Below are 57,671 nucleotides of genomic sequence, written 5' to 3' on the forward strand. Positions count from 1 at the left end.
CCGTATAATCCGGGCGGCATCGTGGCTCACCACATTGCAGCGGGCGTAGTCGGCGTAATTGCCGGTTTGTTCCACTTGACAGTGCGGCCGCCGGAACGTCTTTACAAAGCCCTGCGGATGGGGAATATCGAAACTGTACTTTCTAGCAGTATCGCTGCCGTGTTCTTTGCAGCCTTTGTGGTTGCGGGTACGATGTGGTACGGTTCTGCTGCGACTCCGATCGAACTTTTTGGCCCGACTCGCTATCAGTGGGACAGTGGCTATTTCCAACAAGAAATCGATCGCAGAGCTCAAGCTACCTTAGCCGGTGGCCAAGGCTTCCAAGAAGCTTACGAACAAATTCCTGAAAAATTGGCTTTCTACGACTACGTGGGCAACTCTCCTGCTAAAGGCGGTTTGTTCCGGGCCGGCGCGATGGTCAATGGCGACGGTATTGCGAAAAGCTGGCTGGGCCATCCAGTATTTACTGACAACGACGGTCGGGTATTGTCGGTTCGCCGCCTCCCCAACTTCTTTGAAACTTTCCCAGTAATTTTGACGGACAAAGATGGGGTCGTTCGCGCTGACATCCCCTTCCGCCGTGCTGAATCAAAATACAGCTTTGAACAAAGCGGAGTTACCGTCAGCTTCTACGGCGGCGAACTTAACGGTCAAACCTTTAATAATCCTCTAGATGTTAAGAAGTTTGCTCGCGCTGCTCAAAAAGGTGAAGTGTTTGAATTCGATCGTGAAACCTTGAATTCTGACGGAGTGTTCCGCACTTCGACTCGCGGTTGGTTCACTTTCGGACACGTTTGCTTTGCTTTGCTATTCTTCTTCGGCCATATTTGGCACGGTTCTCGGACTATTTTCCGCGACGTGTTTGCTGGAGTTGAGGCTGACCTGGAAGAACAAGTCGAGTGGGGCCTGTTCCAAAAGGTGGGCGACGTGACGACAAGAAGAGAAGAATCTCTCTAGATTTCGCCAGCCTCTGGGTAGGGGGGAAACTTCCCCGCTGCACAAAAACCCGGTTTCTTCAAGAAACCGGGTTTTTTTAGTTAATAATAAAACCAACAATTAAGATAAAATAATACGGCAAGGGAAGATAGGGAAAATTTAACATGGAAAGCGTTGCTTACATTTTGATTCTGGCTTTAGCCATAGGCGTACTATTTTTTGCGATCGCCTTTCGGGAACCTCCCCGGATTGGCAAATAATTAGCTATACGCCTGCGGCAAGTCCAAAATATCCTGAACCGGACTGCGGTTAGCCCGCATCATAAGTGATCCTCTCCGAGGGCTGCGCTAACGAATTTGGTGCGGGACTATTTCACGGCTGATTGCTAAGTCATTTTTCTAGTCCAGCCATTCATCAGACCCCAGGCGGTTAGATGAATGGTAATTTGCTGGCAATGCCTGTTAAACTCAGCAATCATGCGCTGTTCCTCCTGCCAACACACAAATAGTCGCGTTCTAGAATCGCGTTCAGCCGAATCAGGTCAAAGCATCCGTCGGCGGCGTGAGTGTTTGAGCTGCCAGCACCGCTTCACAACTTACGAACGGATAGAATTTGTGCCGATTACGGTGATCAAGCGCGACGGCAAGCGCGAATCTTTTGACAGGTCAAAATTAGTTAGGGGATTGATTCGGGCCTGCGAAAAAACCGGTTTGTCTTCCGGGCATCTCGAAACTCTGGCAGAAGAAATTGAGGCGCAACTCCAAGGTCGATCGCTCCGAGAAATCGCCAGTTCAGAAATAGGGGAACTGGTGCTGTTGCACCTGCGGCCGCTCAGCGAAGTCGCTTATGTCCGTTTTGCCTCCGTATATCGGCAATTTCGAGGCATCCGAGATTTTGTAGATACCCTAAATCACCTTCAGAATCCCCTCAACGAAGCTGAAGATACAGAAACTGCGCCAAATTTTGACGCAGATTTGCCAGAGCCCGAAGCAGTCGATCGAGAAAGCCCCGCATCCTGCGCTAGTCCCAGCTAAGCTCGCTTAAATTAATTTATAGAAATATTCTGGGAGATTGAAAACCGTGTCGCGAGGAAGGCCGGGAGGAATAGCGACTAAAGGGACTCTCATTCGAGCGAGTGTTCTTTTTTCTCAGTAATAGTGCTGGGTGTGATATGATCGTCATCGGTCTAAAATAGAGTATAACTAGACAACGTAAAAACTTAACTGGATTAGTTGAGTGCGTAGTCACACCTAACGGTGTTGCAGTTTAGGAAAGCTCGCATTTGAACAAAACCTAACTAAAGATCGGTGACTAATTAAATACGGTAGGGCATACCGAAATTTACGCTTCTGGAGAAACCGACCTCTACTTAGACTGGAGTAATCCTGTCGCCAGCAAGTCGGCTCGTTGAACGAAGAATCTCAGTTTATTTATACCTGAGAGTGTCAAAATGGTCTACTTGACTCGGAATGTTAAGATTCAACGTTTTAACACAGAGTATGGAGTAACAGTAAAGGCAAGCGCTGGTGTGCAGTTGCACCCGGCAAAAGTTAGCAAAAACTGACTTTAGTAAAAGATTTGGAAAAAAGTTAATCGCTTTTTCACCAAAATCTCGAATATCTGCCGGCACAAACGAAAAACATGAAGGAGAGAAATCCTAGGAAACTATTCGCATGGTCAATCTCAAAACCACAGTCAAAGACATCGGCTTTACTCACGAAGATTTTGCAGCCCTACTTGATAAATATGACTATCACTTTAGCCCGGGCGATGTAGTAGCGGGTACAGTTTTTAGTATAGAACCCAGGGGCGCTCTGATTGATATCGGTGCTAAAACAGCAGCGTACATTCCCATTCAGGAAATGTCCATCAATCGAGTGGAAAGCCCTGAAGAGGTATTGCAATCAAACGAAACCAGAGAATTTTTCATTCTAACCGATGAAAATGAAGACGGACAATTAACCCTGTCCATCCGGCGCATCGAGTATATGCGGGCGTGGGAAAGAGTGCGACAACTGCAAGCAGAAGATGCCACAGTACGATCGCAAGTATTTGCCACCAACCGCGGCGGCGCACTCGTGAGAATAGAAGGCTTGCGAGGCTTTATTCCCGGTTCTCATATAAGTACCCGCAAACCGAAGGAAGAATTAGTCGCCGAAGAATTACCATTAAAATTCTTAGAGGTAGACGAAGACCGCAACCGCCTAGTGTTGAGTCATCGTCGCGCCTTAGTTGAGCGCAAGATGAACCGCCTCGAAGTCGGGGAAGTGGTCATCGGTACAGTACGCGGTATCAAGCCTTACGGTGCCTTTATCGACATCGGCGGCGTCAGCGGCTTGCTGCACATCTCAGAAATTTCACACGATCACATCGATACGCCTCATAGCGTCTTCAATGTCAACGACGAAGTGAAAGTGATGATCATTGACTTGGATGCCGAGAGGGGCCGGATTTCTCTCTCCACTAAGCAATTGGAACCGGAACCGGGCGCGATGGTCAAAAATCGCGAATTGGTGTACGAAAAAGCTGAAGAAATGGCAGCTAAGTTCCGCGAGAAAATGCTGGCTCAAAAGCAAGCTAAAGCAGGCATAGATATTCCTGTAGACTCGATCGATGTTGATGATGACCTCTCCGACGAACTCGAAGATGTTCCCTCAGCAATGGAAGAGGATCTGCCGGAAGTAGCACCGGAAGCAGCACCGGAAGCAGCACCGGAAGCAGCAGCCGAAGCAGCACCCGAAGCAGCACCGGAAGCAGCAGCCGAAGCAGCACCCGAAGCAGTATTAGATGTAGTAGAGGAAGAAATCCCTCCTGCGACGGAAGAATAACATCGCAGTTAGTGTGTGATTAAAAGAGGGAAAATTCCCTCTTTTTTTTTGAGTTAGTTATTAGTCATTATATCAATTCCGGTTGCACTCCTTATTATTGTTGACTGTTGACTGTTGACTGTTGACTGTTGACGGGCGGGTCGAAAAACTGAAGGGTTGAGTGTTAATTGTTGACTCGATTTTATTATTCCGATGCCACCGGAAACGATATTAGTCGCTGTTGGGTTGTTAACAATTACCAATTGCCAATTACCGAGATTTAAGATGTTTCTGTAGAGAGATGCAGCGATCGCACTTTGAATTAATACAAGTTGCAGATCGCTCTGCCTAAATAGGCATAGCCTTTATGCTGCTAATTTGTTAAGATTTACAAACATCAGGGACATCCGCACAAGTGCGAACTCATCAGCATTCTCAGGCAAGAACCAACGAGACAAACAAATTACACAAAATAATACTTAGAAATTTCTTGCCCTGACGCTCATAGGCAAGCGGATCATGAACATCGAACTATTAAAAGAAAAATTAGAACTGCTTAAAAAACGTCCTAATTCTAGCAAAGGAACGATCGACCAAATCGAAAACTGGTTAACCGGTTCCCACATTTTGCAGAGATTGCGGATTAACCCTTACTACCTAGCAGGCGATACAGTCAAGAATATTAAAAGAATTACTTCCGAATTTCTGCACGGAGTGAAAGCCGGCGCCTTTGACTTGCACTGGGATATTCACTGCCCCCACTGCAACATGATTACAGAAGAATTTAAGGATTTGACAGACACATCAGAAATGTCTTTTTGCCCGATGTGCGATCGCGAGTTTAAAATTGATTTGCTCGATCGCGTCGAAGTTACTTTTTCCCTCAACAAAGAAATCGAAGACCCGCAACTGCGGCCCGTCTGCGCTCCCCCTCCCGTACTCCAGAGCAAACTGCAACTGGTAACGCCTTTATACTGCACCGAATCGGAGATTGTTACCTTAGAAAACGGTCGATATCGCTACTGCTGTCCCCTCACTTTAGCTAAAGGGATTTTAAAGGTTGAAGGCGAAGAAACAGAAGAGATACAAGAAATTAAACTCCAGCAGTTGGCCGGCCCAGATTTCGATAAAAAAGAGCTGGCCGTGCGTCCCGGAAAAGTTAAGCTCGAATTAACTAATACCGATCACAATTTGTCGGGGCTGATTTTGCATTCAGATGAATTGCTCGATGAACTGACCTTAGAACAACTGCCCATGCGGCTGTCAGGAATGCAACTGCTTCATCACCCGGATTATAAGCGTTTGTTCGGCGATCAAGTAATCTCAGAAAGAGAGCGAGTCAAGATTCGGGCGATTACTATTATGTTTACTGATATTACCGGTTCTACCAGAATGTACGAAACACTGGGAGATACCAAAGCTTACAATATTGTGCGCGATCATTTTGAAATTTTCTTTGAGTCGATCGAGAAATTTGGCGGTAAAGTCATTAAAACCATCGGCGATGCTGTCATGGCTTCCTTTATCAGCAACGAACAAGCAATTATGGCGGCCACTGGTGCTGTAGCCTGTTTGAGAGAGTATAACTCAACTCGCCAACCAAAAGAGTGGATTCAAGTCAGGATTGGCATTCACCGAGGTACGGCTTTGCTGGTAAATCTTAATAATTCGATCGACTATTTTGGCTCGACAGTCAACAAAGCCGCCCGCATTCAAAATCTTTCTAAAAGTGACGAAGTTTCATTTTCCGAAGAAGTTTATCATGACCAAGCATTTTTAAGTGCATTAAAAGCTGCTGGAGTCTCCGAAATTCAAAAGCGAGTTGAAGATTTAAAAGGAATACAAGGCGCACAAGTCGCTTTTACTGCTAGAATTAATACGGAATCAGTAATCGCACTTTCTGCTACACTGGTTGCTGAAAAAAACTAAGTAGGCAAGCAAATAAATACTACTTGGTTATTACCAGCCTCTAGTAGCGATCGCCCCAACAGCATATAGCATTGTTCGATAGCGCTCAGCTCATGGCTCCCACACTCTAGCTCATCCTTAATGGAGCTTGATAATGCCGATAACTTAAGTACACTTTGATAAAAATAGTCCGAATTACTCAGCCTTACGCTTGCCCGGTATCTATTGTACTAAATAACTGAAGTCGAGGGCTTCACATTATGACTTCTCCTCAATTATCTCCAGAAAATACACTCGAATCGATCGCACCAGCCGCCCTCGACAGCGAACAATTAACCGAAATTGATGCCCCCTTTCCGATTGTCGGGATTGCCGCCTCAGCAGGAGGGTTGGAAGCATTCACGGGGTTACTCAGCCATCTACCCATCGATACGGGTATGGCGTTTGTGCTGATTCAGCATTTAGATCCCAATCACAAAAGTCTGCTGAGCGAGATTCTCGCGAGAACGACGCAAATGCCTGTGAATGAGGTAGAAGACGGCGTAGTTGTAGAGCCCAATCAAGTCTACGTTATTCCGCCCAACACCAAGATGGTGCTATCGAAAGGCGTGCTGCAACTATCACCCCGCGAGAAGATTTATGGCAAATATATGCCGGGAGATGCGTTTTTTACCTCCTTGGCGATCGATCGCGGGCACAAAGCAATCGCCGTAGTTTTATCCGGGGGAGACGGAGACGGTTCACTGGGGCTCAAGGCAATCAAAGCAGCCGGAGGCATGACTTTTGCTCAATGTCAAAGCACAGCAAAATTCGATAGTATGCCGAATACCGCTGTTGCCACAGGCAATGTCGATTTCGTTCTGCCACCGGAAAAAATTGCCGAGGAACTGGGAAACTACAGTCACAATCCCCTTCTCACTGGCCCGCTTCCCATGACAAAAGTTGAGGAATCGCCCGAACATGGAGATGCCCTGGCAACTATTTTTGGGCTGCTGAAATCCACCACAGGCGTTGATTTTAGCCACTACAAACCCACGACGATCGCTCGACGCATCCAGCGACGGATGGTGTTGTACAAGCTGGAAACCTTGAATGATTACGCCCAACATCTTCGACACCATTCGGCTGAAGTCACAGCCCTGTATGAAGAAATCCTGATCCACGTTACCAGTTTTTTCCGCGATCCCGAAGCCTTTGAAAAATTAAAAGAACTGGTTTTCCCCACGATTACCAAAAATAAATCGGCCGAAACTCCGATTCGGATTTGGGTGGCGGGATGTTCGACAGGTGAAGAAGTTTATTCGATCGCCATTTGCTTGTTAGAGTTTTTGGGCGATCGAGCCATCCAGCCACCGATCCAGATTTTTGCCACGGACATTGGCGAACAGGCAATTGGCAAAGCGAGGTCTGGCTTCTACTCAGAAAACCAGATGGTAGATGTTTCACCAGAACGACGTACTCGTTTCTTTATTGCCGAAGCAAGAGGTAGCTATAGAATCACCAAGGCAGTCCGCGAACTCTGTGTATTTGCCCGACAAGACTTAGGCAGCGATCCGCCTTTTTCCAATATCGATTTAGTTAGCTGTCGCAATGTGCTGATCTACTTGGGAGAGTCATTGCAAAAAAAAGTGATGCCGATTTTTCATTACAGTCTCAACCCAACGGGCTTTCTCCTGTTAGGCACTTCTGAGAGTACCGGAGAATTTTCCTACTTGTTTACTTCATTGGATAAAAAGTCTAAAATTTATGCCAAAAAGTTGACTGGGACTCGTCCCAATTTTTCGTTTACGCCGAGTTCCTATCCTGTCGCTAAAACACGTGAACGGCAGGAAGTCAAGGACAATTTGACGAATAGCTTGGATTTACAACAAGAAACTGACCAACTGATTTTAAATCGATATGCCCCAGCCAGTGTGGTTGTCAACGAGCAGATGAAAATCCTGCAAGTGCGGGGAGACATCGATCCTTACTTGAGAGTGGTAGCCGGAACGCCCGACTTAAACTTGCTGGCAATGGCAAGGGCAGGCTTGCTGGTTGAGCTTCGCACCGCGATTTATCAGGCACAAACGCAGAACGTAACCATTAGGAAAGAAAGGGTATTGCTTGAATCGGGCGGACGATCGAGTATCGTCAATTTTGAGGTGATTCCGTTCCAGCCACAGGCAGCCGAAGGACGCTACTTTTTGGTGGTATTTGAAGAGGCTTCACCCCCGGTGCTTAACTTCAGCACTCTCCCTTCGGAAAGCTTGGAGCAAGCTGATTTAGTGCGCGAAATTGAGCTGCTGAGGCAGCAACTTGCAGTCGCTAACCAAGAAAAAACTGTGGCTCAAGCCCAACTGCAAGCGGTGATCCAGGATCAGGAAAGTCTCAACCAAGACCTCAAAGTTGCCAACGAAGAAATCCTATCGAGCAACGAGGAGTTGCAAAGCACCAATGAGGAGTTAGAAACTGCCAAAGAAGAGATTCAAGCCACTAACGAGGAACTCACTACCACTAACGATGAACTTCGCAGCCGCAATATTGAACAAAGTCTGGTGAATAACGATCTGATAAATTTGCTTTCCAGTATCAATATCCCTATTTTAATGCTGACAAACGATTTACAGATTCGACGCTTTACGCCAACGGCACAGCAAATTTTTAGTGTGATTCCCACAGATGTTGGACGACCTTTTAGCGACATCCGCTCAACTCTGAACGTTCCTGAATTAGAACAGATGATTTTGGAGGTGATTGATACTCTCCAGACGAAAGAACAAGAAATTCAAACTTTATCGGGATATTGGTACAACCTCCGCATTCGTCCTTACCGGACAACGGAAAACCAGATTGACGGTGTGGTGATAGTTTTGCTCGATATTGATGCTCTTAAACGCAGTGCCAGAACCTTGGAGGAGGCCCGAAACTATGCTGAAACCATTGTGGAAACTGTGCAAACGCCTTTAGTCGTCCTAGATGCTGATTTCCGAGTGAATAAAGCAAATCGCTCGTTCTATGAAATGTTTCAGGTTTCACCGTCAGAAATAGCAAAATCTTCGCTGTTTGAGCTAGGCAACGGGCAGTGGAATATCCCCCAAGTGCGATGGATTCTGGAAGATATTCTGGTTAGTGATGTTCAGCTTGAAAACTTTGAGTTGGATCACCTGTTTGAGCAGATCGGGCAGAAAACCATGCTGCTGAATGCTTGTAAACTTGAACGAGAAGACCAAGCTTTAATGATTCTGTTGTCGATCGAGGATATCACGCAGCGCAAGCAGTTTGAGACAGTACGATCGCAGTTATTACTGCAGGAACAGTTTGCCCGCCACCAGGCAGAAACAGCCAACCGTAGTAAAGATGAATTTCTGGCGAATCTCTCCCACGAATTACGCAATCCTTTGACTCCGATCCTGGGCTGGTCACAAATTCTGCGTTCCGGGAAACTGAAGGAGGCAGCCGTTAATAAGGCTCTAGAGGTGATCGAGCGCAGCGCGAGAGCGCAATCTCAATTAATCGAAGATATCCTGGATATTTCCCGGATTACCAGTGGCAAGCTTCAACTGTGCATTGGTCCGATGGATCTGCGGTTAGTGGTGCAAGCTGCGCTGGAGGGGATTCAATTATCAGCCGAAGCAAAAAACATTCAAATTGTTTCGCAGTTGATATCTACGACTGTTTTAGGGGATATCAATCGCTTGCAGCAAGTTGTGTGGAATCTTCTGTCTAATTCCATTAAGTTTACTCCCGCGGGGGGACGAGTGGAAATCATGCTATCGACGATCGAGAATCATGCTCAACTTCGAGTCAGCGATACGGGAAAAGGCATTGAGGCACAATTTTTGCCGTATATTTTTGATCGTTTCCATCAAGGCGATGCCAGCAGCACTAAGGCGAATCAAGGGCTGGGATTGGGTTTATCGATCGTGCGTCACCTGGTTGAATTGCACGGGGGAACGGTGCAAGCCGAAAGTCCGGGTGAGGAACAAGGAACTACAATGACTGTGAGATTGCCGTTGCGATCGCTGCCTCAAGAGTTGACAGCGGCGATCGATTTAAAGTCAACTGCTTTGGTAGAGCCTTTAAACGCCTCTAGCGATCGCGTCCCCTCTCTAGAAGGCTTGCACATCTTAGCCGTAGACGATCAGATCGATACGCGCGACTTCTTACAATTTGTGCTTGAAGGCTACGGGGCGGAGGTTTTGGCAGTTGCATCTGCCAGAAGTGCGATCGCTGCTTTGACTGAAAATCCGGGCAGATATGACGTGCTAGTCTCCGATATCGGAATGCCAGAGGAAGATGGGTATTTCTTAATTCGAGAAGTGCGAGCTCTTACTGCGGAAGCCGGAGGAGAAATCCCCGCCGCGGCGCTGACTGCCTATGCGAGCGATAAAGAACGCGAAAGGGCGATCGAAGCTGGTTTTCAAAGGCATATGGTTAAGCCGATCCAGCCGGTTGTACTAGGATTAATGGTTGCCAATTTAGCCGGAAGATATTAATTGATTTGGAGTTTTGATTTATGATGTTTGAGATTAGATTAGGCAGTTAAACTCTTGTCCCCCGGAGATCCCCCTAAATCCCCCTTAAGAAGGGGGACTTTGAGTGCTTCATGTCCCCCCCTTCTTAAGGGGGGCTAGGGGGGATCTCCGGATCGAGATTAGGAGGATGATGACCCAATTAAACGACTCGAATTTCCACCTACCTTACAACCCAAAACTCATCCCTATCGCCAAGGAAATTCGGAAAAATCCAACTCCAGCCGAAAAGAAACTGTGGGAAGATTTTCTGAAAAATTTCCCTTTTAGAGTTTTGAGACAGCGACCGATCGACAATTTTATTGTAGATTTTTATTGTGCTGCTTTAAGATTGGTAATTGAGGTTGATGGCGAGAGTCATTTTACTGAACAGGGGAAACAATATGATGCGGAAAGAACAGGAATTTTCGAGGGGTATGGACTGCAAGTTGTTAGGTTTACGAATGTTGATGTGTTGCAGTGTTTTGAGGGAGTTTGTCAGGAGTTGTTGGGTGCGTGCGATCGTCATTATTAGGGCCAGATATCCCCTAACCCTCCTTAATAAGGGGGACAAGAGTACGATATATCTCGTAATAGTTAAGGCCAGATCCCCCCTAGCCCCCCTTAATAAGGGGGGGACAAGAGAGTTATGTTGCGCTAAAAAAAATTGCTAAAAATAGCACAATATGAGACCATACAAAAAAATATAAATATTACGGAGTTCAGATTCTTGGTAACTATTAAATGTCGGGGCCTTACCTTCTCGAATATCCAAGCCGTAATCTTTGACAAAGACGGCACTCTAGAGGATTCTCAAGAATTTTTGAGATTGTTGGGAATTAAGCGATCGCGCCTCGCAGACGCTCAAATTCCGGGCGTTGGAGAGCCTTTACAAATGGCTTTCGGCATCGAAGCTGGCAGCATCGACCCCACGGGCTTGCTAGCAGTCGGTAGTCGTAGGGAAAATGAGATTGTGGCGGCGGGATACATCGCCGAAACCGGCAGAGGATGGCTGGAATCTTTAACTATTGCGCGCCGCGCTTTTGACGAAGCTGACGAAATGTTTAAAAATAGTGCTGTTTCTCCTTTATTTGTCGGCAGTTTGGAAGTGCTGAAATATCTTTCGGAAGCGGGTTTAAAACTGGGAATTCTTTCGGCTGCTACAACCGAATCGGTGCAGAAATTTGTGAAACACCACGCATTAGCCGAGTGGATTCAGTTAGAAATGGGAGTGGATTCAACGGTTCATAAACCCGATCCGAAATTGTTTTTGCAGGCTTGTGAGAAACTTGGAGTAAATCCCGCAGCAACTTTGATGGTGGGAGATTCAGCGGGCGATATTCAGATGGGTAAAAATGCGGGCGCGGCTGGCTGTATCGGGATTTGTTGGGGAAAGGCCCAGGTGAGTCATTTGGAAAATGCTGATGTGGCGATCGTATCTTTGGATGAAATTACAATTTTAGCAGATTGAGCAAACATCAGAGCCTGGAAAATCTCGCTTCTACGGTAGTCTCGATCCCCCTAAATCCCCCTTAAGAAGGGGGACTTTGAGCGCTTCCTGTCCCCCCCTTCTTAAGGGGGGCTAGGGGGGATCGAGGCCTAATCGTCAAACAGCAGACCGGTATTACGTTTGACCTTAAGTTGACACCAATTGGCATTGCCGTTTCCCTACAGACAACGCAAACCCAGAATTACGACATCTCTTTCAACGCCGTCAAGTTCGGCAACTTGTGGCAGATATCCCCACCGCTGAAAGCCAAATTTCTCAAACAATCTTACACTCGGCTGATTGTGAGCAAAAATTATTCCTATGAGAGTTTTAAGCTTCAATTCTGGACTCCGCACAATTGCCGATTGCAATAAATTTTGTCCGATTCCGCAGCGTTGGCGATCGGGTGTGACGTAGATGCTAACTTCTGCTGTATGCTGATAGGCAGCGCGTCCGTAGAAAAGCTGAAAACTCAGCCAGCCAACAATATTTTGTTCTGATTCCATTACCCAAATCGGCCAGGAATTGGGGGAGTGTTCTCTGTACCACGGGAGGCGGCTTTCAACTGAGACTGGTTTTAAATCTGCTGTGGCCATTCTGCCCGGTATTGCTGCGTTATATATTTGGACAATTGCTGGCAAATCGCTTTCTTCTGCGTCGCGGATTTTCATCGTTGAGTTGACTGTTAACTGTTGACTGTTGACTGTTGGCTGTTGACTGTTGACTGTTGACTGTTGACTGTTGGCTGTTGACTAATGACTAATAACTAATGACTAATAACTGATGACTAATGACTAATAACTAATGACTCTTGTACAGTTCCATAATATCGCTGACAGCCATTCTTGAATTTGCTCCCAAAGTCAGCGGCGATGTGTGTCCTCGCTGCAAGTGTTCGGCCGCCGCACAGCCAATCATTGCTGCGTTGTCTGTACAATATTTTAATGGGGGAAACAATACTCGCAAGTTGTGTTTTGCTGCTGCTGCTTGTAAGTGTTTTCGGAGTCCGCTGTTTGCTGCAACTCCGCCGCCGACTACAATAGTGGTAAGCCCGAAATTTACCGCACAGTCGATCGCTCTTTTTGTTAAACCCTTAGCTACAGTTTCCTGAAAGCTGGCCGCAATATCATTAATTGTAGAGGCAGGCAAGATGCCTTCGGCACCCACATTGTTATTTTGTTTCTTGAGTTTCTGTACTAATTGCAAAACTGCGGTTTTCAACCCGCTAAAACTACTGTCGTAAGGATGATAGCCACCACCAGGCAGCGAAATTCTGCCTTCTGGTAGCGGGTATGCTTGGGGATTGCCAAGGGCGGCCAATTTGTCAATCAGCGGCCCGCCCGGATATCCTAGCTGCAACAGTCTCGCGACTTTATCAAAAGCTTCGCCGGCGGCGTCGTCGCGTGTGTGTCCTACAGTTTCATAAACGCCACAATCTTTGACGTAAATAAAGCTAGTGTGTCCCCCGGAAACTAACAAACACAAAAACGGTGGCTGCAAGTCGGGTTCGGTAAGGTAAGAAGCGTAGATGTGCCCTTCGAGGTGGTGGACGCCTAAAAAAGGTTTTTGATGGACGATTGCCAAGCTTTTCGCCGCTGTCAGCCCGACTAACAATGCACCTACTAAACCGGGGGCACAAGTCGCTGCAATGCCGTCAATTTCTGACCAACTCAGGTTTGCTTCACCGAGACACTGGGCAATTACCTGATTGAGCATTTCTAGGTGACTCCGGGAAGCCACTTCCGGCACTACCCCGCCATACTGCTCGTGGATTTTAATTTGCGATGCTACAACATTGCTGCAAACTTGACGATTCTTAACAATTGCTGCTGCTGTTTCGTCACAACTTGTTTCGATTGCGAAAATGGTTGCCATTAACTGGTAATTTTATTTGATAGGTTAGTTATTGCTAGCTTAACTAATTCGGCGCAAGTCCCCCGCTATACCTGTACTCAGGTTATTGTTAAGGGATTTTTGCCCGATCGACAGGTAAGGTCATCATCTGATGCAAGGAAGGAATATCCTCGCGGTATTGCTAGCTCAGCATTGACCTATGAAAACGCGAATCCCTCATTCTATTGGGTTTTGCCGCATCACTGATGGATACTTTTAGACTGTCAACAAATGCGGTAATCTGGATTCCAGATCGGCAAGTTGAAATGCTTGTACAAAAACTTATTGTTTTGTAACAAAAGGAAACAATTCCATGCGACGATTGTTTGCTGCAATTTTAGTGTTGAGTGTCTGGATCAGTTTTGCTCCAGTTGCTTCGGCTTACAATTTAGTGCCGTGCAAAGACTCTCCCGAATTCAAAGAACTGGCTAAAAATGCACGTTCTACCAATGGCGACCCCGCATCTGCGAAAGCAAGATTCGAGCGCTATTCTCAAGCTATGTGCGGCCCGGAAGGATACCCGCACTTAATCGTAGACGGCAACTTGAGCAAAGCAGGGGACTTTTTGATTCCTAGCATACTGTTCTTGTATATCGCAGGTTGGATTGGTTGGGTGGGCCGTTCTTATCTGCAAGTTACCAAAAAATCAGCAACCCCAGAGGAAAAAGAGATTATTATCGACGTTCCTTTGGCAATCCAATGTATGCTGGGCGGCGTTTTATGGCCTCTGGCAGCTCTCACATCAATCACCAGCGGTGAAATGTTTGCGAAGGACGACGAAATTACTGTTTCCCCCCGCTAAAATTGGGAAATGGAGAAGAGTTAATAGCTAATAGTTAAGTAATTAACTGGCAATTAGCAATTAGCCCTAGACCGATCGGCAATTACCAACTGTCTCGAATTTTCAGGAGCAGAATTCATGCAATACTTTGTCAAGTTTCTTTCGACAGCACCAGTATTGGCTATCCTTTGGATATCTATTCAAGCTGCGGCTTTAATTGAATTTAACCGCTTTTTCCCCGACCTGCTTTTCCATCCAATGCCTTAAGATTTGAGGGAAATTAGGTTGCAAAACCTAGGTAAAAGTTGAGAGTTTTGATTTTTGAATTATGAGTTACAGGTTAATTTAAAACTCAAATATCAAAACTCTCAAACCAGATTAGTTGGTGCAAGACCAGCGCAGAAATGGGAAAAGCCAAGAATATAAACTATTTAGTTATCAAATTAGTTGCCAATGACTAATGACTAATGACTAATGACTAATGACTCATGACTAATGACTAATGACTAATGACTAATATTGTGAATCGATGAAGTCTTATCTCGCCGCAGCAATTCAAATGACTAGCTTGCCTGACCTGCAAAAAAATTTGGTTCAGGCAGAGGAATTAATCGACCTGGCAGTGCGTCGGGGTGCGGAGTTAGTTTCCTTACCAGAAAATTTCTCGTTTATGGGAGAAGAGGAGGAAAAGATTGCTTCTTCAGAGGCGATCGGCCTCCAAAGCGAAAAATTCCTCAAAACAATGGCCCAACGGTTCCAGGTAACGATTCTGGGCGGCGGATTTCCCGTGCCGACTCCAGGGGGGAAGGTATACAATACTTGTTTGCTGGTAGACCCAAACGGCACTGAAGTGGCAAGGTACAGAAAAGTACATTTGTTCGATGTGGATGTTCCCGACGGCATTACTTACAGGGAATCGAACACTGTGAAAGCTGGTGAAGATTTGCCACCGGTTTATGTGTCGCCGGAGTTGGGGACGCTGGGACTTTCCGTGTGCTATGACGTGCGGTTCCCGGAAGTGTACAGGCATTTGTCGTACAAGGGGGCTGATATTTTGTTCGTGCCGGCGGCGTTTACTGCTTACACTGGCAAGGATCACTGGAAGGTTTTGTTGCAAGCTAGGGCGATCGAGAATACTTGTTATATGATTGCCCCGGCACAGACTGGACACCACTACGGCCGCCGTCAAACACACGGTCACGCGATGATTATAGACCCTTGGGGCGCGGTTTTGGCGGATGCTGGAGAGGAACCGGGTGTGGCGATCGCAGAAATTAATCCCGATCGACTAGAACAAGTCCGCCGCCAGATGCCATCTCTGCAACACCGGGTTTTTCTGTGAAGGAATTTTGAGACCAATTGGTCTCAAAATTTCAGTCCCCGTCAGCGACAAGACCTGAAAAGTTTTTATTCGATAAAGTAATTGTGTAGGTTCGTACACACAAGAACTTAGATCATGTGCGTGCGATCGACAACAATAAGCGGGTGGGGGCGGATTTACGCCGATCTATAAGTGATCATATTGTCGATCGGGCGTGACTCTGGCCCCGACAGCTTAATGATATTGTTTTTTCCTGCAGATGAACGGCCAATAACTCGCGATAAAATGTCTAAGGCAGGTTCAATGGGCGTGCACTTCTGCTAAAAGGTGAATTAGCGAAAGTAGAATTGCACGAAATGCGTCTTTTTGGAGAAATGAAACACACTCTTTCGGTTTTAGTTGAAGATGAAGCGGGTGTCCTCACTCGAATTGCTGGTTTGTTTGCCCGTCGGGGTTTTAATATTGAAAGTCTGGCCGTTGGCCCGGCGGAACAAGGGGGAGTGTCTCGGATTACGATGGTTGTACCCGGAGATGACCAAATTATCGAACAGTTGACAAAGCAACTGTACAAGTTGATTAACGTGCTTAAAGTTCAGGATATAACGGAAATTCCCTGTGTGGAACGGGAGTTGATGTTGCTGAAAGTTAATGCTGCTAGCGGGACGCGATCGGAGATAATTGAGTTAGCTCAAATTTTTAGAGCGCGAGTGGTGGATATTGGTGATGATACGCTGACATTGGAAGTTGTCGGAGATCCCGGTAAAATGGTGGCGATCGTCCAGGTTCTGAATAGATTTGGGATTAAGGAAATTGCTCGTACTGGGAAAATTGCCCTGACGCGGGAGTCGGGGGTAAATACTGAGTTTCTCAAGTCTTTGGAAGCGAAACTTTAAGTCAGGAGTCAGGAGTCATTAGTCATTAGTCATTAGTCATTAGTCAGAAAGAATGTTTTAACTTTTAACTTTTGACTTCTTATTGCCAATTATCAATTACCAATGACTGATGACCAATGACTAATGACTCCTGACTCATTACCATTTAGGTTGACTTTCTATCAAAAGTGTTGCTGCGATGCTGTCTATCGGCTTTGAAAAAAAGTATCCTTGTCCGTATTCGCATTGCAGCGCCCTGAGTAAATTAAGCTGTTCGCTGGTTTCGATGCCTTCAGCGATTACATCCATACCTAAATGACTGGCTAAAATTAAAATAGTCTGTACAATTGCTTCGTTTCCTTCATCTTCAGTCATGCGGCTGACAAAAGCTCGATCGATTTTTAAAGCATCAGTTGGAAAGGTGTGTAGGCGGCTCAAAGAAGAATAGCCAGTGCCGAAATCGTCAATATATAATTGAATTTCTAAATTTTTCAGTTCCGCGAGGATAGCCACTGCAGATTCGGCATTCTCCATGATGACGCCTTCAGTAATTTCTAACTTTAAAGTGCGAGGGTCAAGCTGAGTTTCTTGTAAAATTGCGCTAATGCGATCGATTAAATCGGGTTGTTTAAATTGTTGATTAGAAAGGTTGACGCTGACAGTCAGAGGCGGATTTTCTGGGAATTTTTGGTGCCACTGGTGGATCTGATGGCAAGCCGATCGCATCATCCACCAGCCAATAGGTATAATCAATCTAGTTTCTTCAGCTACTAAAATAAACTCGCCAGGAGATACGACACCCCGCTGCGGGTGATACCACCGCAGCAGCGCTTCAAAACCGCTGATTTTACCGCTAGTTAGAGAGACGATGGGCTGATAGTAAAGCTGAAATTCCTGGGAGTCTAAAGCGCGTCGCAGGTCGTTTTCCAGTTGCAAAAGGGCGACGGCGCGAGTGTGCATACTTAAGTCAAAAACTTCGTGGCGAGCTTTGCCCAATCCCTTAGCATGATACATGGCAGCATCTGCATCTCGGAGCAGTTCTTCAGGTCGATCGTACAACATGGGGAACGGGACATTGGGAACAGGAGAGTCGGAAGATAAGCAAGACAAAGAAGTTTCCCGATCGATATTTCCCAGATTTTCGGGACTCGACAGTTTGCTGGTTTCCCTTGAATACCGAGGAACACCAGAACAAACAATCCCAATGCTAGCACTGGTAAAAACTTGATATTCGTTAAGGTAAAATGGCTCTGCCAGTTCCGCCTGCACTCGTTCGGCAATCTGGATCGCATCCTCGGTGCTTTTGATATTTTCCAGCAAAATAGCGAATTCGTCGCCGCCGAGGCGGGCAACAGTATCTCCAGCCCGCAAACAAATTTCCAGGCGCTGCGCGATCGCAATCAGCAACCGATCGCCCACTAAATGCCCCAAACTGTCGTTAACAACCTTAAAGCGATCGAGATCGATAAACAACACCGCAAACAAAATTTCGGGGCGGCGTTTTGAAAGCTCGATCGCGTGTCCCAAGCGATCCATAAATAAAGATCGGTTGGGCAAACCGGTTAGCATATCGTGCAAAGCATCGTGTACTAACTTATCTTCTGCTATTTTGCGGAGGGTAATATCTTCGACAGTGCCTTCGTAGTAAAGTAAATTTCCGTCAGGGTCGCGAACTGCCCGGCCGTTCTCGGAAACCCAGATAGTAGTGCCGTCAGCGCGGTAAACTTGAGACTCGAACTCAGACACAAAACCCTGTTTTTCGATCGCGCGCAAAAACTCGACGCGGCGGTTGGGATCGAGGTAAAGTTGGCGGTCTATGTCTTGGATATTCGCGATCAATTCGGCGGCCGAGGAGTAGCCGTAAATTCTCGCCAAAGCAGGGTTAGCGCTGAGGTAGCGCCCGTCAGGCGTTATCTGGAAAATGCCTTCGATCGCATTTTCAAAGATACTGCGGTATTTCTCTTCCGCCTGTTGCAGCGCGAATTCTGCCTGCTTGCGATCCGTGATATCGGTCAACGTGCCGAGATACCCTAGAACTTCCCCGCTTTTCGTCATTTCTGGCACTGCTTGGCAAAAGACCCAGGTTGTGAAGTCACCGTTGCAAAAACGGTACTCTAACTTACAGGGCGACTTGTCTGTGACAGCGCGATACCACTGGCTCAAAACACGCTCGCGGTCTTCGGGATGCAAACTTTGCGCCCAACCTTCGCCTAGTGCGTTTGGTGCAGTCAGTCCCGCCATCTCCAAAAATCGCTCATTGACGTACAAGCAATCTCCAGCAGCGTCGGCGCGTAAAATCCCGACCGGCAGTATTTTTGCCAAGGTGTAATAGCGATATTCGCTTTCTAGCAGCGCGCTGGCAGCTACTTTAGTCTCGGTGATGTCAAACATGGCGCCTTGAAGAATGACAGACTTGCTTGCTTCATCGCGAACTGCAGTCGCTTGATCGCGGAACCAGACGACTCGACCGTTGCGGGCGATCGCGCGGTATTCTGAAACCAGCAACCCCTCGCAGAAGATATCTTCTCCATCGGTGAATTTCTGTGTGGCGTTTTCCACTAACACGCGGTCACGGTCTTCTGGGTGAACGAGTTTCAGCCACAGGTCGGGATCTGCTCTCCATTCAGCTACAGAATAACCTAGAAAAGTCTCGATTTGCGGGCTGATGTAAAGTTTGGCAGCCTTGCGGTTGAGGGGAGAAATGTAGGTGACAGCGGGCATTTGTTCTACCAGGGCGCAGTATTTCGCTTCTACAGTAGACAGTGCTGCTTCTAGGCGCTGCCGCTCTAATTCGGCGGCGGCCCGTCCGGCAAAGATGCTGAGAATTAATCGGAATTTGGCAAGATGCGCTTCCACCAGGGGTCGATCGTGAAAAATACAAATAATGCCTAAAGGTTCGCCGTAAGAGTTTTTCAGCAAGACTCCCAGGAAACTGCGCGCACCTGTAACTACCGGTCTGCGGTCTTCTGGAAAGGTTTCGCAGAGGTAGTCGGGACAGGAATACATTCCCTCCTCCAGCACCCGCGCTTCAGGAGTATTGGCGGTGCCGCACTCAAAGTTTGGCTGCTGCTGTCCGTCGATCCAAAAACTGATAACTTGCAATCTATCGGCAGCAGCATCGGTGCGTGCCTTCGACTTAATCGATTTGGCAACGACGGCGGTGCGAACTCCGAGTGCTGAGGCTAAGTGGCAAACTAAGGCATCAAAGAATTCTGCTCCCCCCGGCGACTCAGTACCTGCTAGGATTTCGCCCAGCAAATCTTCCTCTAATTGCGCGAAAGCATTAACTTTGGGAGGATTCTCGGCATTCGGGCGATCGGGATTTTCCCCCATCGAACCCGAAATGCTCAGACTTAGGGTTTTGCAGGTTCCAGGCCCCACAATAGGCGAAGAATTCACAGTTAGGCGCTGTTGCTTAGCCAAGAATACAGCGTGCCCAATACCTAAAACTTTACCCAAGAAACTGTCAGTTGCCGGCCACCGATTTGAGTTCGGGCAAATCAAAAAGTTTTTCCGCATTTTCAATCCCCCAGATAAATCGTCGGTTTTTAATTCTGCCAACTGCCGTTGCTCGTCGGCTAGCGGTAGACTAGATGGCCTTCGCTGCCACTTGAGATAAATCGCGGACACCACGGCTAAAGTCGCCAATAATCCCAGAAGATATGCAAGAATCTCAAAGTAAAAAAATAAATCTAGATCGAACATCGATTAGCACCGCTCGACAATTGTTGTAGTTATCTGAAGCCAATCTATTTAAAAATAACTAAGTATCGTCACGGATGGGTAACGAATACAAGGTCAGATCGCCGTGAAGGCGACAAGAGAGTTAACAGTTCACAAAAAACCGGGCAATACTTGACACTGCCGAACTCTTTGTGGTTTTTTTCGTACAGGCTGAACCCGTACAGGTGAAATTTTAAACACATATATAGCCTTTCTCAGAAAGATGAGGTACTCATGGGCATAGGGCATAGGGCATAGGGCATAGGGCATAGGGCATAGGGCATACCTCACTTTTTTGAGAACCGCTATATACGATTGTGGCACTCCTCTAAGGGGGTGAGTTTACGTTTACTTTTCTAATTATATTTAACGCTGCATTCACATCAGCATTAATTCGACTTTCATTCCAAGACCGAAACCACTCGCGTTTACCGATCTTACCCTGGTAAGACTCTTGCTTACCGACAGGCTCTAAATCCCCAAATCTGCACTTATTTGTATAATATGCTTGTGTCAATATTACCTTGATACCGACTAACTCAGTTTTGTAAGTAATAAATTTTATGGGCTGGCTATGAGGAATTACGCCAAAAGCATGATGATTTTTTGGTAATTTTATATTCTGTTTATTCCTCACATTTGTGCCAATAATTAACTGGATTATTTTCTCATCCTCCAACCGCTTGATAATCAAACTACTGGTCTGATGAAGGTAGTTTTCTAAAGGCTTGTTTCGATTAAATGTGATTTGCTGGATTTGGCGCGTGGTAGATTTTTCCTGGTCATTATTTGACAGTAAAAATGCTCTGCGTTGATTGAAACCTTGATTAATTGATTTGAGATGTTTTTTAGCATAAATAGTTCGAGTAAATGTTGGCTTATTAGATGCCAAAGCGACGAAGTGATCAATCCCTAAATCTATACCTGCTCTGAGGTGGTAATTTAAATCCACCAACGTTACAGGCTTTTGATTAGCAACCTCAAAAAAGTAGAGCGCTGTTGCAGGAACTACGCTTACCTTGATGACATTTTGGGATTTTGTATAAAAAATTATGTCACTTTGAGATAAATGAAGTAGTCCATGATTGGGGTTTATCCCCCTTTTTTTTATGGATTGGTTATCAGAACTGAACAAGTTACGCGTACAGATTTTATGTTGGTATTGGGGGATGCTGGGTAGGAATGAAAATCGAGGGATATCTGGGTCATAAGCTATTCTTGAATTTTGGCAATCCTCCCAATCGTGAATAACTTGTTTGAGACCTTTATTTCTAATTTTAGCAGTGAATGATTGAGAGCAGTCTCTAGGTTTTAAGATGGCAAACAACTGTCTGATAATTCTAGTTCCACCAACTTTATATCCCGAACTGAAAAAGTGTTTTATCATAAATGTTTACCATGATTGTAGATTTTCTTTTGACATAAATGATAAATCATCAAACTGTTTACAAAACTGATGCTGACGATCTATGTAATGCCTTTCAACAACAATCATAAATTTGGGGATAAACGAAAAGTTTTTTGTTGCTTTGCTAAGCAATATACAATAAAGTCTAGGGATTATCTGATCTAGTGTAACACCCATGATGAAAGCGATCGTTTTTCAAACCCCCGGCAGCCCATCCGTATTGAAACTGCAAGATATCCCCGCCCCTACTATACAAACAGAAACTGAAGTTTTGGTACGGTTGCGAGCGGCGGGTATCAATCCGATAGATACTAAGTTGCGATCGCGCGGCACTTTTTACCCCGACAAAACTCCTCACGTTTTGGGGTGCGATGGTGCTGGAGTCGTAGAGGCTATCGGTGCTGGTGTGCAAAGTTTCCAAGTGGGAGACGAGGTTTTTTTCTGCAATGGCGGTTTGGGCGGGTCGATCGGTACTTATGCTGAGTTTGCCGTTGTAGACGAACGCTTTCTCGCCCTCAAGCCTGCTGCTTTAAGTTTTGCTGAGGCGGCGGCGGCACCGTTAGTTTTAATTACAGCTTGGGAATCGCTGTACGATCGAGGGCGCTTGCAAGCGGGTCAAAAAGTGCTGATTCAAGCTGGTGCCGGCGGTGTGGGCCACGTCGCGGTACAGTTGGCGAAGTTGCAGGGTGCAGAGGTTTGCACGACTGTTAGTTCTGAGGAAAAAGCCAATTTTGTCAAGCACTTAGGTGCAGATGCAGTTATTTTATACAAAAATACCAATGTTGTCGATGAGGTTTTGACTTGGACTCAAGGACAAGGAGTTGATTTGGCTTTCGATACAGTCGGGGGAGAAACTTTTTACCAAACTATTCCGACTGTGAAAATTTATGGAGATTTGGTAACAATTTTGGAACCCGATCCAGCTTTGGGGAATTTGAAAACAGCGAGAATGCGGAATCTGAGAATTAGTCTGGAATTAATGTTAACACCGATGCTAGAAGGTTTGGTGGAGGAACAGGAACAGCAGGCTCATATTTTGCAGAAGTGTTCTCGTTTGTGCGATCGCGATTTACTAAAAATTCACGTCAGCAAAACTTTCCCTCTCGAAGAAGCGCAAGCCGCTCACGAACTGTTAGAAACAGGCTCAGTAACTGGTAAAATAGTGCTTGAAATTGGGGGCTAAAATTGCGGATGCTTAAATTTGCGGGTTGAAGAATCGCGGGCGATTGAGAATTGCGGGCGATTTCAAGAGACTGTTTGCGAATTAAAAAAGCGTGAAACCAAACATCCCATAATCATCGCAGGAAAGCTATAGCAATCCTTGCAGGAGTCGTAAAATTTTTACCCCACCCCAACCCTACCCGATGCCTTGGGGAGGGAGTAAGAAATTCACAAATGATGCGAGGATTGCTATATAAAAAAGAGCGAAAACCGCATAGGGAAAATGCCACTGTCGATCGACAAATTTGGGCGTCAACTGCTGAAGTTGACACGACGAATGGCACAGCGCCCTGTCCTAATTTGGGGTAATTAACGGCGATTCCCTTGTAACCAAATTTCCAGCGTCACCAGCAGCCACAGCTTCAGCCCATAGCGGGGAAAAACTTCCCCACGATAGTTTAGCCACTCGCGGATTAGTGTTCGATCGAGGTAAGGCGCGATCGCCGCATGACGATTCAGCAGCAACGATCGCGCTTGCCGCTGCCAATCCCTCAAAAACCACTGCTGCATCGACATCACCATCCCGCTTTTCGGACGGTTGACAATGACATCGGGCAGCAAATCCGCCACAGCAGCCTTGAGAACCGCTTTTTCCTGCGCGCCCGAAAGCTTATATTCTGGCGGAATTTGCAAACTCAGCGCCACCATCCGCGCATCGAATAGGGGCGATCGAGCTTCCAATCCCGCCGCAGCCGTGAGATTATTCACCTTGGTCAAAATGTAATCGGCTCCTTTAAACTCAATGTTGAGCCGCATCAGCCGATTCAAAAACGTCGTTTCTGTCTGTTGCAATTCCTCAGCAAAGACGGAAGGCGCATTCTTCACCTTTTCCCAAACCTCCGGCTTCAGCAAACGCGGCAAATCCACATAGCATTTTTGAAACGAAGTCAAATAAGCTGCGATCGGATCTGGTTTACCCTGAATTGAACCATACAAACTATTCAGCAGCATCGGCTTATTTTTCGGCCCGCCAAAGCACGGATCGCCGCCTTCGCCATTCAGTACCACGTCTGCGAATTGCTTTGCCGATCGCCCCAACAGCAAATTGGGAACCGTCAAGCCTTCCCCCACCGGATCATCCATCGCCGCCAGCGTTTCCGGCAGCAACTCCCAAATTTGCTGCGGCGAAACTTCCAAAACGTGGTGCTCAGTGCCACAATGTGCTGCGACGAGGTTGGCAAATTCAATCTCGCTGGGATATTGAGCGCCAAAGTGCATCGAAAAAGTGTGTACCGGACGATCGTGCAGCCTTGTGGCGATCGCCGTGACGCAACTTGAATCAATCCCGCCCGAAAGATATGCTGCGACTGGTTCGCCCGCTGGTAGCGCTTCCTGCACCAGTTGTTCCAAAAGCGATCGCACTTGTTGACTATGCCATTCCAAAGGGCGATCGGCGTTAGTAATTTGCTCCTGTGGCTGCCAGTATCTCTGCACCTCAACATCCGGTAAGTACAGGTAGCTACCGGGCCGCAACTCTCGCACCGCTTCCCACAGCGTTTGTGATCCGGGTACAAACGCACAGCACAAGTAGTCGCGCAAAGCAACTAAATCAAGTTCTCGATCGTGATATGGATTGAGCGATCGCAGTCGAGGCGCAATCCAGCGAGTCGTTCCTGCACGGGTGTAATAGAGGGTTTTGGCTCCAACGCGATCGCGCCCCAGACACAAGGTTTGCTCGTCTCGATCCCACACAGCAAGAGCAAATTGTCCTGACAGCAATTTCAGAGTTTCAATCCCCGACTGTTCCCACAGCCGCGCGACGATCGCCAAATCGGTCAATCCATCTGTGTCAATCTGTTGTTTGAGCATGGGGGTGCGATCGAAGCTGCAGTCACCTACCAGCACAAATCGCTGATTGGGGCTGAAGGTGGGTTCAGCTCCGATTATGGCAAAACCGGAAGTTTCCCAAGTTGCAGGGTGCGATCGGGCTTCTGGGCCCCAAGCAATCACCCAATTCGGGTAGATAGACTTCTGAGTCTGCATTTTAAATTAGAGAGCTCCCATAATTATTGTGGAACAGGCAAGATGCCTGTTCAAAACAGGCTTTTCTGGAGACGACTATTACATTAAAAAACGTTTGAAAGTAACTTATAAATCAAGCGAAAAATAGCTGTGCCAGCGATCGCACCCAAAGCACCCAACCATCCCACAAACAACACGCCAGTGATAGCAGAATTCGGATAAATCGCAACTGCCGCCGTCTGTAAAACCGGGAAAAACCACAGCAAAGCCACAGTACCTGCACCAATAATCAACATCTCAGTTTGTTCGATCGCCCTGCGGTACTGCCCGTAAATCAAACCCGCCACAATCATCCCCAACAATCCGATACTCAAGCCAGGAGAGGGCAGCAAACTCGTCAGGGCGATCGCCAGCACCCCCGCCTCAAAACCCGTAAACGCCGCCCCCGACAAAACCTCCCAAATCGAAAAAGTCGCTCTTTGCGAAGGTTGCAGCCCTCCTGGAGGTGTTGCAGGAACCCGTACAGGAGGAGGCAGAGTTGGTTGAAGAGGTATCGGAGGCGGCGCCACCACTACTGTAGGTGGTTGAGAATTTTGTTGAGGCCGAGACATCAGAGCCGCTTCCACCTCACTCGCAGATTGAAAACGCTGGCTGGGAGCTGATAATAACATTCGATCGAGAACGTGAGCCAAACGCGAACTTACCTGCACCCGCGAATGCCAATTCCACTCATTTCTGTAACTATCAAAAAGCTCCGTCGGCTGCAAACCACTCAGCAAAGTAATACAAGTCACAGCCAAAGCATACAAATCCGTTGCCGGATAAACTTCTTGCCCGCTCATCTGTTCTGGCGGAGCATAACCCAAAGAATAAATACCAGTCGAAGCTTTTGCACTCCCAACACTTTGTGTTACTTGTTTAACAGCCCCAAAGTCTAATAAGTAAAGCCGACCGTTTTTACCCCGCATAATATTAGCAGGTTTAATATCCCGGTGAATCGAACCGCGAGAGTGCACAAAATCGAGAACCTTCAAAATTTCCCGCAGCACCTCTACCGTTTCCGCCTCTGAAAACCTGCCTTTAACAGCTACTTCATCCTCCAAATTTGTACCGTCAATAAATTCTTGAACCAGATAGAAAAACTGATCGTTTTTTCCCGGCTGCAAACTCGTAACAGTCAGCTCAAAAAAAGCCAGCAAACTCGGAATTTGGGAATGTTCGTTTCCCAGTTCTTCCAGCACCGCCGCTTCCCGTTCAAACAGAGTTTGAGCAATTTTTAGCTGGGGCGGAGTCAGACTTACCGATGGCTGCAAAAGTTTAGCAACGCACTGCCGCATCGCCGGAGTATAGCGGTCTCTGGCCAAAAATGCCGCCCCAAAACCGCCTTGACCCAACAACCTCACGGGCAAATAGCGCCCGCCCAAAATCAGGGGCATCCCGCAAGTCGTGCAAAACTTTTGCTGCACGGTTTTCAGCAGCGAACTGTCATCGAGGTCGGGAAAATAGTTTTGAGGGCGCGGGCAGCCCGGGCGGGTGCAGTAAACTTCCATTTTTGTTTGCTAAGAAGAAGAGGGAAGAAGGAAGAAGGAAGAAGGAAGAGGGAAGAAGGAAGAGGGAAGAGGGAAGAAAAAGTGATTGTTAAATCAGATTCCAATTTCTCAACTAACCGCGAACTGCTAACTGCCAGCGACCTAAGAGATTAACTTCCCGCCGAGTTGGGAGTTGCTATTTCTATGAATCCCAAATCGAGCGCTGGGGGTTCTTTCTTCTCCAGGATGGTGGAATAAGTAGCAAACTGGGGCAAAATTTCATTGCTGAAAGCCTCTGCTGCTTTAGAACGGTAGCGGTTGGGGTTGTAAATCAGCGACAAAATGCGAGTTACCAGAACTTCGTCCATTTGAGATTTGTGCAAGACGCCCATGAGCAACTCTTTTTCGATCGCCGAAACCGAGACAAAAGCAGCTCCCAGCCCCGACTGAACAGCATTTTTAATTGCTTCGATCGAATTTAGTTCCATCTCTATTTTCAAGCGGCGCGTGTCTATGCCGCAGCGAGTCAGTACCTGATCGATTACTTTGCGGATCGTAGACTGCGAATCGAGAGATATAAACTGCAATTTGTAAAGGTCTTCTTTTTGGATAGTTTCTTGTTGTACCATCGGGTGAGATGGAGGGAGAATCAGAGCCAGTTCGTCCTCAGCGTAAGGAACAATTTCTAAAGCTTCTACAAGTTCGGTAGGAATTTCTCCGCCAACAATTGCCAAATCGATTTGCCCGTTGGCCACACTCCACGCCGTGCGGCGGGTCGAGTGAACGTGAAGTTGTACCGCTACATCCGGGTACTTTTGGCGAAACATCCCAATCATCCGGGGCAGCAAATAGGTTCCCGTTGTTTGAGAAGCGCCGACGATCAAAGTACCGCCTTGAAGATTTTGCAAGTCTTCCAGAGCTCGACAAGTTTCCTGGCAAAGCGATAAAATTTTCTCCCCGTAACTCAGCAGCAGGTGTCCGGCTTCGGTCAGTTGAGCCCGCCGCCCCCCCCGGTCAAACAGCGGCACGTCCAATTGTCTCTCTAAGTTTTGCACCTGCAAGCTAACTGCTGGCTGGGATACATAGAGGCTGTCCGCGGCGCGTTTGAAGCTTCCTTCAGAGGCGATCGCCTTGAGAATGCGTAACTGGTCTAAAGTGAAAGGAAGGTCAGACATATATCTAAATTGTCAGTTGTCAGTTGTCAGTTGTCAGTTGACGGTTGACGGTTGACTGTAGGCAGCGAACAGCAAACAGCGAACAGTCAACAGCGAACAGTCAACAGCGAACAGCGAACAGTCAACAGTCAACAGCGAACAGTGAACAGTTAACTGACTGATAACCGCTGAATGCTCCCATAGATACTTTGTGACACAAATTGGCCGAGAATCAATAACTTTTCTTAATATTTGCAATGACGATCGACTTGGCGCTCGACTCCCACTTAGTTATTCTGGGCCTGTTACTGGTTTTTGCGATCGCCCACAGCGGTTTAGCAGCCCTCCGGCCCAAAGGTGAAAAGCTGATCGGGCCGAGACTTTATCGCGTTTTGTTTGCCCTTGTCAGTTTGCCGCTAGCCGTCATTCTGATTGTCTACTTTTTCAACCACCGCTACGACGGGGTACAGCTTTGGCAAGTACAGGGATTACCCGGAGTTAAACCGGCAGTTTGGATACTTTCGGCAATTTCCTTTCTGTTTCTTTACCCAGCAACTTTCAACCTCCTAGAAATTGCCGCCGTCCAAAAGCCCCAAGTTCACCTCTACGAAACTGGCATCATTCGCATCACCCGTCACCCGCAAATGGTGGGACAAGTGATTTGGTGCGTGGCCCACACCCTGTGGATTGGCACTAGCTTTACCCTCGTCACTTCCATCGGTTTGGTACTTCACCACCTGTTCGGAGTGTGGCACGGCGACAGGCGGCTTCAGGCTCGTTTTGGAGAATCCTTTGAAACCATCAAATCTCGAACCTCAATCATGCCTTTTTTGGCAATCCTACAAAAGCGTCAAACCCTTGATTTGCTTGAGTTTCTGCGCCCTTCCTACGTAGGTGTAGTCATTTTTACTGGTTTGCTGTGGGAAATTCATCCTTTTTTGATGCGTGTCACTAGGAACATATACTGGTAGCATGATCCCTAGGATAGAAAAAAATTATTAAATTTTGAGGGCTCATGGTGTTGTCGGTTAGCGAACGCACTTTTGCACAAGAGGTGTTTCAAGCCTCTACCCCCGTTTTAGTTCACTTTTCGGCTCCTTGGTGCGGTTTGTGCCGCGCGATCGATCCCACGCTTAAGACTTTTGAGGCACAGTGGGCAGAAAAAGTCAAGCTCGTAGCGGTGAATGCTGATCAATGTTTCAAGTTAGCCCACACTTATCGGCTGACAAGTCTGCCCACGCTGATTTTGTTTGAGGGCGATAAAGTTCGATTTAGATTGGAAGACTACCAAGGACGCGAGGAACTGCGGCGGACTCTGGATTCCTGGATGCTGGTCACTCAACTTTCTTCCCAAACTCAACGCCTGCAACCAGAAGCAGTTAACAGGTAACGGCTGCAAGTTATTCGGCTTTTAGGTAGAAAGCAGAAGCAATTCCTCATTTGTCGATCGGCCACCTGAGCGCCAAATGTCGCAGTCCTGAACGCAGAAACAGTGTTTTTTACAAAAATATAGTGTGAAGCGCCAGGGTATCGGTTAAAAAACCAGGTTTCTTGATTTCTTTCCGTCTAAGCTCGATTTGTCAGTCTATATTTGGGCATAGATTTAAGGCGAACTAGATCGATGGGCTCGATCGGGAAAATAGGCAGTAGGTCTCAAGCGTTGTCGATCGACAACGCTTGAGAATTACAACAAGTATTTATGCCGGGTCGCGCAGGCGTGTGTCACAATTGTTTACAGTTTTGGCAATATCTAGTAGAAACTTTAAACTACCTATCAGTCATGGAACTGCTTTATCAATATGCTTGGCTGATTCCTGTCCTGCCACTGGCAGGCGCAATGCTAGTAGGTCTCGGCTTAATCACCTTTAACCAGGCAACCAACAAACTCCGACAAGCGAATGCGATATTAATCGTGTCCGCACTCGGAGGGTCAATGGTACTATCCTTCGCATTGCTGTGGAGTCAACTACAGGGCCACGCACCCTACACCCGCACTATTCAGTGGGCTTCTGCTGGCGACTTCTCGCTGAATATGGGCTATATCATCGACCCGCTGACGGCGGTGATGCTGGCGATCGTCACTACGGTCGCCTTTTTGGTGATGATTTACACCGACGGCTACATGGCTCACGATGACGGGTACGTGCGTTTTTACGCCTACCTGAGCATCTTCAGCGCCTCGATGTTGGGTCTGGTAATCAGCCCGAACATCGTTCAGATTTACATTTTCTGGGAACTCGTAGGTATGTGTTCGTACCTGCTAGTCGGATTTTGGTACGATCGCAAACCCGCTGCTGACGCTTGCCAAAAAGCTTTTGTCACCAACCGCGTCGGCGACTTCGGCCTACTGCTGGGCATCCTCGGCATTTACTGGGCCACCGGCAGCTTTGAATTTGAGGTGATGGGCGAACGCCTGCACTCCTTAGTCGAATCCGGCGCCCTCAGCGCGACTCTGGCGACGATATTCGGTGTCCTCATATTTTTGGGGCCAGCCGCCAAATCCGCTCAATTCCCCCTCCACGTCTGGCTGCCAGACGCAATGGAAGGCCCGACACCGATTTCGGCCTTAATCCACGCCGCGACAATGGTAGCCGCCGGCGTATTCCTGATCGCTCGGATGTACCCGGTGTTTGAAGGGCTGCCGGCTGTCATGAATTTGATCGCTTGCACCGGCTGTTTTACGGCATTTATGGGTGCTTCGATCGCGATTACCCAAAATGACATCAAAAAAGGCTTAGCCTACTCCACCATCTCCCAACTCGGCTACATGGTGATGGCAATGGGCGTCGGCGCTTACAGTGCCGGACTTTTCCACTTGATGACTCACGCTTATTTCAAAGCAATGCTGTTCCTGTGTTCAGGTTCAGTCATTCACGGTATGGAAGCAGTTGTAGGCCACAACCCCGCACTCGCTCAAGATATGCGAGTCATGGGCGGCTTGCGGAAATATATGCCGATTACCGCTTCTTGCTTTTTAATCGGAAATTTGGCAATCTGCGGAATTCCGCCGTTTGCTGGTTTTTGGTCAAAAGACGAAATCCTCGCCAGCGCCTTCGCAGCAAATCCCGCTTTGTGGGCTGTTAGCTGGTTGACGGCCGGGATGACCGCGTTTTATATGTTCCGAATGTATTTCAGCACCTTTGAGGGCGAATTCCGGGGCAATGACAGCGCCATCAAGCGGCAACTCTTGCAACCCGGTGTTGTTTTTGGCCCCGGAGCGATGAACGTTAAGGAATTGGCATCAACTGGCGACAGTCACGATGAGCACGACCATTTGCCTCACGAATCTCCTCTGACAATGGCTCTGCCGTTAGTGTTGCTGGCAGTACCTTCTGTGTTCATTGGTTTTCTCGGTACGCCGTTTGCCAATTATTTCGAGCAGTTTGTTCGCGCTCCAGGCGAGTCTCTGGAAGAAGTTTTGGAACACGCTGCTGAGTTCAATTTGACGGAATTTTTGATTATGGGCGGAAGCTCTGTAGGTATTGCTCTGCTGGGCATTACTTTGGCTTCTCTGATGTATTTGAGCCGTAAAATTGACGCAAGTGCGATCGCCCAAAAAATCAAACCGCTTTACGAGTTCTCCCTCAACAAGTGGTATCTCGACGATATCAACGATTTTCTCTTTGTCAAAGGCAGCCGCCGTTTAGCGCGGCAAGTCATGGAAGTGGATTTGCGAGTCGTCGATGGTGTCGTCAACTTAACAGGGTTTATCACCCTGGTTAGCGGCGAAGGTTTGAAATACTTTGAGAGCGGTCGCGCTCAATTTTACGCCCTGATTGTGTTTGTCGCAGTTCTGGGTTTTGCGATCGTTTCTGGAGTCAGTTAAATCGGTAGGGACACTGCCTTGTCTATGAGTGTCAACCAACAGGTAAAACCGATAGTCCGACAGTCCGACAGGGAATGAATTCCCTGTCTCAAAGCTAAAGTCCTCGCTATGAGGACTGAAGAAATCCTTAAACCTCTTATTGTGGAACAGGCATCTTGCCTGTTCAATACTGGCTTTTTTGGAGATATCTATTAGTCCTCTTCAGAGGACTTTCGCTATTAGCCAGGGGTTTCAACCCCTGGCGGACTCGTGGAATTGCAGATCATCGGCTTAAGTTGACACCAATGGGCAATGCCATTTCCCACCAGAAGATGTTTTAAGAACGGGTATTAGCTCAAGAACTCACAATTGACAATTAGCAAATAGAAATAAATCTTTCATTAAATTTAACTGTTGCGATCGCATAATTTGTCCAAATAATAGCCAAAAAAATTGTTCTGTCTAAAGAAAGTATAAAATTTAGGCTAAAATTGCAAAAAGGTGTTTAAACCTAATAACTGATGGATCATTTTAAAACGCAATGGATACAGCTAACTTTCCCTGGTTAACAACAACAATTCTGTTTCCCATTGCTGCGTCCTTGCTGATTCCTTTAATTCCCGATAAGGATGGCAAGACGGTGCGGTGGTATGCCCTAATTGTCGGTTTGATCGATTTTGCCCTACTTGTTTACGCTTTTTACACTCAGTACGACTTCAGTAATCCAGATTTGCAACTGGTAGAAAGCTATACTTGGGTGCAGCAACTCGATTTGAATTGGTCGGTGGGTGCTGACGGTTTATCGATGCCGCTGATTTTGCTGACTGGTTTTATTACTACGCTGGCTACTTTAGCTGCTTGGCCGGTCACATTTAAACCGAAGCTATTTTACTTTTTGATGCTGACAATGTACGGCGGCCAAATCGCAGTTTTTGCCGTACAGGATATGTTGCTGTTTTTCCTAGTTTGGGAACTGGAATTAGTCCCGATTTACCTGATTTTGTCAATCTGGGGCGGCAAGAAGCGACTCTACGCAGCAACTAAGTTTATCCTATACACTGCAGGCGGTTCGCTGTTTATTTTGCTGGGCGCGCTGACGATGGCGTTTTACGGCGATACGGTGACTTTCGATATGCGGGCGATCGCGCTTAAAGACTTCGCCCCCAATATAGAATTGCTTCTGTACGCAGGTTTCTTAATAGCCTACGGCGTCAAACTGCCAATTTTTCCCCTCCACACTTGGCTTCCTGACGCTCACGGCGAAGCAACCGCACCCGCCCACATGTTGCTAGCAGGAATTCTGCTAAAAATGGGCGGCTATGCTTTACTGCGGATGAATGCGGGAATGCTCCCCGATGCTCACGCTACCTTCGCACCCCTCTTAGTAATTTTGGGTGTGGTTAACATTGTTTACGCAGCCTTAACTTCTTTTGCTCAGCGCAATTTGAAGCGGAAAATTGCTTATTCTTCGATTTCGCACATGGGGTTTGTGTTGATTGGGATAGCTTCGTTTACCGATTTGGGAATTAGCGGTGCAATGCTGCAAATGGTTTCGCACGGTTTAATCGGGGCGAGTTTGTTCTTTATGGTGGGTTGCACTTACGATCGCACTCACACCCTCATGCTCGACGAAATGGGCGGTGTCGGGCAGAAAATGCGTAAGGTTTTTGCCATGTGGACTGCTTGTTCTATGGCTTCTTTGGCTTTGCCGGGAATGAGCGGTTTTGTAGCAGAATTGATGGTATTTGTGGGTTTTGCAACCAGCGATGCTTACAATCCGGTGTTTAAGGTTTGTGTGGTATTTCTAGCTGCTGTCGGGGTGATTTTGACTCCGATTTATCTGCTGTCGATGCTGCGTGAAATCTTCTACGGGCCTGAGAATAAGGAATTGTCCGATCACGAGGAATTGGTGGATGCGGAACCGCGAGAAGTGTTTATTATTGCGGCTCTGTTAGTGCCGATTATTGGTATTGGTTTGTATCCGAAGATGCTGACTCAGGTTTACGATGCGACTACTGTACAGTTGACTGCAAAGTTGCGCGATTCTGTGCCTTCGCTTGTGGCTAAGGCTGCTGCGGATAAAACTGTGTCTCTGCGTGCTCCGGCGATCGAGCCGAGCAAGTTGTAATTTGAACGAGATTTAGGAAGAAAACCCCCAAACCATTCTCAAATCTGGTTTGGGGTTTTCTATTTTTTTTTCTGAAGCTTGTCTATTAGAGTTTTACATCAATTTGCGATGATGTTATCTTTGAGATGTTTAGTCTTAACAATTTCATACTCAAAGAGAATGACAGACTATATTCGAGAGCATTATGTCAAGCCACTTTATCTCAAGGTTTTACATGGTAACTTTTTAGGGATTGGCAAAGATGTAGATGCGTTTGTGAACTCGACAAGAGTTGCTTTATATGAAGTAACTGACAAAGAACTGATCCAGATGTATAACGGTTGTTGGAGGCATACAATTACTGCAAGTTGGCTTTGTGGAATTGGGCGCTTTTCCCAACATCTCAATAAAATTGAAACTTTGCTGATTCCAAGTCAAACTTGTTATGCAGGACAATTTCATTGTTTTGCATTAGCTCGTTTTGGCGGTGCTGAGTCGGTAAGAGTTTTGCGATCGTATCTCGACACCTACTTACCCGTTGGTGATCGACAGTACGATCAATTATGGGCTATTGGAGCATTATGGTGGTTAGATCGCAGGCATGGAACAGATTATGCACAGGTTTATCTAGAAAACCCCAATAATTGGAAACTTGGATATCGAGACCAAGAGTATGGGACACTAAGCGCAGAGGAAGGAATTCTCCACTTTCAAAAGGTTATGGACTTTTTAGACAAATATTTCCCAGAATTTACGGCGTAGATAGCTCCGTTTTCTAAATATCGATTTGCCAGGAAGAAGCGATAATAGATAAGATGCCATTTTTATTGTAAGAGTGTGCCAACTATGACTGAGTTACTTGAGCGTGCGATCGCTAAGTTGAAAACCTTGTCTGCAAGTGAACAAGATGCGATCGCTTCAATGATTTTGGAAGAACTTCAAGACGATCTAAGATGGGATCGAGCATTTGCTAGTTCTCCCGATGTTCTTGCTAAACTTGCAGCCTCCGCAATGGCTGAGTATCACGCAGGTAAAACCCAAGAACTCGATCCAGAAACATTGTGAAGTCCCGTACTACAGCCGAATTCCGTAAATCTTTTGCGGCACTGCCAAAACAAGTTCAAGAGCAAACACGCGAAGCATATCGCCTGTTCAAGGAAAACCCAAGTTATCCAAGTCTGCGTTTCAAAAAAGTGCATCCAGAGTTACCAATCTACTCTGCTAGAATCAGCAACAACTATCGAGCCGTTGGTCAGTTGGATGGAGATACTGTGATTTGGTTTTGGGTTGGTTCACACGCAGAGTACGACAGGTTGCTATCTCAGTTATAATGGTTATTTCATCTACTTTAGTTTAACTTTATGAGAACGTTCACTGCGGTTGTTGAGAAAGACCATGAAACTGCTTTTGAGCTTTATACTGAGGCATTTTTATGTTGAACGTGACAGTTGACGAAATTCAGCGCGATCCTTCAAAGTATCTGCGTCAAGTGGAAGCAGGTGCAACTTTTGTTATCCTGCTTGCAGATAAGCCGATCGCCGAACTAAGACCTATTTCTAGCCACAAGCAATTACGACCATTCGGTTTGTGTGCAGGCGAGTTTACCGTTCCAGATGATTTCGACGCTCCTTTGCCGGAAGATATCCTCAGTGCATTTGAAGGTAAATGAAGATTCTGCTAGATACGCACATCTTTTTATGGTTCATCAGTGGTGACAGTTATCAACAGATGTTCGAGATGCAATTCGCGATCCAGATAATTATGTAGCAGTTCAGGGTTATTTGCCGTCGCACAACTTAACTTAACCGCTGAAGAGTTTTTAGAGTCTTGGTAAAATTAAAGGGAATACTAACCAAACTGCAACTCATCCTAAAAACCATCGAAGGTACCCGCATCACTTGCCAAACCATCCCTTGATGACTCATCATTATGTTGATGATTGTTTCATTCTGATAACTCAATTAATATGCGATCGCTCTTCTTGACTCTAGCTCTCATGTGTTTAGCCACCCCCGCTGTTGCCGCAACCTGCGAAGAAAGCTTTCAAAAAAAGGGAGACTTTTTCAATGGTGCCGCCTTTTCGGCGCGCGTTCAGGTTGAAGGGTTATCCGTAGAGAAAGCATTTTCCCAATTACGACCCATTTTGGCCCGCGAGAGCATCAAAACTATCAGCACCGATGTGAGCGCAGGTGTAATGAAAGCTGAAAATCCCGCAACAGCATTTCAGCGTGCTTTGCCGATCGATGTTTTTGCCTCAGCCGACGGAAATCTCTTAACTGTCGAGATGATCTTTACCATTCCCAGCGGCGTGGGCGCAAGTAGGGATACCGTGAAGCGATACTTGTGCGGTGCGCTAAATCAATTGTTGCCCAAAACTACAAACTAATATTTAACCGTAGATCGATCGCCCTTCTCTTCAAGCTCGATCGCTCTTTTAGTTTCCAGTCTGGCGAACTAAAATTGCTTAAGATTCAGCAGGGATCTGGAATGGTGAAATTATCTGTTGCCGAATGGGGATCTGAATTACAAACTCAGTGCCTGAGCCAGGTGTAGAAAAACACTTGATTTTACCGCGATGTTTTTCAGTAATGATTTGATAACTAATCGACATTCCCAAACCCGTACCTTTACCGATCGCTTTGGTAGTAAAAAAGGGGTCAAAAATGCGCTGCTTCACTGGGTCTGGCATACCGATTCCGTTGTCAGCGATCGCAACCTCCACCCATTGATTGTCGATCACAGAAGTCCGAATCTTAATTTGGTTCGCGGTGTCTTTAAGCTCCTGATAGGAGCGTTCGGTATTCATCTCATCTAGGGCATCCAGGGCATTAACCAAAATATTCATGAATACCTGATTGAGTTGTCCGGGGAAACATTCCACCTTCGGCAATGTGTCATAGTCTTTGATTACTACCACGGCTGGACACTCTGGTTTATCTTTGAGCCGGTGTTGCAAAATCAGCAATGTACTTTCAATTCCCTCATGAATATCAACATTTTTGAAGTCTGCTTCATCCATACGAGAAAAGTTTCGCAACGAGACGACAATACCGCGAATTCGCTCGGTTCCTACCCTGATAGATGAAATTATCTTTTGGATATCTTCAGTGAGGAATTCCAAATCGATTTCCTCTGCCATTGCTTGCACGTCTGGATCGTTGCTGGGATGGCGCTGTTGATAGAGTTCGATCATCTGCAGCAGATTTTGGGTATATTCGTCCAGGTGAGTAAGATTACCGTGGATGAAGTTGACCGGATTATTGATTTCATGGGCAATTCCCGCAACCAACTGTCCCAAGCTAGACATTTTTTCGCTTTGGATAACTTGCATCTGAGCTTTTTTCAGTTCGTTTAGGGTCGTCTCCAGTTCTTTAGCTTGTGCAGTCGAGGAGATTGCTAGTTCTTCGATCGCAGCAACCTGGGGCAGACTTGTCCAGCAAGCAATTGCCACTCCCACAAATGCCAGCGTCATCAACACAATAATCAGCAGATAGGGATTGTTAGTTCCGGCTTCTACCCGCAGCCAGGATCTGATCAGCCAACTGATCGTCGCTGTACCACAAATCAGCGCAATCAAAATTGCAACCTGAAACACTATAAAATCTTCGTTTTTAGGAGGAGTTACTGGCTTGGTATGGAGTCGATCCCACCACGGTAAGTGCAAAGGTGCCCAAGGAATCCACCCAATTGCAGCGTCGATCGCGATCACTGCTAACGGCAACAGCAACCCGATACCAAAATCCATCCATCCCCAGGCAACACCACCCACCACCAGGGAAATGAACTCCACCACCAGCAATGCTAAGGATAGTCGCCCCCAACGCACGACTGGATCGTTGCGCTGCATCCACAGCCCCAAGTGCAACCCCATGATAGAAATGAAAAAACTCACCCCTGACACCACGACAATTCGAGTGGTGTTGCCCCATATTAAAAATCCTAAACTACAGATAAAGGTTAGCAGCAGCGCGGGTTCTAGGGAACCTCGACGGGACACTGCGCCAAACACAGGAGACAACAGTCCATCCTGCGCGAGTTGAAAAAGGATGCGAGGCGTATTGCAAACGCTAGTCGCAGATCCCAACAAACAGCTAGCCGCAACCAGCAATGTGACTATGACAGGGGCAGCGTCTCCCCAGAAAGGCTTGGCAGCCACCAGGAATTTGCCGTACAAATTGCCTTCTAAATCGGGAGTGGCTGCCAACTGCACCAACACTAAAGTGCCACCGACAAACACCAGAGGCATGAACCAGGCAACCCAAGACAGGGCCTTGAGGGTGTCTTTTGGGTGGAGACTGTCTGCTACAAAGGATGAAGCTGTGTCACAGCCATAGAAGCTATAAGCGGCAAACAAGTACCATTTCAGCCAGTCCTTGACACTGATGGCATCAATGCTGCTGGGCAAGAGTCCGGGGCTTTGGGGCTCCAAGGCAAGCCAGCCTAAACCCTGAACGCAGAAGAGGAGTAAAAAGCCGATCGAAGGAAAGATAAAAAAGAGGTGCAGAATGGCGACGGCGCGGGTGCCACTGAATGCTAAAAAGTAAGTGATCGCAGTAAAACCGATCTCAAACACTTTTTCTGGAATATTCAGCCCCATCGGTTCTAAATGGAATTGGATCAAATCTGTGATGACGATCGCATTAATGGGCGGAAAGGAAACCCACCCCAAGAAGTAGGCAATCCCCAAGTAGCGGGAAAGGGCAGGGTAACGATGGAGCAATCGCGTGATGTAATTTGGTGTTCCCCCAGATACATCTGGATATTTCTCACCCAAACTCTGAACTTGAAGGTTAAACAGAATTCCGACGATCACACCAGGAATCCAGACCAACAGCGATGCAGAGCCAATTTCTGCTTGCATCAACGGCGCTAAGTTAAACCACATCAGATATCCAACCACACTAAACCCCCAAGCTTCCGCAGAGGACATGGTGCGCCGGAGGCGATTCAGAAATGGCACACGATCTATTTCCATAACAAACAGATAGGGGTAATCCTATTGTGATACAAGTGTAATTTCCACAATCAAGAAAAAAACAAATACCTAGTGTTTCCTTCTAGGGATGAAGATTATAAGCTCGATCTGATGTAGCGGTGAAAGATTGAGGCATTGAGTTGAGGTTGCTAGCGATCGTACTTTCGATCGCAATAACTCGTTGGAACTGATATCTTGCACCAGTTGCAATAACCCTTTCACGGGCGGGATCTCATGCCCACCCCACAAGAAAATTCACTTACTTTTTGTGGAACAGGTCGAAAAGCCTGTTAAGCGAGAAGGGTGAAATATTTCAGTTGAAACTGACTCAATAGAGTCTTTTCACTTTGTTTAATGTGCTGTTAGCTAGCTATCGCAATACCAATACTTTAAAAATACCAGTAGAGCGATCGCTCTTCAATTCACGCTCGATCGCTCTAGGGGTTTCTAGCGTTAAGTTTATTGGTGGATGTTCTGCATCAAGTTGGATGGAGACATTTTTACACTTGGCAAATTATATTTGGTTGCCGAAATCTGTGCAACCATTTCTGCACGAGACGAAACCTCAAGCTTACGGAACATTCGCTTCAAAGCTTGCTTCACCGAATTCTCAGTAATCCAAAGTTCCCTCCCGATTCCTGCGTTGGTTCGCCCCAAAGCAACCAATTCGGCAATTTGCAATTCACGAGGCGTTAGGCGTGAGGTCTTCAAAGGTTGGTGTTGCGATTCCCTACGGGATAGCTTCGCCGCGCGTACTGTTGCAGCCCAAACAGACAAATGCAAACAGATCGCACTCAAATCCGCTAGATTTTCTGTATCGAAGGCGGGCATAGACCGATCGCGCGTGCAACCCACTACACCCATTAATTGACCACGACTGACAATCGGCCCCGCCATCACGTGCCAATGATCGGGGCGGGGACAAATTATTGTCCAAACCTTGGGTGATGATGTCACTAATGCTTCATGGACAGGAGCATGGCGCTCCACTAAATAACGTGCAACAGGATTATGTTCGATTGATAGCGCAACTTTCAATGTTTTCTGAAAATTGCTATCTGCTAAAGGAAGTCCATCGAAGAAAAAAATTCCAGATCGTTTAGCTGCAAAATACTCGCCGATTTTGGGCACGATTTGCGATCGCAGCTCTTGTTCATCCTTCACATGGTCGATCGCTTCAAATAAAAGCTGCAAGGGACTTGTCATGCTCATGGTGTCAACCGATTTTAGATTTTAGATTTTAGATTTTAGAATTGACCCCACCGATGAATCCGGGGGCTTGTAACAAAATTGCTTGATTGTCAAAAAGAGTACCCGATCGAGGTCTAGAAGCATTGCAACACTCGAATTATATTATCCTTGTAAACTCCAAAGCAACTTGACATGATAACCAGTTCGGAAATAGAGCCTGATGGCACTCCCACACGTGGGATACTCATCAGCTTTTATGTGACTTCAATCATCTTTAATGTCTGCTTGATTGCTCAGTTATTAACGGTGGGAGTTGCCTACTTCAATAATCCTGCATGGTGGAATATTCATGTTTGGTTCGTGCGAGGGTACAGTGGGCTGTCATTAGTATTACTGGGATGGTCGTTAATAGCCCCCTTCTCACGCAGAATACGACATCTCGCCGCAAGTTTGCCAGTGCTGCTTGGACTACAATTTTCCAGCATTCATCTCACAAGTCCTCTTCACCTCGAAATACTCCATCCTCTCATTGGATTTACATTACTCTATGTTTCTTCAAGCCTTGTACATTCCATAGGGCGCACTTTCTCGCCCACCAACAATCATAACCATCAAATTTGAGAGGTAGAAATGACGCAAGATACAATTTTCAGTCCCTTCTTTGCAACAGTGTTTCTAACATTCTTAGTCTGGGCATATATGTACATTCGCCGTATCAGTTTTATCACCAGTAGAAAGCTCACCCAGAAAGAACTTGCTGTACCGGGTACACTGGCACAAATTTCCCCACCAAGCGTATCCAATCCATCGGATAACCTCAAGAACCTGTTCGAGATTCCGGTACTTTTCTATGCGCTTGTCCTATACCTGTTCATCACAAAGCAGGTGGATACAGTTTATGTGAACGCCGCCTGGGTCTTCGTTGTGTTTCGTACATTGCATAGCGCTGTTCATTGCACATTCAATCTCATCATACTTCGGTTCTACCTCTACGTATTTGCCACGCTCGCGGTGTGGTTCATCGCGCTCCGCGCAGCACTTATCCACTTTGGCACGTAGGTACGCTATTACTGTGGGTCGATCGCTCTTCTATTCGGTGCGTTAGCGAAGCCCGCCCCTACGGGGGCTACGCCAACGAAGAGGATCGCCCTTTTAGTTTTTAGTCTTAATTTTTCTTGTTTCTATACTTGGCAGAATACAATAGAATACTAACGGAGCATTCGCTTCAAACCTTGCTTCACAGAATTCTCAGCAATTCAAATTTAATTCCCAATTTTACTGCTTAAGCTATCGGTATGGCATGACGCTGAAGCCATCTTCAGTATCTACCTTGAAAGATTAGGCTCCCTCACATTGGGAAAGCTTTCAAAATTGCGTCGTACCCAGTCCATCCCCACTTCATTATTGAGTTTAATTTTCTGAGGCGTATCGGGATAAATTTTTCCTAAAATATCCGCATCTTGATCCACGACAACTTTGCCAAAATTGAGATACGTCCCCCCCAACACCTTAAATATAGGATGCTTTGCTTGACCGAACAGCAAAATATAAGTCCGTGTTCGATTCTCGGATTCTGGTACGAATATATGACACTGTGCAGCTTTGCCGAATGGCATTTCTCCATGAAAAATTACTAGAGATGGGAAATGATTTTCTAGGTGTGCTTTAATGGTGCTGGGCAGTAGCAATAAATCTGGCTTTCTGAGCTTTTCTGCCAAGCTGTAAGGGGCAGTAGGCATATCGTAAAACGCATGGGATTGATGTCCTTCATCAATGAATTGATGAAATTCCACATCGGTAATCCTAAACAAGTCCCGGTGAGTGCCGTTTTGATGATTATAGTCGTGCATATTTAGCAGCATGGTCAGCAAATCCGTCTCGATACTGCGATCGGCGGTATGCCCGATGAAGTAGTAAGTTTCTGCGATTTCCTTGAGCACATTGGGAATGGGGACTTGCGGCTCGTATTCCCCATAAGACCAAATGAAGTCATCTTGAATAATCAGGTCTAACGGTTTTAGTAAAGGCAATGTTTTTTTATTAGATCCGGGTAATACGGTGCAGCCTTCAGCATCAAACTTCAGGGCATGGAACGGGCAGACGACACCGCTTGTGCGATCGCTTTCGGCTTCGCACCATCCTTCTGACAGCATTGCTCCCATGTGCGGACAGGCATTGGGCAAGGCATGGATGGTTCCGGCAATATCTTTCCACACCACATAGTCGGTGCCATACAAGGAAATTTTGCGAGGTTGGTTCGCTGCCAGCATCGACTTATGTGCCAACAACCAAGGCGCACCGGGAAGCATAGACTGCATGGTGTTCTCCTTTAGACATAAAATTGTGAGAGATTTGTCGCTTTTCTAGAATATGACAGAATATTCACATTCGTCAAGCAGTTTGCGCCGTCAACCGAAACAGCAGCGGGGTAAAGAAAGAGTCGAAAAAATCTTGGATGCAGCAGCAGCAGTGTTTGACGAGGTGGGCTATTGGGAGGCGACTACCCATCTAATTGCAGCAAAAGCAGGGACAGCCATCGGTTCTGTGTATCAGTTTTTTCCTGATAAAGCTGCGATTTTTAATGCAATGGAGCTCCGTCATGCCGATCGCGTTAAGGCGATGTGGGCGCAGGCGAACACGTCGGAAATCGTTCAGTTACCGCTGCGCGAAATGATTCATACCCTGGTTACTGCTGTTGCAGAGATGTTTGAACAGCCTGTATCGCGGGTGGTGTTCGTGCAGTTTTATATAGCGCGCGAGATTTTCCAGTCGATCGATGAAAGTATGACTCAGGAAGCGATCGACTTTATGGCGAGTCTTTTGAAGCAAAGAAATCCCAGCTTGAGGGAGGCGCAATGTAGCCTGTTAGCGGAGGTTTGCGTTCACAGCAGTAATGCGGTCATTCTGTCGGCACTTCGCAACCGGGATCGACAGCATCGCCAACAACTGGTACAGCAGATTGAGGACTTGTTGGTGTCGTATTTAGAGTCGTATGTGGGGGAAGGTCGGTCAAGCAATGTAATGAAAGTAATGAAATGTCTTCATTGTCAATCGGAGCAGTTGTCCAAAAACGGTTATCGACGGGGGAAGCAGTGCTATCGCTGTAAGGAATGTGGCAAACAGTTTGTAGAGAATTCCAGGCGATCGGTTATTTGGAAGATGAATTTGAATGATAACTGATTAATCGGACACGATATCAGTTGTAGTTTCCAACACTCGATCGCAATACCCAATACTTCAAAATTACCAGTGGTGCGATCGCTCTTCAATTCGGTACGATCTTTCTCTTAGTTTCTAGGTTGATTGTTCTGCCAAGAGTACGATCTTTGTCAAGGGTGATCGCGCTGCTTGCAAGTTGTGATTCGATCGGGTTTTAGGAAGAAAACCCCCAAACCACGATTTTTAAATTAGTTTGAGGGTTTTTATTTTTTTGGGGTGATCGAGAAAAATCAGGGAAACTTTTTTCCGTAAAGTTATCGGTGAGACAGTTCTTTGTAGGCGATCGGTGAGACGATCGCTCTTGAGAAGTTTTTCAAAGAGTGATGCAAAGATGAGTATAACTAGGATATTCAGCAGTTCTAAATTTTTTCAACCGAGTGATGGAGAGCCTGTTCGTTCGATCGTTACCGAATCTAAGGAGGCTGTCGTTGTCGCCTGGTATATCAAGCCAGGTCAGGCAATCTCCGCGCACACCCATCCCAACGGGCAAGACACTTGGACTGTTTTAACCGGGAAGGGAGACTACTATTTGGATAAAGCAGGCACTACGAAGTCGATCGCTGCTGGGGATGTTGTAGTCGCTCATACCGGATGTGTACATGGAGTATTCAACAACGGTGATGAGCCATTGGTTTTTATTTCAGTTGTGTCACCAGCCGATGCGGGGTATCAACTTGTCTCGTTAGAAAACTCTTTTGCTGTCCATCCCTAATTATTCAATCCACCGGGTTGCCTTCATCAAAAAAATTAAAACGGTAAAAGCCTTTTTAGAGCTATGAAAGGGTTGATTCAATATCTTTACGAAATCAAATTAGATAAAGCTATTCTCTGGTGCTATCTCATTTGGTATGTTGTAGTAGTTGGTTTTCATTTCGATCCTTCGGTTAAGATATGGATCAATTCAATTGGTATAAGTGCTGTAATCGGTACTGGTCTGATGCTAAGTGTTTCTTCTAGTAAAGGCAAAACAGATCATTGGCAGGCATTCAGGTTATATCTCATGCCATTTTGTGTCTCAAGCTTCTCTGCCTTGATTAAAGATCAGGGATTTATCATATTCATATCACCAAATATCACCGAAACAATAGTGTCAGTATCAGGCTGTGGTCTGTTTTTATTACTTATTTTAGTAGTCAAAGTATTCAAGAATAAAGTTATTTAGCGGGACTACAAAATTGGTGAAAGCAGCAGAAATATGACATTTTAGGTTGAAATTACCCCGATCGCCTTTAAGGGCGATCGAGCTTGTATAACTCTTACGCCCCGATGAAGCGATGGAATTGCTTATTAAAATCGCTTTCTTAGTTTCTAGTCCGATAGTTCTTTGAGTGCGATCGCTTTTTGGTGGGGCGATCGCCAAGTTGTACTATACTGGCATCTGTAAAGCAATTACCAAGATCCCCAGACGAATATCGGCGGTAAGCGGGTTGCTAAAATCGGTCGATCGCGCTGGAATTTCATGCCCTCAAATCGCTTTCTTTGGATTAATTGACGTTTTAAATTCTGCCTTCTACTTTCTCCATTGGGGCCACACAAGCGGGGGGTAATGCCCTCCCTACGGTCAATTGTCAATAATCAATTATTAATTGTTAATATTCCATGAGGAAGCGTAAAAGATATATCATAATCTTAACCGGATCATTTCTTCCCAGATATGTTCTACTGTTCTAATCCCAAGTGTTCTAATCCTTTCAATCCCGACAATTCTAAATTCTGTCAAAGTTGCGGAGCTCAAGGCCTCAACCCTCTATTCAGAAACCGCTACCGCGTGATTCGACTGTTGGGCGAAGGGGGATTTGGCAGAACTTATGAAGCGGTAGATACGGATCGCATGGACGATCCCTGCGTAATTAAGCAGTTTGTAACCCAATTTCAAGGAACCTCCGCACTTGAAAAAGCCACAGAATTGTTTAAGGCAGAAGCGAAACGACTTTACGAACTCGGTGAACATCCCCAAATTCCTCGATTAATTGCTTATTTTGAACAAGACAAGCGACTTTATTTAGTACAAGAGTTGATTGAGGGGCAAACTTTGCTAGCAGAATTAACTCAGCAGGGTGTTTTTAGCGAAGAAAAAATTTGGCAGTTGCTGGCAGATATTTTGCCGATTCTGAAATTTGTGCACGATCGCAATGTCATTCACCGAGACATCAAACTTGAGAATATCATGCGCCGCCGCACCTCTGTTAGCTCATCCCTGCCAAAGGCGGGAAATTTTCGCAATTCAGCTTTCCGAAGAGGAGGGCGCGGAGAGTTAGTTTTGATAGATTTTGGCATTTCCAAACAAGTAACGGGCTCCCTGATGAGCAAAGTAGGCACGACGGTAGGAACGCCTGGATATTCGCCGGTAGAACAAATGCGCGGTCAAGTTTTCCCCGGAAGCGATTTGTACAGTTTGGGAATAACTTGCCTGAGACTGCTAACTCAATGTTTGCCAAAAGTTGATGGTTCCGATGACCTTTACGACGCGATAAATGGCAACTGGATTTGGAGAGAACGGTTGCCCGCCGGCACAAAAATCAGCAGCGAGTTGGCAAATGTTTTAGATAAGTTAATTGAAGATTATCTCAAAAATAGATATCAATCTGCTGATGAAGTAATCAAAGCTTTAAATCTCTATTCTTTACCTCCCCAACCCCCTTTTGTCCAGGGAGGACAACTTGCTTTAAATTCTGCTGTGACCAAGGGAGGCCCACTTGCTTTAAATTCTGCTGTGACCAAGGGAGGCCCACTTGCTATTAATACTCCGCTAAATAACAGCGGGCAAATTAATAGCAATATCTCTGTCAATAGCAGAGAAAAATCTAACACCAATCCGCCTCCGAACAAGGCAGCGCAGAGAATATCCGCTGTCAAAAGCACCTTTGAATTTCAGGTGGTGACAGTAGACAAGCGCGGGAAGCAAACTAATGTTAACAGCGGTCAAGCGCGTTTTTTTGAAGAACATCTTGGTAGCAGTACACTGCTGGAAATGGTATCTGTTCCTGGCGGTACTTTCCTCATGGGTTCCCCAAAAAATCGGGGTGACAGCGACGAAAAACCGCAGCATCCAGTAACTTTAGGATCTTTCTATATTAGCAAATTTCCCGTCACTCAAGCCCAGTGGAAAGCAGTGGCGGCGCTGCCGGAAATTAAAATATTTCTCAATCCCGATGCTGCCCGTTTTAAAGGTGCAAATCGACCTGTAGAAAATGTATCTTGGTACGAGGCTGTGGAGTTTTGCGATCGACTTTCTCGCAAAACGGGTAAGAATTATCGCTTGCCTAGCGAAGCCCAATGGGAATATGCTTGCCGGGGACAAACTACGGGGCCGTTTCACTTTGGGGAAACGATTACCAGTGAGTTAGTAAATTACAACGGGAATTCTAATTACGCTGATGCGCCGAAGGGAGTTTATCGCTTTCAAACGACAGATGTTGGCAGTTTTAAACCTAATGCTTTCGGATTGTACGATTTCCACGGAAATGTTTGGGAATGGTGCGCGGATTCTTGGCACAATAATTATAACGGTGCGCCTGCTGATGGTAGCGTTTGGGAGTCTGACGCGGACTGTTCGCTGAGGTTGTTGCGGGGGGGTTCTTGGAACGATCATCCTCCGAATTGTCGCAGCGCGTGTCGCCTCAGATATCAGCCGGATTGTAAGGCTAGTATTGTGGGTTTTCGAGTGGTTGTTTCTGTTGTTTGACTCCAATTGTAGGCATTCCTTCTCCTATCTTGAAATGCCTCTACGGTTTCCCTATAGCAATCCTTGCAGGAGTCGTAAACTTTTTACCCCACCCCAACCCTCCCCTTATCAAGGGGAGGGAGTAAGAAATTCACAAATGATGCGAGGATTGCTATATCAATCAAAGATTTATGCAATAAGCCTATTGATATTGTCTCCGCACAGAGAAACCCGGTTTCTTGAAGAAACCGGGTTTGGGAATGGACGATCGCCCAAATTCTTTCCTTATATCGTTTCCGGTTGCATCGGAATAATAAAATCGAGTCAACAGTTAACACTCAATCATTCAGTTTTTCGACCCGCCCGTCAACAGTCAACAGTCAACAGTCAACAGTCAACAATTCCGAAGGAGTGCAACCGGAATTGATATTAACTAGCCTTCTTTTGAGGAGCGAGTATGCGTTCCACACTCATAGCAGCCACGCTCAACGTCACCACAGCCATGCCGAGAATTGCCACAGGCTGCAACTTCTCATTGATAATTAGAAACCCGAAGAGTGCGGTCATTGCCGGCCCCAAAGTGCCAATTACTGACGCTAAGGCTGCCCCCGCAAAGCGGATGGCAAAATTATTCAAAAGATAGCTAAACAGCGTCAGCACCCCTAAAACAACACCTCCCACAATCAAACCAGGCCAAACATTGGGGTCGATTTTAGGAGAAAAATTTTCCGACAGTGGCACCCACAAACTCAGGGAGGAAAATACAAAAATCGCGGCGAAATTAACTAAACTAAAAGGAATTGGGTGCAGCTTGCCCGCGGCCATTTGCGTCAGCAATACGTAACCTGCAAAGGTAATCCCAGAAGTCAGTGCCGCCGTGACTCCCACCCCGACATTGCCGCCGCCCGGAGCTTGGGCGGCAAAACTCGGCCACCCAGCTAAAATCAGACCTGCCGTAATCCCGACGATCGCGAAAAAGCCGACTTTGCTAGGGCGAGAGCCAAACAAGATCCAAGAACCTAGTACGGTGACGATCGGGTAAATAAAGAAAATCGTAATCGCAATCCCGGCTGGAATATTGCCGATCGCCAAATAAATCAAAACCTGAGACAAAAACAGAAAAAATGCGCTTCCTAAAACCTTGCCCCACAAAGCTCGATCGCCCGACTCAAACAACCGTCTAATATCTTTCCACACAGAAGGATACAGAAATGTCGCCAATATCGGCATCAAAGCCATCACCACGATCAGCCGCATCAACAAAATCAACAAAGAATTTCCAAAACCTGGAGTCACCACCCCCGGAAATTCAAACAACCCAAAAACCACCCGAGGATTTTTGGCTTTAATCAAAATTCTCAAACAAACATTAAACAGCGATAATACCACCGCCGAAGACAAAGCCAGCACCAAACCTGTCTGTACTTGAGAAGATGCTTTAACAGTTGCAGCAGGCGCTGAAGAAGGCTGTGGCACGGGTTCTCGTGGCGTTTCCACAGGTGTTGGCTGCAGAAATTGCGGGCGGACAGAATTAACAGAATTAGTTGATTCCTCGACATAAGAATCTTGAGCATCGAAAGGATTCTCAAGATATGCTTCTTCTTCTTCGAGTTCTTCCCTGATGCGGTTTACGAGATTTTGTAACAGCTCTTCCCCTTGCAGTTCCAGGGTTTTCATGTTGTTGAGCCGCACAGAAAGCTCACTTTCGTAACTGGTTAAATCTTGTTCCAGCATCTGGAAACTGCGATCGATCCTTTCATCCAGTGCCGCCAGCAACTGCGAGGCCCGTTCGTCGTAGTTGCTTGGCGGCAGGGGTATCGGGAACTCTCCACTGGGAATAGGGCTGCTGAGAGAATTTCCCGAATTAGCACTGAGTTCGTTGAACCGCTGCACCAACAAATCCTGCAAATTGTGAGCCAAAACTTGAGCCAACTGCTTCAGCCACAATTGCTGCTGCTGAATGTATCGCCCAGACAGAGATTCCATTTGCTGAGACTGCAATTTGCGATATTGCTCCCGGAGGTCTTCAATATCTTCAATCAGGTGATTTTTTTCAGTTTGCAGCCGAGTAATGTCTTGATTTAACTGGCCTTTGACATTTTCATGCAAAGCGTCCAGTTCTTGCATTACTGAGTGAAGGACTTCTTCTGCTGATTGTGCATCCTCTGGCTCGCCCTTTGACGAGTATACGTTCCGCTGCGCCATTAGCCTATAACCTCTAATTTAAACTGCACGTTCAGTGTTCTTAAGTATTTTGCCTGCATCAGGTCGCAAGTTATAGTGAGTTGATCTAAGAGATTGCGAACACTGTTTAATCAATAGTAGTCGCTAAGCTACAAATGTGAGAAAATTGCGTGAAGCAAAGCTATCCCGCTCTTAATCGCCCCAAGAACACTTTGTGCAATTAGAAATCATACTACAGCTTGACCTCTCCACGGATTGCTCCCGGTAATTCTCGCATCTAACTCACCCGATTGCACCCGAATCACAAGCCTCATGACCCCTTCTGCGACTAAATTTGATTGGGGGGTGGCACTCCTAGCCCCTCAACGGATAACTTGATCCTGGAGGCAGAAACCCTGTTTCTTTTCCCCGCCTTTCTCCCCCACTCCCGCACCCAGATTTATTATATTAAAGGTTCCGATCTTTTGCTCGCGAAAGTTTTAAGAGGCGATCGCACCCTGAAAAAGCCACCCCGCGCCATCAAAAAATTAACACATCCCATCCCCCAAGAGCAATAGATATGGCATCCGAAATTTATGACACTTCCTTTACAAGCGATCGACAAAAACTGAATATTTCCTCAGAAGCCGAAGTGTTTGTCTTTCCGGCATCATTTGCCCAGCAGCGCTTGTGGTTTCTCGACCAATTCGCACCGGAAAACCCTTTCTATAATGTAGTAACAGCACTGCGCTTAACTGGTTCCCTCAACTTAACCGCCTTAGAGCAAACCTTCAACGAAATAGTGCAGCGACACGAAACTTTGCGAACCACTTTTGCCGCGGTATCAGGCCAACCAGTGCAGATAATCTCTGCCGCTTTCAAGACTAATTTAAAAGTATTAGACTTGCAAGATTTGCCGCCAGAACAACGGCAAACAGAAGCAAAGAAACTCTCCGCAGCAGAATCTCTCCGCCCTTTCAATTTATCCACCGGGCCACTGATGCGAGTCACCATCCTGCGGCTGACAGAAACCGAGCATATTCTCTTGCTAAATATGCACCACATAGGCTCCGATGATTGGTCGATCGGGGTGCTAATTCGAGAATTGGAGGCAATCTATACAGCTTTGATCAATCAACAGCCATCTCCCCTACCAGAATTATCACTTCAATATGCCGACTTTGCCGAGTGGCAGCGCGAATGGCTGCAAGGTGAAGTATTAGAAACTCAGCTAGCTTATTGGCGGCAGCAATTGCACGGAATTTCTGTGTTAAATTTGCCTACCGATCGCCCTGCACCAGCTAGGCAAAATTATCGGGGAAAAACTCAATATTTAGAACTGCCTAAAAAGCTGAAAAACGCACTTGTAGAGCTATCGCAGCGAGAAGGAGCGACTTTATTTATGACAGTCCTCGCAGCATTTCAAAATTTGCTTTACCGCTACTCGCAACAAGAAGATATTGTTGTCGGTTCGCCGATCGCCAATCGCAACCGCAGCGAAATTGAAGCATTAATCGGTTTTTTTGTCAATACTTTAGTGCTGCGAACAGACTGCTCGGGAAACCCGACATTTCGAGATTTTTTGGGCCGGGTGCGGGAAGTAACCCTGGGAGCTTATGCTCACCAAGATTTGCCTTTTGAGAAGCTAGTCGAGGAATTGCATCCAGAGCGATCGTTGAATCGCCACCCGCTGTTTCAGGTGGTATTCGGGCTGCAAAATGCGCCGCTTGACGAGCTAGAATTGCCAGAATTAAAGTTGAGTTCTTTTCCTTTGGAGACTCAAACAACGCGCTTTGATTTAGAGCTGCATTTGTGGGAAGCTTCGGATAAGTTTAGGAACAGATACGGCGAACAGTGGGAAGATTCGGAAGGGCTCCGAGGCGTAGCTGTGTACAATACGGATTTATTTGATGAAGTTACGATCGCCCGAATGCTGAGGCATTTTAAAACGCTGCTGGAAAGCATTGTCGCTAATCCAGAACAAAGAATCGCTAACTTACCTTTATTGAGCGAGGATGAAGTGAATCAATTATTCAGAGAATGGAACGATACTCGGACAGATTATCCTCAAAATAAGTGCATTCATCAGTTATTTGAAGAGCGAGCCCGGCAGCATCTGGAGGATGTCGCCCTAACTTTCGAGGGCCAAAACCTGACTTACAGAGAACTTAACAGTCGCAGCAACCAACTGGCGCGCTACCTGCAAAAAATGGGCGTGGGGGCGGAGGTTTTAGTGGGGCTTTGTGCAGAACGATCGATCGACCTAATTGTCGGGATGTTGGCTATACTGAAAGCGGGAGGGGCTTATCTACCGTTAGATCCAAGCTATCCGCGCGATCGGCTAAACTTGATGCTGGAAGATGCTCAAGTTAAAGTCTTGCTAATTCAGGATAAATTGATTGAGAATTTCCGAGACTTCTCAAACTCGGTGATTTACTTCGATCGCGACTGGGAAGAAATAGCCAAAGAAAGCGCCGAAAATCCCGCCAACACCGTAACAGCAGACAACCTAGCTTACGTTATTTACACATCTGGCTCAACAGGAAAACCCAAGGGAGTTGCTGTCACCCACAAAGCAGTAAATCGCCTGGTACTCAACACCAACTATATAAAAATAGAACCTACCGATAAAATTGCCCAAGCATCAAACGCTTCATTCGATGCAGCCACATTCGAGATTTGGGGAGCCTTGCTTAACGGCGCTCAACTCGTGGGAATTAGCACAAATATTACCCTTTCGCCTCACGATTTAGCTTTAGAACTGCGCCAACAAGGCATCACAGTTTTGTTTTTAACAACTGCCTTATTTCAACAAATTGCTAGAGTTTTACCGCAAGCTTTTGATTCGCTGCGCTGCTTGCTGTTTGGCGGAGAAGCGGTCGATATGAGATGGGTTAAAAAACTTCTCAAACAAAATCCAACCACTAAATTAATTCACGTTTACGGGCCTACAGAAAATACCACATTTTCGGCTTATTATTGCGTGCAAGACGTACCCGAAACCGCAACATCTATCCCCATCGGCCGCCCGATCGCCAACACGCAAATTTATCTCCTCGATGCGGATTTGCAGCCGGTGGCGATCGGTGTTATAGGTCAATTGTACGTCGGCGGTGACGGACTGGCGAAAGGCTACCTCAACCAGCCTGATTTAACTGCTGCTGCATTCATTCCTAATCCTTTTAGTAATAAACTGGGTTCTAGCCTTTATAAAACAGGTGATTTAGGTCGCTATTTAGTTGACGGCAATATCGAGTTTTTAGGCCGCGTTGACGACCAAGTAAAAATTCGCGGCTACCGCATCGAATTGGGAGAAATTGAAGCGGCTTTGTGCCAGCATCCACAAGTGCGCGAAGCAGTAGTAATTGTGAGGGAAGACATCCCAGATGATAAACATTTGGTAGCTTATGTTATTCCTGACGGCCTTAATGAAAAATCAGACATTCACAATCTAAAGTCAAGTGAATTGCGCCAATTTTTGAAAGAAAAGTTACCAGGATATATGGTTCCTGCAACTTATGCAGTGTTGGAGAATATGCCACTGACACCTAATGGCAAAGTAGACCGCCGCGCCTTGCCTGATATAGATACAGACAGCGAGGATATAACAGAAAATTATGTAGCGCCTCGCACTGATCTCGAAGAAATGCTGGGAAAAATTTGGGCTAAGGTTTTGGGAAAACAGCAGGTTAGTATCTACGATAATTTCTTTGAACTAGGTGGGCATTCCCTGCTAGCAACTCAGTTGATTTCTCGCATCCGAGACGCTTTGCAAGTCGAGTTACCAGTCAGCAATTTGTTTGAGGCTCCGACTGTGGCGAGTCTGGCAAAATACATTGAAACAATGCGCTGGGCTGCGAAAGGTTTGGATACTCCCAGAACCGACGAAAATGAGCGAGAAGATGTGGAATTTTAAGGGCTTACATATAGCGGTTCGAGCTCTCATATGAGGTACGTAGTTGGGCTTAAGCCCTCTTAGTTTAGTGGTTATATAAGCTGTCAGTCATACCTCATCTTTTTGAGAAAAGCTATAATTGCGGGATGATTTTGATTGTTTTGTGCAATGACGCCCTAGTCGCAGCAATCTCAATCTTTTTCGCTGAGGGGATGACAACCCTCCTCAAACCCTGATGGAGTAAAGATTGAGCCTCGCTGATGCTAAAAAAAGATAGGCAGCCTTAACTGAACGGTATTGCAATATACTGGTTTTTAGTTACTTTCCTGTTGAATAAATCTTCATTACGATTACTGACGGCTAAAAACTTCAGAAGCAGCAACTCTGTTTGACAGCCTGTCTTTTGACATTGTTGATACTTGTGTAGCATAATGGCTTTTTTTCGATATTTTAGCAAACGACAATGAGTAAATTGAACAGCATTTTGAACCCTTCACTGGTTGCTGAACCTCCCAGTAATCGTTTTTATCGCACCGTTTGGCGATGGCACTTCTATGCAGGCTTGTTTGTTATTCCTTTCATGATGATTTTGTCAATCACAGGCATCATTTACCTGTTTAAACCGCAATTAGATGCTGCGATGTATCACCAGAATATGTTTGTGCAGCCTGCGGATGTGGTGATGCCTTATACTCAACAGGTGGCAGTTGTTCAACGAAATTATCCTGATGCCAAAGTAACAAAATTTACGCCGAGCGTTGCGTCTAATCGTAGTGCTGAAGTGACGATCGCGACTAAAGATGAAAGAACACTAGCCGTTTTCGTGAATCCTTATACGGCTAAGATTTTAGGCGATCGCGATGAAAATAATAATCTCCAAGCGATCGCACGCAAGATTCACGGCGAACTGATGATCGGAAAATTGGGAGATTATTTAGTAGAGCTTGCTTCCTGTTGGGGACTGATTTTGCTAATTACCGGATTATATTTATGGTTGCCTCGCGGCAAAGTAAATTTTTTAGGAACATTAATTCCGCGTGTGTGGAGCCAGAACAAGCGGGTATTTTGGCGGGACTTACACGCCGTTTCGGGATTTTATGGCGTATTGCTAATTGGCTTTCTCATCATTAGCGGACTACCCTGGACAGGTTTTTGGGGAGATACCTTCGCTCGTTTGTCGAGTCACTATCCTGCACAAATGTGGGATAACGTGCCTCAATCTACAACACTCACAGGCTCACTCAATCAACAGGGCAATCTAATTGTGCCTTGGGCAGTAGAGCAATTACCAATTCCCAAATCTAGTAAGCTTGGAGAGGAGCATCATTCAGGACACAACGAAATTATCAGGGGAACTCCTGCTGGTACGTCCGTAAATCTAGATTCTGTTGTAACTTTAGCCCAAGCAAAAGGCGCACCCCCTGGATTTAGTGTTAGTTTTCCAGAATCCCAAACGGGTGTGTACACGGTTTCGGCATTTCCCAATAATCCGGCGCAAGAAGTCACTCTGCACATCGATCGATACAGTGGCAAAGTGTTAGCAGATGTGCGGTGGAAGGATTACGGGTTAATACCCAAAGCCGTAGAAATGGGAATTTCCATTCACATGGGCAAATATTTTGGATTGAGCAATCAACTGCTGATGTTGTTTGCATCCTTAATTTTGATTGTGCTTTCAGTCAGTGGTGCGGTGATGTGGTGGCAGCGGCGTCCGAAAGGGACGGGTTGGCTTGGTGCGCCTGCAATGCCCAATCATGTTCAGGGATGGAAAGTGCCACTTGCAATCGTTGCTGTTTTAGGGATTGCCTTCCCGCTTGTAGGACTTTCACTTGTCACCGTTCTGCTGTTGGATTATTTCGTGTTGGCTCGTATTCCTGCCGTGAAGCGCATTTTCAGTTAAAGGTAGGAGGGTGACAAAGAGGTCTAAGAACTAGACCGAATCAGTGCGTAGGTTGGCCCCCGAGGGAACGAACGCTCCGTTTCACTCCGCCCAACATTTTCGCTACAATTTTCCTTAACTGAACCGTATTGAAATATGGTGCGCCTAGTACGCCGATTACACTCACGCTCCAGCAAACTGAAACGCAGATCGGCCTTACTATCCATAATGAAGGCGATCCGATCGCCCTAGACGCTCAATCTATCCTCTTTCAACAATTTCGTCGAACCCTTTGTGCCGAGGAGCAAACTGGCTGGGGATGAGGATTATTTTTAGCGAAGAGTATTATTGAAGCCCATAAAGGGACACTTGCGGTTGAAAGTGCAGAGGGCAAGGGGACAAGCTTTATTATCAATTTATCAAAGATTCTTTTTTAGTTCGGGACATTAAGACTAAGAACCAAAATAGGGTATAAGATAATGAATCCACAGTCCACATTGTGAGCTGACCCAGAGAGGAAGCGCTTCAGCAAAGGCGATCGCTCTACACCCACTATCTTTAAGCCGCCTGTCGTGCGAAACACCGCTTTTCGGGAGTGACAAATCAGGGATATATCTACCTCACGAGTTCCTCACATTTTCTTCACATTTTAAACGTAATGTTGAGCGCCCTAACTCCGCATCATGAAATCATAAAAGAGTAATCTCAGTTTTTTACCAGTACAGTAGATGAGGTCATTTATAATAACGACTTTTATGGCGGGCTGGTAATTTAATAACACTATTGATAAGTCATAAAAACTAAACGGAAGTGAGCAGGCTGAGGCACTGAAACTGCAATGTCGTTGCTTAAATCTAGCAGTGAAAGTCCGGCTGTGACTGGGAAAAGCAAGTTAATGGTAACAGAAATTATGTTGGAGCGACTGTTTAAAAAACCTGTGAATTGGATAAGCTCTACTATAGTAAGTCATCCCAAAGGTAGAGATTATATTGAGCAACTCTGATTATGGTTAAACCAACGACGAAAGAAACAAAATCTGAGGTTCAATCGAAACTAGACGAGGTGAAAACAAAAGCCTCTAGTTCGAGAAAAAAATTAGAAATTGATCGCTGGAGTCGTCTTACAGAGTTGAGGGGGTCTAACAAGACGCACCGTCATGGTTTCTCAAAAACTTTTGCTTTTTTGTGAAATTTTAGTAAGGTTCAACACTTATCGGAGATTTTTACTTATGGCTGGTCCATTTCGAGTTGCACCACAGGAAATAAAAAGTGGAATTCCCACCTGGGCTGGGGGAAGACAAACTAAAGTGATCGTTGATTGTCAAGCCGGTGGTAATTGTGATATGACTGCTGGTGGTTCTTCGACTGAAGTTAATGTGCTTAGAGTAGGTCGAAATGAATTTCAGCGTTCATTTGGTGGTGTGCAATTAGCCGTTAAAAATTTAACTCTGGAGGATATTACGGTGACGACAGAATAAAAGTTAACCGCCCTAATGAAATTTTAACTGGATCTAAATTTTATGACTTTTCGTAATCGGACAATTCTCTGACACGGGCAAGTATTTTTGGATTCAGTTATCGCCGAAAACTGTCAATTTAGGAGGTCATCAATAATGGCATGGACTTACGACAAAAGCAATATGGAATTTGTTGGTCAACTCACAAAATCCGAACAGGAAAAATTTGACAAATTTCAAAATAAGATTGAAAAGGATGGGGTTCATCCTAGAGACGCAGCTCAAACAGCCGGTAGTACAAACTACAGACAATTGCAAGGAACTCAAAACCAATTTGAGATTCGCTTAAGTCAAGGAACGCGGGCTACATTTTTTGTTCATGACCAAACCAAAGTAGTTGAAATGAGTCAAATCGGCGGTCATACATGATCCCAACTCCAGTGCGATCGCCGCTTTCGTAGCTTTCGTAGGGTGCGAAAACCTGCGTGTAACGCACCATATATAGCAATCCTAAATGATTTGCGTAATTCTTGTAGGGGCAATCCCCCCGTGGTTGCCCCGATAGATAGGGGGTAGGCACGGGGGCACTACCCCTACAAATTTATCTGAATGATTTAGGATTGCTATATATCTACCTCACGAGTTACTCACATTTTCTTCACATTTTAAACGTAATATTGATCGCCCTAATTCCGCATCATGAAATCATAAAAGAGTAATCTCAGTTTTTTACCCGTACAGTAGATGAGGTCATTTACAATAACGACTTTTATGCCTGCCTGGTAATTTAATAACACTATTTATGAGTACGATAAACTCAACATAAGTAAGCAGCCTGACGCACTAAAACTGCAAGTTTGTTATCTCAATATGGCTGTCAAAGTTATACTGTCAGCGAGAAAAACAAGTTTTTAGTAACAGCAATTATGAGGTTTTTCCAACATTAAACTTGCGGATAAATCTTTAAATTTCTAATAACCTATTCACAATGATAGATATTTTATTCAACGATTAGGCTTAAGTTAGGTTTACGAGGAAAGAAACCAAATCTGAGATTCAATCGGAACTGGACGAGGTGAACAAAAGCCTCTAATTTAATCGAAAAAATCTGAATTTGCCTGCTGGAATCGTCTGAGAGAGTTTAGAAACAAAAGACAACGACCTTAACAACAAAGGAAAAAATCATGTCTAACAAAACACATACTGTAGCCGCTGGAGAAACATTTTCTAGTATTGCAGAGTTCCACTATGGTAATGGCAGTGATGCGAACGCGCAGAAAATTGCAGCTGCTAATCCTGGTGTTAGCCCTGGAAAATTACAAGTTGGTCAAACACTTCAAGTTCCTGCTTAACAGGTTTGAAAAGCTTGTCAACATAGCTGGTTCTAATAGCAGCTATTAAGCATCCAGGAGGTTAGCCAATAAAACTAACCTTCTGGTCGCACAAATTTCCATAAAAAAGTTTCTTTTTGACAACCGCTTATGTTTGATATTTTTCTGAGTTTTCTGAATAACACAGACTAATTTAGAAGAAAAATAAGGGCTGAAAGAATTGTGTTTAGCGATTCCAATTGCCGAGTGGTTTCCAATAGCTTTACCCAAGACTTAGCTAATGTCGGAAATTTTTGGAACGACAAAATTACAGCAGTTAAAGTAATCTCTGGTACATGGCAAGTTTTTGGGGATACTAACTTCAACGGGAGTAATGTGAAACTTCCACCGGGAGAGTATCCTAATCTTGCAATCAGCCCAGGTGTTATCAATAACGATAGCATTTCGTCACTCAAGATTGTAGGATAACGAGCCAGAAAGCATCACATCCGT

46 protein-coding genes (1 of these 46 cut by a window edge) are annotated in these 57,671 nt (G+C 46.0%); 35 read left to right on the forward strand and 11 right to left on the reverse strand.

Annotated features, from left to right (window positions below):
- The 8 genes from psbB to QUA43_RS06865 form a co-directional block, all read left to right on the forward strand.
- Positions 1–957, forward strand: the 3' portion of a protein-coding gene (gene psbB / locus QUA43_RS06830) for a photosystem II chlorophyll-binding protein CP47 (RefSeq protein WP_333372180.1). The gene continues 573 nt to the left of window position 1, outside the view; only the last 957 of its 1,530 coding nucleotides appear in the window; the start codon falls outside the window, past its left edge; it ends in the stop codon at positions 955–957.
- Between the two features lie 143 nt (positions 958–1,100).
- Positions 1,101–1,196, forward strand: a complete 96-nt coding sequence (locus QUA43_RS06835; protein WP_006635641.1) for a photosystem II reaction center protein T — start codon at positions 1,101–1,103, stop codon at positions 1,194–1,196.
- Between the two features lie 216 nt (positions 1,197–1,412).
- Entirely contained in the window at positions 1,413–1,970 is a 558-nt protein-coding gene (gene nrdR, locus QUA43_RS06840) for a transcriptional regulator NrdR (RefSeq protein WP_333372273.1), read from the forward strand.
- A 639-nt stretch (positions 1,971–2,609) separates the two neighbouring features.
- Complete coding sequence (locus QUA43_RS06845; protein WP_333372182.1) at positions 2,610–3,764, forward strand: 30S ribosomal protein S1; 1,155 nt, start codon at positions 2,610–2,612, stop codon at positions 3,762–3,764.
- Between the two features lie 498 nt (positions 3,765–4,262).
- The gene (locus QUA43_RS06850; RefSeq protein ID WP_333372184.1) at positions 4,263–5,672 is read left to right on the forward strand and encodes an adenylate/guanylate cyclase domain-containing protein; all 1,410 of its coding nucleotides are present in this window, start codon (positions 4,263–4,265) and stop codon (positions 5,670–5,672) included.
- A gap of 239 nt (positions 5,673–5,911) precedes the next feature.
- Positions 5,912–10,126 (forward strand): chemotaxis protein CheB, encoded by a 4,215-nt coding sequence (locus QUA43_RS06855; RefSeq protein WP_333372186.1) that lies wholly within the window; start codon positions 5,912–5,914, stop codon positions 10,124–10,126.
- A 166-nt stretch (positions 10,127–10,292) separates the two neighbouring features.
- Positions 10,293–10,676, forward strand: a complete 384-nt coding sequence (locus QUA43_RS06860) for an endonuclease domain-containing protein (RefSeq protein ID WP_333372188.1) — start codon at positions 10,293–10,295, stop codon at positions 10,674–10,676.
- A 195-nt stretch (positions 10,677–10,871) separates the two neighbouring features.
- Entirely contained in the window at positions 10,872–11,612 is a 741-nt protein-coding gene (locus QUA43_RS06865; protein WP_333372190.1) for an HAD family hydrolase, read from the forward strand.
- A 197-nt stretch (positions 11,613–11,809) separates the two neighbouring features.
- Here QUA43_RS06865 and QUA43_RS06870 read toward each other — a convergent pair whose 3' ends face one another.
- Positions 11,810–12,301 (reverse strand): N-acetyltransferase family protein, encoded by a 492-nt coding sequence (locus QUA43_RS06870; protein WP_333372191.1) that lies wholly within the window; start codon positions 12,299–12,301, stop codon positions 11,810–11,812.
- A gap of 130 nt (positions 12,302–12,431) precedes the next feature.
- On the reverse strand, positions 12,432–13,505 hold the full coding sequence (gene tsaD, locus QUA43_RS06875) for a tRNA (adenosine(37)-N6)-threonylcarbamoyltransferase complex transferase subunit TsaD (protein WP_333372193.1): 1,074 nt from the start codon (positions 13,503–13,505) through the stop codon (positions 12,432–12,434).
- Between the two features lie 331 nt (positions 13,506–13,836).
- Here tsaD and QUA43_RS06880 point away from each other — a divergent pair, with 331 nt between their 5' ends.
- The 4 genes from QUA43_RS06880 (at position 13,837) to ilvN (ending at position 16,518) form a co-directional block, all read left to right on the forward strand.
- Positions 13,837–14,325, forward strand: a complete 489-nt coding sequence (locus QUA43_RS06880) for a Photosystem I reaction center subunit III (protein ID WP_333372195.1) — start codon at positions 13,837–13,839, stop codon at positions 14,323–14,325.
- Between the two features lie 117 nt (positions 14,326–14,442).
- Positions 14,443–14,571: a photosystem I reaction center subunit IX gene (psaJ, locus tag QUA43_RS06885; RefSeq protein ID WP_333037175.1), complete on the forward strand. Its 129-nt coding sequence runs from the start codon at positions 14,443–14,445 to the stop codon at positions 14,569–14,571.
- A 262-nt stretch (positions 14,572–14,833) separates the two neighbouring features.
- Positions 14,834–15,646: a carbon-nitrogen hydrolase family protein gene (locus tag QUA43_RS06890; protein WP_333372197.1), complete on the forward strand. Its 813-nt coding sequence runs from the start codon at positions 14,834–14,836 to the stop codon at positions 15,644–15,646.
- A gap of 353 nt (positions 15,647–15,999) precedes the next feature.
- On the forward strand, positions 16,000–16,518 hold the full coding sequence (gene ilvN, locus QUA43_RS06895) for an acetolactate synthase small subunit (protein WP_039887977.1): 519 nt from the start codon (positions 16,000–16,002) through the stop codon (positions 16,516–16,518).
- 138 nt (positions 16,519–16,656) lie between these two features.
- On the opposite strand, the gene QUA43_RS06900 is transcribed toward ilvN, so the two are convergent.
- Both QUA43_RS06900 and QUA43_RS06905 read right to left on the reverse strand, forming a co-directional pair.
- Positions 16,657–20,202: an EAL domain-containing protein gene (locus QUA43_RS06900; RefSeq protein WP_333372199.1), complete on the reverse strand. Its 3,546-nt coding sequence runs from the start codon at positions 20,200–20,202 to the stop codon at positions 16,657–16,659.
- 346 nt (positions 20,203–20,548) lie between these two features.
- The gene (locus QUA43_RS06905; RefSeq protein ID WP_333372201.1) at positions 20,549–21,607 is read right to left on the reverse strand and encodes a transposase; all 1,059 of its coding nucleotides are present in this window, start codon (positions 21,605–21,607) and stop codon (positions 20,549–20,551) included.
- 199 nt (positions 21,608–21,806) lie between these two features.
- Here QUA43_RS06905 and QUA43_RS06910 point away from each other — a divergent pair, with 199 nt between their 5' ends.
- Positions 21,807–22,811: a zinc-dependent alcohol dehydrogenase family protein gene (locus tag QUA43_RS06910; RefSeq protein ID WP_333372275.1), complete on the forward strand. Its 1,005-nt coding sequence runs from the start codon at positions 21,807–21,809 to the stop codon at positions 22,809–22,811.
- A 347-nt stretch (positions 22,812–23,158) separates the two neighbouring features.
- Here QUA43_RS06910 and QUA43_RS06915 read toward each other — a convergent pair whose 3' ends face one another.
- On the reverse strand, positions 23,159–24,832 hold the full coding sequence (locus QUA43_RS06915) for an asparagine synthase-related protein (RefSeq protein ID WP_333372202.1): 1,674 nt from the start codon (positions 24,830–24,832) through the stop codon (positions 23,159–23,161).
- Positions 24,833–24,915: 83 nt separating this feature from the next.
- Positions 24,916–26,361, reverse strand: a complete 1,446-nt coding sequence (locus tag QUA43_RS06920) for a serine/threonine-protein kinase (RefSeq protein ID WP_333372204.1) — start codon at positions 26,359–26,361, stop codon at positions 24,916–24,918.
- Between the two features lie 6 nt (positions 26,362–26,367).
- On the opposite strand from QUA43_RS06920, the gene QUA43_RS06925 reads away from it, so the two are divergent.
- Entirely contained in the window at positions 26,368–26,514 is a 147-nt protein-coding gene (locus QUA43_RS06925; RefSeq protein ID WP_333372206.1) for a hypothetical protein, read from the forward strand.
- On the opposite strand, the gene QUA43_RS06930 is transcribed toward QUA43_RS06925, so the two are convergent.
- Entirely contained in the window at positions 26,511–27,515 is a 1,005-nt protein-coding gene (locus QUA43_RS06930) for a LysR family transcriptional regulator (protein WP_015174889.1), read from the reverse strand. The genes QUA43_RS06925 and QUA43_RS06930 overlap by 4 nt on opposite strands.
- 236 nt (positions 27,516–27,751) lie before the next feature.
- Between QUA43_RS06930 and QUA43_RS06935 the strand changes: the two genes are divergently transcribed.
- From QUA43_RS06935 to QUA43_RS06975, 9 genes are all read left to right on the forward strand, one after another.
- Positions 27,752–28,465 (forward strand): NnrU family protein, encoded by a 714-nt coding sequence (locus tag QUA43_RS06935; RefSeq protein ID WP_333372208.1) that lies wholly within the window; start codon positions 27,752–27,754, stop codon positions 28,463–28,465.
- A 44-nt stretch (positions 28,466–28,509) separates the two neighbouring features.
- Positions 28,510–28,884 carry a thioredoxin family protein gene (locus tag QUA43_RS06940; protein ID WP_333372210.1) on the forward strand — a complete coding sequence of 125 codons (375 nt, stop codon included), beginning with the start codon at positions 28,510–28,512 and terminating at the stop codon, positions 28,882–28,884.
- Between the two features lie 390 nt (positions 28,885–29,274).
- The gene (locus QUA43_RS06945; protein WP_333372277.1) at positions 29,275–31,320 is read left to right on the forward strand and encodes an NAD(P)H-quinone oxidoreductase subunit 5; all 2,046 of its coding nucleotides are present in this window, start codon (positions 29,275–29,277) and stop codon (positions 31,318–31,320) included.
- Between the two features lie 520 nt (positions 31,321–31,840).
- Positions 31,841–33,427, forward strand: coding sequence for an NAD(P)H-quinone oxidoreductase subunit 4 (locus QUA43_RS06950; protein WP_445299394.1), 1,587 nt, complete (start codon positions 31,841–31,843; stop codon positions 33,425–33,427).
- A 159-nt stretch (positions 33,428–33,586) separates the two neighbouring features.
- Positions 33,587–34,168 carry a DUF6000 family protein gene (locus QUA43_RS06955; RefSeq protein ID WP_333372212.1) on the forward strand — a complete coding sequence of 194 codons (582 nt, stop codon included), beginning with the start codon at positions 33,587–33,589 and terminating at the stop codon, positions 34,166–34,168.
- Between the two features lie 84 nt (positions 34,169–34,252).
- Positions 34,253–34,471, forward strand: coding sequence for a hypothetical protein (locus QUA43_RS06960; protein ID WP_194067340.1), 219 nt, complete (start codon positions 34,253–34,255; stop codon positions 34,469–34,471).
- Positions 34,468–34,737 (forward strand): ParE family toxin-like protein, encoded by a 270-nt coding sequence (locus QUA43_RS06965; RefSeq protein ID WP_333372214.1) that lies wholly within the window; start codon positions 34,468–34,470, stop codon positions 34,735–34,737. Before QUA43_RS06960 ends, QUA43_RS06965 begins: the two co-directional genes overlap by 4 nt.
- A 101-nt stretch (positions 34,738–34,838) precedes the next feature.
- Complete coding sequence (locus QUA43_RS06970) at positions 34,839–35,075, forward strand: type II toxin-antitoxin system Phd/YefM family antitoxin (protein ID WP_333372216.1); 237 nt, start codon at positions 34,839–34,841, stop codon at positions 35,073–35,075.
- Positions 35,076–35,372: 297 nt separating this feature from the next.
- Positions 35,373–35,792, forward strand: a complete 420-nt coding sequence (locus tag QUA43_RS06975; protein ID WP_333372217.1) for a hypothetical protein — start codon at positions 35,373–35,375, stop codon at positions 35,790–35,792.
- Between the two features lie 78 nt (positions 35,793–35,870).
- On the opposite strand, the gene QUA43_RS06980 is transcribed toward QUA43_RS06975, so the two are convergent.
- Both QUA43_RS06980 and QUA43_RS06985 read right to left on the reverse strand, forming a co-directional pair.
- Positions 35,871–38,381, reverse strand: coding sequence for an ATP-binding protein (locus QUA43_RS06980; RefSeq protein WP_333372219.1), 2,511 nt, complete (start codon positions 38,379–38,381; stop codon positions 35,871–35,873).
- Between the two features lie 459 nt (positions 38,382–38,840).
- Positions 38,841–39,587, reverse strand: a complete 747-nt coding sequence (locus QUA43_RS06985) for a LuxR C-terminal-related transcriptional regulator (protein ID WP_333372222.1) — start codon at positions 39,585–39,587, stop codon at positions 38,841–38,843.
- A gap of 177 nt (positions 39,588–39,764) precedes the next feature.
- Between QUA43_RS06985 and QUA43_RS06990 the strand changes: the two genes are divergently transcribed.
- Positions 39,765–40,193, forward strand: a complete 429-nt coding sequence (locus QUA43_RS06990) for a DUF6220 domain-containing protein (protein ID WP_333372224.1) — start codon at positions 39,765–39,767, stop codon at positions 40,191–40,193.
- A gap of 9 nt (positions 40,194–40,202) precedes the next feature.
- A complete protein-coding gene (locus QUA43_RS06995) occupies positions 40,203–40,631 on the forward strand; it encodes an MAPEG family protein (RefSeq protein WP_333372226.1) in 429 nt (142 codons plus the stop codon).
- 266 nt (positions 40,632–40,897) lie between these two features.
- Here QUA43_RS06995 and QUA43_RS07000 read toward each other — a convergent pair whose 3' ends face one another.
- On the reverse strand, positions 40,898–41,890 hold the full coding sequence (locus QUA43_RS07000) for a Rieske 2Fe-2S domain-containing protein (protein WP_333372228.1): 993 nt from the start codon (positions 41,888–41,890) through the stop codon (positions 40,898–40,900).
- A 52-nt stretch (positions 41,891–41,942) separates the two neighbouring features.
- Here QUA43_RS07000 and QUA43_RS07005 point away from each other — a divergent pair, with 52 nt between their 5' ends.
- The 4 genes from QUA43_RS07005 (at position 41,943) to QUA43_RS07025 (ending at position 46,476) form a co-directional block, all read left to right on the forward strand.
- Positions 41,943–42,752 (forward strand): TetR family transcriptional regulator, encoded by an 810-nt coding sequence (locus tag QUA43_RS07005; RefSeq protein ID WP_445301950.1) that lies wholly within the window; start codon positions 41,943–41,945, stop codon positions 42,750–42,752.
- A gap of 370 nt (positions 42,753–43,122) precedes the next feature.
- Complete coding sequence (locus QUA43_RS07015) at positions 43,123–43,503, forward strand: cupin domain-containing protein (protein ID WP_333372230.1); 381 nt, start codon at positions 43,123–43,125, stop codon at positions 43,501–43,503.
- 63 nt (positions 43,504–43,566) lie between these two features.
- Complete coding sequence (locus QUA43_RS07020) at positions 43,567–43,953, forward strand: hypothetical protein (RefSeq protein WP_333372232.1); 387 nt, start codon at positions 43,567–43,569, stop codon at positions 43,951–43,953.
- A gap of 492 nt (positions 43,954–44,445) precedes the next feature.
- On the forward strand, positions 44,446–46,476 hold the full coding sequence (locus QUA43_RS07025) for a bifunctional serine/threonine-protein kinase/formylglycine-generating enzyme family protein (protein ID WP_333372233.1): 2,031 nt from the start codon (positions 44,446–44,448) through the stop codon (positions 46,474–46,476).
- A gap of 408 nt (positions 46,477–46,884) precedes the next feature.
- On the opposite strand, the gene QUA43_RS07030 is transcribed toward QUA43_RS07025, so the two are convergent.
- Positions 46,885–48,660, reverse strand: coding sequence for an EamA family transporter (locus tag QUA43_RS07030; protein WP_333372235.1), 1,776 nt, complete (start codon positions 48,658–48,660; stop codon positions 46,885–46,887).
- Between the two features lie 538 nt (positions 48,661–49,198).
- Here QUA43_RS07030 and QUA43_RS07035 point away from each other — a divergent pair.
- The 6 genes from QUA43_RS07035 (at position 49,199) to QUA43_RS30810 (ending at position 57,647) form a co-directional block, all read left to right on the forward strand.
- Positions 49,199–52,534 carry an amino acid adenylation domain-containing protein gene (locus tag QUA43_RS07035; RefSeq protein WP_333372237.1) on the forward strand — a complete coding sequence of 1,112 codons (3,336 nt, stop codon included), beginning with the start codon at positions 49,199–49,201 and terminating at the stop codon, positions 52,532–52,534.
- A gap of 442 nt (positions 52,535–52,976) precedes the next feature.
- A complete protein-coding gene (locus QUA43_RS07040) occupies positions 52,977–54,413 on the forward strand; it encodes a PepSY domain-containing protein (RefSeq protein WP_333372239.1) in 1,437 nt (478 codons plus the stop codon).
- 1,135 nt (positions 54,414–55,548) lie between these two features.
- Positions 55,549–55,869: a hypothetical protein gene (locus QUA43_RS07045; RefSeq protein ID WP_194067331.1), complete on the forward strand. Its 321-nt coding sequence runs from the start codon at positions 55,549–55,551 to the stop codon at positions 55,867–55,869.
- 135 nt (positions 55,870–56,004) lie between these two features.
- Positions 56,005–56,277, forward strand: a complete 273-nt coding sequence (locus QUA43_RS07050) for a hypothetical protein (protein ID WP_194067330.1) — start codon at positions 56,005–56,007, stop codon at positions 56,275–56,277.
- A 755-nt stretch (positions 56,278–57,032) separates the two neighbouring features.
- A complete protein-coding gene (locus QUA43_RS07055) occupies positions 57,033–57,200 on the forward strand; it encodes a LysM peptidoglycan-binding domain-containing protein (protein ID WP_194067329.1) in 168 nt (55 codons plus the stop codon).
- Positions 57,201–57,401: 201 nt separating this feature from the next.
- Positions 57,402–57,647, forward strand: coding sequence for a beta/gamma crystallin-related protein (locus tag QUA43_RS30810; protein ID WP_339384831.1), 246 nt, complete (start codon positions 57,402–57,404; stop codon positions 57,645–57,647).
- Positions 57,648–57,671 lie beyond the last annotated feature (24 nt).

Source organism: Microcoleus sp. N9_B4 (assembly GCF_036701635.1).
Classification (GTDB): Bacteria; Cyanobacteriota; Cyanobacteriia; order Cyanobacteriales; family Microcoleaceae; genus Microcoleus.

Excerpts from the sequence above, each read along its gene's own strand:
- QUA43_RS06835 (WP_006635641.1), top strand. The coding sequence starts at position 1,101 with ATGGAAAGCGTTGCTTACATTTTGATTCTGGCTTTAGCCATAGGCGTA.
- nrdR (WP_333372273.1), top strand. The coding sequence starts at position 1,413 with ATGCGCTGTTCCTCCTGCCAACACACAAATAGTCGCGTTCTAGAATCG.
- QUA43_RS06845 (WP_333372182.1), top strand. The coding sequence starts at position 2,610 with ATGGTCAATCTCAAAACCACAGTCAAAGACATCGGCTTTACTCACGAA.
- QUA43_RS06850 (WP_333372184.1), top strand. The coding sequence starts at position 4,263 with ATGAACATCGAACTATTAAAAGAAAAATTAGAACTGCTTAAAAAACGT.
- QUA43_RS06855 (WP_333372186.1), top strand. The coding sequence starts at position 5,912 with ATGACTTCTCCTCAATTATCTCCAGAAAATACACTCGAATCGATCGCA.
- QUA43_RS06860 (WP_333372188.1), top strand. The coding sequence starts at position 10,293 with ATGATGACCCAATTAAACGACTCGAATTTCCACCTACCTTACAACCCA.
- QUA43_RS06870 (WP_333372191.1), bottom strand. The coding sequence starts at position 12,301 with ATGAAAATCCGCGACGCAGAAGAAAGCGATTTGCCAGCAATTGTCCAA.
- tsaD (WP_333372193.1), bottom strand. The coding sequence starts at position 13,505 with ATGGCAACCATTTTCGCAATCGAAACAAGTTGTGACGAAACAGCAGCA.
- QUA43_RS06880 (WP_333372195.1), top strand. The coding sequence starts at position 13,837 with ATGCGACGATTGTTTGCTGCAATTTTAGTGTTGAGTGTCTGGATCAGT.
- psaJ (WP_333037175.1), top strand. The coding sequence starts at position 14,443 with ATGCAATACTTTGTCAAGTTTCTTTCGACAGCACCAGTATTGGCTATC.
- QUA43_RS06890 (WP_333372197.1), top strand. The coding sequence starts at position 14,834 with ATGAAGTCTTATCTCGCCGCAGCAATTCAAATGACTAGCTTGCCTGAC.
- ilvN (WP_039887977.1), top strand. The coding sequence starts at position 16,000 with ATGAAACACACTCTTTCGGTTTTAGTTGAAGATGAAGCGGGTGTCCTC.
- QUA43_RS06900 (WP_333372199.1), bottom strand. The coding sequence starts at position 20,202 with ATGTTCGATCTAGATTTATTTTTTTACTTTGAGATTCTTGCATATCTT.
- QUA43_RS06905 (WP_333372201.1), bottom strand. The coding sequence starts at position 21,607 with ATGATAAAACACTTTTTCAGTTCGGGATATAAAGTTGGTGGAACTAGA.
- QUA43_RS06910 (WP_333372275.1), top strand. The coding sequence starts at position 21,807 with ATGAAAGCGATCGTTTTTCAAACCCCCGGCAGCCCATCCGTATTGAAA.
- QUA43_RS06915 (WP_333372202.1), bottom strand. The coding sequence starts at position 24,832 with ATGCAGACTCAGAAGTCTATCTACCCGAATTGGGTGATTGCTTGGGGC.
- QUA43_RS06920 (WP_333372204.1), bottom strand. The coding sequence starts at position 26,361 with ATGGAAGTTTACTGCACCCGCCCGGGCTGCCCGCGCCCTCAAAACTAT.
- QUA43_RS06930 (WP_015174889.1), bottom strand. The coding sequence starts at position 27,515 with ATGTCTGACCTTCCTTTCACTTTAGACCAGTTACGCATTCTCAAGGCG.
- QUA43_RS06935 (WP_333372208.1), top strand. The coding sequence starts at position 27,752 with ATGACGATCGACTTGGCGCTCGACTCCCACTTAGTTATTCTGGGCCTG.
- QUA43_RS06940 (WP_333372210.1), top strand. The coding sequence starts at position 28,510 with ATGGTGTTGTCGGTTAGCGAACGCACTTTTGCACAAGAGGTGTTTCAA.
- QUA43_RS06945 (WP_333372277.1), top strand. The coding sequence starts at position 29,275 with ATGGAACTGCTTTATCAATATGCTTGGCTGATTCCTGTCCTGCCACTG.
- QUA43_RS06950 (WP_445299394.1), top strand. The coding sequence starts at position 31,841 with ATGGATACAGCTAACTTTCCCTGGTTAACAACAACAATTCTGTTTCCC.
- QUA43_RS06955 (WP_333372212.1), top strand. The coding sequence starts at position 33,587 with ATGACAGACTATATTCGAGAGCATTATGTCAAGCCACTTTATCTCAAG.
- QUA43_RS06960 (WP_194067340.1), top strand. The coding sequence starts at position 34,253 with ATGACTGAGTTACTTGAGCGTGCGATCGCTAAGTTGAAAACCTTGTCT.
- QUA43_RS06970 (WP_333372216.1), top strand. The coding sequence starts at position 34,839 with ATGTTGAACGTGACAGTTGACGAAATTCAGCGCGATCCTTCAAAGTAT.
- QUA43_RS06975 (WP_333372217.1), top strand. The coding sequence starts at position 35,373 with ATGCGATCGCTCTTCTTGACTCTAGCTCTCATGTGTTTAGCCACCCCC.
- QUA43_RS06980 (WP_333372219.1), bottom strand. The coding sequence starts at position 38,381 with ATGGAAATAGATCGTGTGCCATTTCTGAATCGCCTCCGGCGCACCATG.
- QUA43_RS06985 (WP_333372222.1), bottom strand. The coding sequence starts at position 39,587 with ATGACAAGTCCCTTGCAGCTTTTATTTGAAGCGATCGACCATGTGAAG.
- QUA43_RS06990 (WP_333372224.1), top strand. The coding sequence starts at position 39,765 with ATGATAACCAGTTCGGAAATAGAGCCTGATGGCACTCCCACACGTGGG.
- QUA43_RS06995 (WP_333372226.1), top strand. The coding sequence starts at position 40,203 with ATGACGCAAGATACAATTTTCAGTCCCTTCTTTGCAACAGTGTTTCTA.
- QUA43_RS07000 (WP_333372228.1), bottom strand. The coding sequence starts at position 41,890 with ATGCAGTCTATGCTTCCCGGTGCGCCTTGGTTGTTGGCACATAAGTCG.
- QUA43_RS07005 (WP_445301950.1), top strand. The coding sequence starts at position 41,943 with ATGACAGAATATTCACATTCGTCAAGCAGTTTGCGCCGTCAACCGAAA.
- QUA43_RS07015 (WP_333372230.1), top strand. The coding sequence starts at position 43,123 with ATGAGTATAACTAGGATATTCAGCAGTTCTAAATTTTTTCAACCGAGT.
- QUA43_RS07020 (WP_333372232.1), top strand. The coding sequence starts at position 43,567 with ATGAAAGGGTTGATTCAATATCTTTACGAAATCAAATTAGATAAAGCT.
- QUA43_RS07025 (WP_333372233.1), top strand. The coding sequence starts at position 44,446 with ATGTTCTACTGTTCTAATCCCAAGTGTTCTAATCCTTTCAATCCCGAC.
- QUA43_RS07030 (WP_333372235.1), bottom strand. The coding sequence starts at position 48,660 with ATGGCGCAGCGGAACGTATACTCGTCAAAGGGCGAGCCAGAGGATGCA.
- QUA43_RS07035 (WP_333372237.1), top strand. The coding sequence starts at position 49,199 with ATGGCATCCGAAATTTATGACACTTCCTTTACAAGCGATCGACAAAAA.
- QUA43_RS07040 (WP_333372239.1), top strand. The coding sequence starts at position 52,977 with ATGAGTAAATTGAACAGCATTTTGAACCCTTCACTGGTTGCTGAACCT.
- QUA43_RS07045 (WP_194067331.1), top strand. The coding sequence starts at position 55,549 with ATGGTTTCTCAAAAACTTTTGCTTTTTTGTGAAATTTTAGTAAGGTTC.
- QUA43_RS07050 (WP_194067330.1), top strand. The coding sequence starts at position 56,005 with ATGGCATGGACTTACGACAAAAGCAATATGGAATTTGTTGGTCAACTC.
- QUA43_RS07055 (WP_194067329.1), top strand. The coding sequence starts at position 57,033 with ATGTCTAACAAAACACATACTGTAGCCGCTGGAGAAACATTTTCTAGT.